Source organism: Acidovorax sp. Root217 (genome assembly GCF_001428645.1).
Lineage (GTDB): Bacteria > Pseudomonadota > Gammaproteobacteria > Burkholderiales > Burkholderiaceae_C > Acidovorax.
Genome location: NZ_LMIH01000012.1, coordinates 782,371 through 838,397 on the forward strand (window position 1 = coordinate 782,371; position 56,027 = coordinate 838,397).

The 56,027-nt window shown below is 65.4% G+C and carries 53 protein-coding genes and 1 tRNA gene (1 of these 54 running past the window's edge); 35 read left to right on the forward strand and 19 right to left on the reverse strand.

The features are described from left to right. Nucleotides 1-6: 6 nt before the first annotated feature. The 3 genes from ASE31_RS13640 to ASE31_RS13650 form a co-directional block, all read right to left on the reverse strand. Nucleotides 7-1,782, reverse strand: coding sequence for a PhoH family protein (locus ASE31_RS13640; protein ID WP_057202146.1), 1,776 nt, complete (start codon nt 1,780-1,782; stop codon nt 7-9). Between the two features lie 171 nt (nt 1,783-1,953). Continuing rightward, nucleotides 1,954-2,439: a peroxiredoxin gene (locus ASE31_RS13645; RefSeq protein ID WP_057202147.1), complete on the reverse strand. Its 486-nt coding sequence runs from the start codon at nt 2,437-2,439 to the stop codon at nt 1,954-1,956. Nucleotides 2,440-2,637: 198 nt separating this feature from the next. Then, complete coding sequence (locus ASE31_RS13650; protein WP_057202148.1) at nt 2,638-3,015, reverse strand: Mth938-like domain-containing protein; 378 nt, start codon at nt 3,013-3,015, stop codon at nt 2,638-2,640. Nucleotides 3,016-3,158: 143 nt separating this feature from the next. Between ASE31_RS13650 and ASE31_RS13655 the strand changes: the two genes are divergently transcribed. From ASE31_RS13655 to ASE31_RS13685, 7 genes are all read left to right on the forward strand, one after another. After that, nucleotides 3,159-4,391 (forward strand): pyridoxal phosphate-dependent aminotransferase, encoded by a 1,233-nt coding sequence (locus ASE31_RS13655; RefSeq protein WP_057202149.1) that lies wholly within the window; start codon nt 3,159-3,161, stop codon nt 4,389-4,391. 33 nt (nt 4,392-4,424) lie between these two features. Further along, nucleotides 4,425-5,468 (forward strand): DUF1176 domain-containing protein, encoded by a 1,044-nt coding sequence (locus ASE31_RS13660; RefSeq protein WP_057202150.1) that lies wholly within the window; start codon nt 4,425-4,427, stop codon nt 5,466-5,468. An 11-nt stretch (nt 5,469-5,479) separates the two neighbouring features. Continuing rightward, nucleotides 5,480-6,814, forward strand: coding sequence for a homoserine dehydrogenase (locus ASE31_RS13665; protein WP_057202562.1), 1,335 nt, complete (start codon nt 5,480-5,482; stop codon nt 6,812-6,814). A gap of 42 nt (nt 6,815-6,856) precedes the next feature. Beyond that, entirely contained in the window at nt 6,857-8,287 is a 1,431-nt protein-coding gene (gene thrC / locus ASE31_RS13670) for a threonine synthase (protein ID WP_057202151.1), read from the forward strand. A 139-nt stretch (nt 8,288-8,426) separates the two neighbouring features. Next, nucleotides 8,427-8,972: a molybdopterin-guanine dinucleotide biosynthesis protein B gene (gene mobB, locus ASE31_RS13675; protein WP_057202152.1), complete on the forward strand. Its 546-nt coding sequence runs from the start codon at nt 8,427-8,429 to the stop codon at nt 8,970-8,972. Continuing rightward, nucleotides 8,969-10,204: a gephyrin-like molybdotransferase Glp gene (gene glp, locus ASE31_RS13680; RefSeq protein WP_057202153.1), complete on the forward strand. Its 1,236-nt coding sequence runs from the start codon at nt 8,969-8,971 to the stop codon at nt 10,202-10,204. The genes mobB and glp overlap by 4 nt, the downstream gene beginning before the upstream one ends. Then, on the forward strand, nt 10,201-10,452 hold the full coding sequence (locus ASE31_RS13685) for a MoaD/ThiS family protein (protein WP_057202154.1): 252 nt from the start codon (nt 10,201-10,203) through the stop codon (nt 10,450-10,452). Before glp ends, ASE31_RS13685 begins: the two co-directional genes overlap by 4 nt. Before the next feature lie 21 nt (nt 10,453-10,473). Here ASE31_RS13685 and dapA read toward each other — a convergent pair whose 3' ends face one another. From dapA to ASE31_RS13705, 4 genes are all read right to left on the reverse strand, one after another. Next, entirely contained in the window at nt 10,474-11,382 is a 909-nt protein-coding gene (gene dapA, locus ASE31_RS13690; RefSeq protein ID WP_057202155.1) for a 4-hydroxy-tetrahydrodipicolinate synthase, read from the reverse strand. Between the two features lie 261 nt (nt 11,383-11,643). Next, on the reverse strand, nt 11,644-11,985 hold the full coding sequence (locus ASE31_RS13695; RefSeq protein WP_057202156.1) for a hypothetical protein: 342 nt from the start codon (nt 11,983-11,985) through the stop codon (nt 11,644-11,646). 32 nt (nt 11,986-12,017) lie between these two features. Beyond that, entirely contained in the window at nt 12,018-13,145 is a 1,128-nt protein-coding gene (locus ASE31_RS13700; protein WP_057202157.1) for an acyltransferase, read from the reverse strand. An 87-nt stretch (nt 13,146-13,232) separates the two neighbouring features. Beyond that, nucleotides 13,233-13,487, reverse strand: a complete 255-nt coding sequence (locus ASE31_RS13705) for a hypothetical protein (RefSeq protein ID WP_057202158.1) — start codon at nt 13,485-13,487, stop codon at nt 13,233-13,235. Between the two features lie 65 nt (nt 13,488-13,552). Here ASE31_RS13705 and ASE31_RS13710 point away from each other — a divergent pair, with 65 nt between their 5' ends. From ASE31_RS13710 to ASE31_RS13730, 5 genes are all read left to right on the forward strand, one after another. Beyond that, nucleotides 13,553-13,783 carry a hypothetical protein gene (locus ASE31_RS13710; protein ID WP_007849068.1) on the forward strand — a complete coding sequence of 77 codons (231 nt, stop codon included), beginning with the start codon at nt 13,553-13,555 and terminating at the stop codon, nt 13,781-13,783. Beyond that, nucleotides 13,780-14,271, forward strand: coding sequence for a molybdenum cofactor biosynthesis protein MoaE (locus ASE31_RS13715; RefSeq protein ID WP_057202159.1), 492 nt, complete (start codon nt 13,780-13,782; stop codon nt 14,269-14,271). Before ASE31_RS13710 ends, ASE31_RS13715 begins: the two co-directional genes overlap by 4 nt. A gap of 146 nt (nt 14,272-14,417) precedes the next feature. Next, the gene (gene clpB, locus ASE31_RS13720; protein WP_057202160.1) at nt 14,418-17,027 is read left to right on the forward strand and encodes an ATP-dependent chaperone ClpB; all 2,610 of its coding nucleotides are present in this window, start codon (nt 14,418-14,420) and stop codon (nt 17,025-17,027) included. Between the two features lie 52 nt (nt 17,028-17,079). Further along, a complete protein-coding gene (locus ASE31_RS13725) occupies nt 17,080-17,421 on the forward strand; it encodes a hypothetical protein (protein ID WP_057202161.1) in 342 nt (113 codons plus the stop codon). Nucleotides 17,422-17,529: 108 nt separating this feature from the next. Then, nucleotides 17,530-18,969, forward strand: a complete 1,440-nt coding sequence (locus tag ASE31_RS13730; protein ID WP_057202162.1) for a coniferyl aldehyde dehydrogenase — start codon at nt 17,530-17,532, stop codon at nt 18,967-18,969. Here ASE31_RS13730 and ASE31_RS13735 read toward each other — a convergent pair. Continuing rightward, a complete protein-coding gene (locus ASE31_RS13735) occupies nt 18,941-20,785 on the reverse strand; it encodes a hybrid sensor histidine kinase/response regulator (RefSeq protein ID WP_057202163.1) in 1,845 nt (614 codons plus the stop codon). The genes ASE31_RS13730 and ASE31_RS13735 overlap by 29 nt on opposite strands. After that, the gene (locus ASE31_RS13740; protein ID WP_057202164.1) at nt 20,772-21,407 is read right to left on the reverse strand and encodes a response regulator transcription factor; all 636 of its coding nucleotides are present in this window, start codon (nt 21,405-21,407) and stop codon (nt 20,772-20,774) included. Before ASE31_RS13740 ends, ASE31_RS13735 begins: the two co-directional genes overlap by 14 nt. Nucleotides 21,408-21,591: 184 nt before the next feature. On the opposite strand from ASE31_RS13740, the gene ASE31_RS13745 reads away from it, so the two are divergent. The 3 genes from ASE31_RS13745 (at nt 21,592) to ASE31_RS13755 (ending at nt 23,960) form a co-directional block, all read left to right on the forward strand. Further along, on the forward strand, nt 21,592-22,146 hold the full coding sequence (locus tag ASE31_RS13745; RefSeq protein WP_057202165.1) for a hypothetical protein: 555 nt from the start codon (nt 21,592-21,594) through the stop codon (nt 22,144-22,146). 133 nt (nt 22,147-22,279) lie between these two features. After that, nucleotides 22,280-22,801 (forward strand): GNAT family N-acetyltransferase, encoded by a 522-nt coding sequence (locus ASE31_RS13750; RefSeq protein ID WP_057202563.1) that lies wholly within the window; start codon nt 22,280-22,282, stop codon nt 22,799-22,801. A gap of 7 nt (nt 22,802-22,808) precedes the next feature. Continuing rightward, nucleotides 22,809-23,960 (forward strand): class I SAM-dependent methyltransferase, encoded by a 1,152-nt coding sequence (locus ASE31_RS13755; RefSeq protein ID WP_057202166.1) that lies wholly within the window; start codon nt 22,809-22,811, stop codon nt 23,958-23,960. A 25-nt stretch (nt 23,961-23,985) separates the two neighbouring features. On the opposite strand, the gene ASE31_RS13760 is transcribed toward ASE31_RS13755, so the two are convergent. Beyond that, a complete protein-coding gene (locus ASE31_RS13760; protein ID WP_057202167.1) occupies nt 23,986-24,531 on the reverse strand; it encodes a hypothetical protein in 546 nt (181 codons plus the stop codon). A gap of 130 nt (nt 24,532-24,661) precedes the next feature. Between ASE31_RS13760 and ASE31_RS13765 the strand changes: the two genes are divergently transcribed. Further along, a complete protein-coding gene (locus ASE31_RS13765; RefSeq protein WP_057202168.1) occupies nt 24,662-25,627 on the forward strand; it encodes a tRNA-dihydrouridine synthase in 966 nt (321 codons plus the stop codon). Nucleotide 25,628: 1 nt separating this feature from the next. On the opposite strand, the gene ASE31_RS13770 is transcribed toward ASE31_RS13765, so the two are convergent. The 9 genes from ASE31_RS13770 to ASE31_RS13810 all read right to left on the reverse strand — a co-directional run bounded on the left by ASE31_RS13770 (nt 25,629) and on the right by ASE31_RS13810 (nt 37,360). Further along, nucleotides 25,629-27,470 carry a phospholipase D family protein gene (locus ASE31_RS13770; RefSeq protein WP_082604140.1) on the reverse strand — a complete coding sequence of 614 codons (1,842 nt, stop codon included), beginning with the start codon at nt 27,468-27,470 and terminating at the stop codon, nt 25,629-25,631. A 114-nt stretch (nt 27,471-27,584) separates the two neighbouring features. Next, nucleotides 27,585-28,787 carry an ammonium transporter gene (locus tag ASE31_RS13775; RefSeq protein WP_057202169.1) on the reverse strand — a complete coding sequence of 401 codons (1,203 nt, stop codon included), beginning with the start codon at nt 28,785-28,787 and terminating at the stop codon, nt 27,585-27,587. Nucleotides 28,788-28,954: 167 nt separating this feature from the next. Then, nucleotides 28,955-30,067: a bifunctional diaminohydroxyphosphoribosylaminopyrimidine deaminase/5-amino-6-(5-phosphoribosylamino)uracil reductase RibD gene (ribD, locus tag ASE31_RS13780; RefSeq protein WP_057202170.1), complete on the reverse strand. Its 1,113-nt coding sequence runs from the start codon at nt 30,065-30,067 to the stop codon at nt 28,955-28,957. 51 nt (nt 30,068-30,118) lie between these two features. Next, nucleotides 30,119-30,592, reverse strand: a complete 474-nt coding sequence (locus ASE31_RS13785; RefSeq protein ID WP_057202565.1) for a type IV pilin protein — start codon at nt 30,590-30,592, stop codon at nt 30,119-30,121. 29 nt (nt 30,593-30,621) lie between these two features. Continuing rightward, the gene (locus ASE31_RS13790) at nt 30,622-34,188 is read right to left on the reverse strand and encodes a pilus assembly protein (RefSeq protein ID WP_057202171.1); all 3,567 of its coding nucleotides are present in this window, start codon (nt 34,186-34,188) and stop codon (nt 30,622-30,624) included. Nucleotides 34,189-34,289: 101 nt separating this feature from the next. Then, nucleotides 34,290-35,081, reverse strand: a complete 792-nt coding sequence (locus ASE31_RS13795) for a PilX N-terminal domain-containing pilus assembly protein (protein ID WP_057202172.1) — start codon at nt 35,079-35,081, stop codon at nt 34,290-34,292. Between the two features lie 23 nt (nt 35,082-35,104). Continuing rightward, complete coding sequence (locus ASE31_RS13800; protein WP_082604141.1) at nt 35,105-36,031, reverse strand: PilW family protein; 927 nt, start codon at nt 36,029-36,031, stop codon at nt 35,105-35,107. A 1-nt stretch (nt 36,032) separates the two neighbouring features. Beyond that, nucleotides 36,033-36,701 carry a type IV pilus modification protein PilV gene (pilV, locus tag ASE31_RS13805; protein WP_057202173.1) on the reverse strand — a complete coding sequence of 223 codons (669 nt, stop codon included), beginning with the start codon at nt 36,699-36,701 and terminating at the stop codon, nt 36,033-36,035. A gap of 50 nt (nt 36,702-36,751) precedes the next feature. Beyond that, nucleotides 36,752-37,360, reverse strand: coding sequence for a GspH/FimT family protein (locus ASE31_RS13810; RefSeq protein WP_255357677.1), 609 nt, complete (start codon nt 37,358-37,360; stop codon nt 36,752-36,754). Nucleotides 37,361-37,772: 412 nt separating this feature from the next. On the opposite strand from ASE31_RS13810, the gene rpsO reads away from it, so the two are divergent. From rpsO to ASE31_RS13905, 19 genes are all read left to right on the forward strand, one after another. After that, nucleotides 37,773-38,039 (forward strand): 30S ribosomal protein S15, encoded by a 267-nt coding sequence (gene rpsO, locus ASE31_RS13815; RefSeq protein WP_005793232.1) that lies wholly within the window; start codon nt 37,773-37,775, stop codon nt 38,037-38,039. 208 nt (nt 38,040-38,247) lie between these two features. Next, complete coding sequence (pnp, locus tag ASE31_RS13820) at nt 38,248-40,497, forward strand: polyribonucleotide nucleotidyltransferase (RefSeq protein WP_057202567.1); 2,250 nt, start codon at nt 38,248-38,250, stop codon at nt 40,495-40,497. A 103-nt stretch (nt 40,498-40,600) separates the two neighbouring features. Next, nucleotides 40,601-41,587, forward strand: a complete 987-nt coding sequence (locus tag ASE31_RS13825) for an NAD(P)H-quinone oxidoreductase (RefSeq protein WP_057202175.1) — start codon at nt 40,601-40,603, stop codon at nt 41,585-41,587. A 2-nt stretch (nt 41,588-41,589) separates the two neighbouring features. Beyond that, a complete protein-coding gene (tpiA, locus tag ASE31_RS13830; protein WP_057202568.1) occupies nt 41,590-42,351 on the forward strand; it encodes a triose-phosphate isomerase in 762 nt (253 codons plus the stop codon). Nucleotides 42,352-42,379: 28 nt separating this feature from the next. Next, nucleotides 42,380-42,760, forward strand: a complete 381-nt coding sequence (secG, locus tag ASE31_RS13835) for a preprotein translocase subunit SecG (protein WP_057202176.1) — start codon at nt 42,380-42,382, stop codon at nt 42,758-42,760. A 115-nt stretch (nt 42,761-42,875) separates the two neighbouring features. Beyond that, nucleotides 42,876-42,960: transfer RNA gene (locus ASE31_RS13840), tRNA-Leu, on the forward strand. A 74-nt stretch (nt 42,961-43,034) separates the two neighbouring features. After that, nucleotides 43,035-43,394 (forward strand): NADH-quinone oxidoreductase subunit A, encoded by a 360-nt coding sequence (locus ASE31_RS13845; RefSeq protein ID WP_057202177.1) that lies wholly within the window; start codon nt 43,035-43,037, stop codon nt 43,392-43,394. 27 nt (nt 43,395-43,421) lie between these two features. After that, entirely contained in the window at nt 43,422-43,901 is a 480-nt protein-coding gene (locus ASE31_RS13850) for an NADH-quinone oxidoreductase subunit B family protein (RefSeq protein WP_007849129.1), read from the forward strand. A 9-nt stretch (nt 43,902-43,910) separates the two neighbouring features. Beyond that, entirely contained in the window at nt 43,911-44,519 is a 609-nt protein-coding gene (locus ASE31_RS13855) for an NADH-quinone oxidoreductase subunit C (protein WP_057202178.1), read from the forward strand. Nucleotides 44,520-44,545: 26 nt separating this feature from the next. After that, the gene (locus tag ASE31_RS13860; protein WP_057202179.1) at nt 44,546-45,799 is read left to right on the forward strand and encodes an NADH-quinone oxidoreductase subunit D; all 1,254 of its coding nucleotides are present in this window, start codon (nt 44,546-44,548) and stop codon (nt 45,797-45,799) included. Next, nucleotides 45,796-46,329 (forward strand): NADH-quinone oxidoreductase subunit NuoE, encoded by a 534-nt coding sequence (nuoE, locus tag ASE31_RS13865; RefSeq protein WP_057202180.1) that lies wholly within the window; start codon nt 45,796-45,798, stop codon nt 46,327-46,329. The genes ASE31_RS13860 and nuoE overlap by 4 nt, the downstream gene beginning before the upstream one ends. Next, the gene (gene nuoF / locus ASE31_RS13870) at nt 46,326-47,684 is read left to right on the forward strand and encodes an NADH-quinone oxidoreductase subunit NuoF (RefSeq protein WP_057202181.1); all 1,359 of its coding nucleotides are present in this window, start codon (nt 46,326-46,328) and stop codon (nt 47,682-47,684) included. The genes nuoE and nuoF overlap by 4 nt, the downstream gene beginning before the upstream one ends. Nucleotides 47,685-47,699: 15 nt before the next feature. Then, nucleotides 47,700-49,838 carry an NADH-quinone oxidoreductase subunit NuoG gene (gene nuoG / locus ASE31_RS13875; protein ID WP_057202182.1) on the forward strand — a complete coding sequence of 713 codons (2,139 nt, stop codon included), beginning with the start codon at nt 47,700-47,702 and terminating at the stop codon, nt 49,836-49,838. Next, entirely contained in the window at nt 49,835-50,917 is a 1,083-nt protein-coding gene (gene nuoH, locus ASE31_RS13880; RefSeq protein ID WP_057202183.1) for an NADH-quinone oxidoreductase subunit NuoH, read from the forward strand. Before nuoG ends, nuoH begins: the two co-directional genes overlap by 4 nt. 12 nt (nt 50,918-50,929) lie before the next feature. Beyond that, nucleotides 50,930-51,442 (forward strand): NADH-quinone oxidoreductase subunit NuoI, encoded by a 513-nt coding sequence (gene nuoI, locus ASE31_RS13885; RefSeq protein ID WP_057202184.1) that lies wholly within the window; start codon nt 50,930-50,932, stop codon nt 51,440-51,442. 53 nt (nt 51,443-51,495) lie between these two features. Then, the gene (locus ASE31_RS13890) at nt 51,496-52,164 is read left to right on the forward strand and encodes an NADH-quinone oxidoreductase subunit J (protein WP_057202185.1); all 669 of its coding nucleotides are present in this window, start codon (nt 51,496-51,498) and stop codon (nt 52,162-52,164) included. Then, entirely contained in the window at nt 52,161-52,469 is a 309-nt protein-coding gene (nuoK, locus tag ASE31_RS13895; RefSeq protein ID WP_005793248.1) for an NADH-quinone oxidoreductase subunit NuoK, read from the forward strand. Before ASE31_RS13890 ends, nuoK begins: the two co-directional genes overlap by 4 nt. Nucleotides 52,470-52,500: 31 nt before the next feature. Next, nucleotides 52,501-54,552 (forward strand): NADH-quinone oxidoreductase subunit L, encoded by a 2,052-nt coding sequence (nuoL, locus tag ASE31_RS13900; protein WP_157412463.1) that lies wholly within the window; start codon nt 52,501-52,503, stop codon nt 54,550-54,552. 13 nt (nt 54,553-54,565) lie between these two features. Further along, nucleotides 54,566-56,027 carry the 5' portion of an NADH-quinone oxidoreductase subunit M gene (locus tag ASE31_RS13905; protein ID WP_057202187.1) on the forward strand. Its footprint extends 14 nt past the window's final position, so the window shows 1,462 of its 1,476 coding nt (coding positions 1-1,462); it begins with the start codon at nt 54,566-54,568; the stop codon falls past the right edge of the window.

Genomic DNA, 56,027 nt, shown 5'->3' on the forward strand with positions numbered 1-56,027 from the left:
CTATTTCTAGAGCACTTCGCTGGCAAAGTCCGCCAGGCGTGAGCGCTCACCCCGCGCCAGGGTGATGTGACCGCTGTGCGGCCAGCCCTTGAAGCGGTCCACCGCATAGGTCAGGCCCGAGGAGCCTTCGGTCAGGTAGGGCGTATCGATCTGCGCCAGGTTGCCCATGCAGATGATCTTGGTGCCGGGGCCGGCACGGGTGATCAGCGTCTTCATCTGCTTGGGCGTCAGGTTCTGCGCTTCGTCGATGATCACGTACTTGTTCAGGAAGGTGCGCCCGCGCATGAAGTTCATGCTCTTGATCTTGATGCGGCTCCTGATCAGCTCATTCGTGGCGGCGCGCCCCCATTCGCCGGCATTGCCGCCATCGCCCTTGGCCAGGAATTCGAGGTTGTCGTCGAGCGCGCCCATCCAGGGCCCCATCTTCTCTTCTTCGGTGCCGGGCAGAAAGCCGATGTCCTCGCCCACGCTCACCGTGGCACGGGTCATGATGATCTCGGTGTAGCGCCGGTCGTCCAGCACCTGGGTCAGGCCTGCGGCCAGGGCCAGCAGGGTCTTGCCGGTGCCGGCCGTGCCGGTCAGGGTCACGAAGTCGATCTCGGGGTCCATGAGCAGGTTCATGGCGTAGTTCTGCTCGCGGTTGCGCGTGGTCACGCCCCACACCGCATGCTTGGCTGAGCCATAGTCCTTGAGGGTCTGCAGCACCGCCGTCTTTTCGCGGATCTCGCTCACGCGCGCGAACAGGCTGGGCTCGCCGGGGGCCTCGAAGTACGCGAACTGGTTGATCATCAGCTGCGGCACGATGGGGCCGCCGATGCGGTAGTAGGTGTGCACCCCGCTCTGCCAGCTTTCCACGTTCTTGCCGCTCTTGACCCAGAAGTCCGGCGGCAGGGCCAGTACGCCGGAGTACAGCAGGTCGCCGTCTTCCAGGGTCTTGTCGTTCTGGTAGTCCTCGGCGTTCAGGCCCAGGGCGCGCGCCTTGACGCGCATGTTGATGTCCTTGGACACCAGCACCACCTCGCGCGGCGCGTGCAGCTTGCGCAGGGCCTCCACCACCCCCAGGATCTGGTTGTCCGCCTTGCCCTGGGGCAGGCTGGTGGGCAGGCTGTAGTCCAGCGGTGCAGTCTGGAAGAACAGGTGGCCGCCGGCGGCGCGCTGGCCCGTGGAGTCGAGCTTCAGGCCGTGGGCGATGTCGGCGCCGTGCACGCCGGCCAGGGCGTCCAGGGTGCGGCTGGTCTGGCGGCCGTTGCGGGCCACTTCGGTCATGCCCTTCTTGTGGCCGTCGAGCTCTTCCAGCACGATCATCGGCAGGAAGATGTCGTGCTCTTCGAAGCGGAACAGGCTGGTCGGGTCGTGCAGCAGCACGTTGGTGTCCAGCACGAACAGCTTGGACGGGCCACTGGGGCGCGCGCGCTTGGTGCTGCCGCTGGTGCGGCTGGCTGGCGCTGCGGCGGCCGTGGGAGTGGCGGCAGTGCGTGCGGTCTTGCGACCAGGCGGGGTGCTGCGCGCGGTGGCAGGGGTGGGCGCCGGTGCGGGGGCTGCAACCGGCTCGCTGCGGCTGCGGCCTGCGGTCCGTTGTGGTTCGGTCGCCTGTGCCGTGGTGGGCACAGCCTGCAGCGCTGCGCGGGCGGCGGTCTTGCGGGCGGGCGCGCGCGGGGCGGCGGCGGATTCGACGGCTTCGGAGGCGGCAGGTTGTGGGGTGCGGCCGGGCTGGGCCGTCACGTCATAGGCTTCGGGCGAGAGCAGGGCCGCGCGTCGTGCGGGAGCGGGAGGAAGGGGCATGGTGTGCAGGGCCTCGGGCAGTAGGGTATTCAGAAAACAAAAAGCCGCCTGGAGGCCGAGGCGGCTTTTATGGGGGAGGGAAGCGTTCCAGTTTCCAGGGGCATTGAACCATTATGCCTATTCCCCGAGGCGGTTCCCCGCAGTGCAGGGAGGGCCATGGGTGGCCGGCGATCAGGCGGCCTTCTTCAGGGTCTTGATGCCCTTGACGGCCTTGAGGACTTCGTCCACGTGGCCGGGCACCTTCAGGCCGCGCCATTCCTGGACCAGCAGGCCATCGGGCCCGACCAGGAAGGTGCTGCGCTCAATGCCCTTGACCTTCTTGCCGTACATGATCTTGTTCTTGACCACGCCGAACATGTGGCACATCTTCTCTTCGGTGTCGGCGATCAGCTCGAACGGCAGTTCCAGCTTTTCCTTGAAGTCGTCGTGCGACTTCATGTTGTCGCGCGACACGCCGAACACGGCGGCGCCGGCCTTCACGAAGTCCTTGTACTTGTCGCGGAACTGCATGGCCTCCGTCGTACAGCCCGGGGTGTTGTCCTTGGGATAGAAGTACAGAACCAGAACTTGGCCAAGGTGGGAGGTGTTGGAGACCTTCAGTCCACCAGTCGCGTTGGCTTCAAATTCAGGGAGGGGTTTGTTGACAACGATCGCCATATCACTTCAATCTCTCAGGATGTAGTCGTTGATAAGCCAGGGGAGTGGGAGTGTTATTGCTTTTGGAAGGCCCCTGACCGCAACCGGAGATTTTACCCTGAAACGGACTCTTTCGCGAATCGCATTCTGTAACCAAAGTACACAGGCCGGAACCTGTTCAGTACCTTGGGTGTCTTCGCGCACCCGACGTAGGGCATTTCAGGGCGCCGATTCAAGCAGCAGCGCGGCGACCACGTTGCGCCCCTCGCCCGCCAGGATGTTGTAGGTGCGGCAGGCGGCGGCCGTGTCCATGGTCTCCAGGCCCAGGCGGCGCGCCATCAGCGGCTGCAGCCATGCAGGCGGCACAAACCGGTTGCGCTGGCCACTGCCGAAGATGATGAGCTCGGTCTCGAGCTTCGCCAATTGTGCGAAATGCTCGGCCGTGAGGTCCTCGAAGCGCGTGCATGGCCATGCCTGGCGCAAGCCGTCCGAGCCGACGATCACGCTGTGGGTGATCTTTTCGCCATCCACCCCGATCCACCCCGGGCCATACCCCGTGACGGTTTGTGCATTGGCTTTGTCCGGCTGGAATTTCATGGTGTTCGGTGGGTGCGCGCGGCGCGGGCCCCGGGGCCCGACTCGCAGGTGATCTGTGGTCAAATTATAGGTTTCGCCCAACCACTGGCCGCTTTGGCCGACCCTGGTGCGAACCGCACTTTGTCCACTGCACCTTCCTGCGCATGAAAACCGTCCAGAAATCCGCCAAGCTTGCCAACGTCTGCTACGACATCCGGGGCCCGATCATGGACGCGGCCAAGCAGATGGAGGAAGACGGCCACAAGATCATCAAGCTCAACATCGGCAACCTCGCGGTGTTCGGCTTCGATGCGCCCGAAGAGATCCAGCAGGACATGATCCGCAACCTGCCCAACTCGGCCGGTTATTCGGACAGCAAGGGCATCTTCGCGGCCCGCAAGGCCGTGATGCACGAGACGCAAAAGCAGGGCATCAAGGGCGTGGCCCTCGACGACATCTACCTGGGCAACGGCGCCAGCGAGCTGATCGTGATGGCCACCAACGCCCTGCTGGACAACGGCGACGAGCTGCTGCTTCCCTCGCCCGACTACCCGCTGTGGACGGCGGCGGCCAGCCTCTCGGGCGGCACGCCCGTGCACTACCTGTGCGAAGAGGCCAATGGCTGGATGCCCGACCTGGCCGACATCCGCGCCAAGATCACGCCGCGCACCAAGGGCATCGTGGTCATCAACCCGAACAACCCCACGGGCGCGCTGTACTCGGACGAGTTGCTGCGCGGCATCGTGGCCATCGCTCGCGAGCACGGCCTGGTGATCTTTGCCGACGAGGTCTACGACAAGGTGCTCTACGACGGCGCCACGCACACCGCCATCGGCTCGCTCAGCGAGGACGTGCTCACGCTCACCTTCAACTCGCTGTCCAAGAGCTACCGCTCCTGTGGCTACCGTGCGGGCTGGCTGGTGGTCTCGGGCGACAAGAAGCCGGCGCGCGACTACATCGAGGGCCTGAACATGCTCTCCAACATGCGCCTGTGCGCCAACGTGCCAGGGCAGTGGGCCATCCAGACCGCGCTGGGCGGCCACCAGAGCATCAACGAGCTGGTTGGCGATGGCGGGCGCCTGCGCAAGCAGCGCGACCTGGCCTACGAGCTGATCACCGCCATTCCTGGCGTCACCTGCGTCAAGCCGCGCGCCGCGCTGTACATGTTCCCGCGCCTGGACCCGGCCATCTACCCCATCCAGGACGACCAGCAGTTCTTCCTGGAGCTGCTGCAGGAAACCAAGGTCATGCTGGTGCAGGGCACGGGCTTCAACTGGGCCGCGCCCGACCACTTCCGCATCGTGTTCCTGCCCCACGAGGAGGACCTGCGCGATGCCATCGGCCGCGTGGCCCGCTTCCTGGAGCAATACCGCAAGCGCCAGCAGACCGCCGCCTGAGGCGCTCGGGCTGTTGACCGGAGATCCTTCCCCATGCGTGTCTGCCCTGCCCACCGTGACCTGGCACCCCTTGCGTGCGCGCTGGCACTGGTGTTGCCGGCAGCACAGGCGGCCGACAAGGAGCCGGTGGGCTTCACGCACAAGGACTGGGGCCTGCAGTGCGACAACACCCGAGCCTGCCGGGCCGTGGGCTACCAGGCCGAGGCCGGTGACTCGGAGCCGGTGTCCATCCGCCTGACCCGCGAGGCCGGGCCTGACGCCCCGGTGCTGGTGGACCTGCAGGTCTCGACCGAGAAGGCCACGCCGCCGTCGCTGAACCTCCAGGTGGGCAAGCTCTCGCTGTCCGGCCTTGCGGGAGAGATCCCCCGCGTTCCTGCAAGCCAGGTGGCGGCGTTGCTGCAGGAACTGCTGAAGAACGAGGAAGCCACCGTCACCGCCGGCAAGGACCGGTGGGTGCTGTCGCTCGCCGGTGCCAGCGCCGTGCTGCTGAAGATGGACGAGGCCCAGGGCCGCGTCGGCACGCCGGGCGCCCTGGTGCGGCGCGGCAACAAGGCCGAGGCATCGGTGCTGGGCCCGGTGCCTGCGCCGGTGCTCAACGCCATGCGGCCGCTGCCCGAGCGCAAGGCCGATGCCGCGCTGGCCAAGCCACTGCTCGCCGCCATCGACCGCAAGGACGTTAGCGAGCGCTGCAACGGCGATGCCCCCCAACCCGCCGACCTGCAGGTGCATCGCCTCACGGAGCGCAAGGTACTGCTGTCCATCCCCTGTGCCATGGGCGCCTACAATTTCGGTGGACTGCACTGGCTGGCCAACGACCGACCGCCCTACCAGCCGCAACTTCTCGACGCCGAAGGCGAATTCGATGCGGCAGACGGGTCGATCCGCTCCTCCATGAAGGGACGCGGCATCGGCGACTGCTGGTCCATGCAGGAATGGCATTTCGACGGCCGCGGCTTCGTGCTCACCGGCGAATCGGGCGACAGCCTGTGCCGCGGCTTTGCTGGCGGCGCCTGGCAATTGCCCGCCCGAACTTCCAAGGTGGTTCTGCCCACCAACCCCGTTTCCAGGAAACCCTGATTTTTATGACCATGAAACCCATCCAAGTAGGCCTGCTGGGCATCGGCACCGTCGGCAGCGGCGTGTTCAACGTGCTGCAGCGCAACCAGGAAGAAATCCGCCGCCGCGCGGGCCGCGGTATCGAGATCACCATGGTGGCCGATCTTGACGTGGAGCGTGCCCGGGCCGCAGTGGGTGCTGACATCCAGGTCGTCAACGACGCCCGCGCCATCATCGCCAACCCCGACATCGACATCGTCATCGAGCTCATCGGCGGCTACGGCATCGCACGTGCGCTGGTGCTCGAAGCCATCGCCGCCGGCAAGCATGTGGTCACCGCCAACAAGGCGCTCCTGGCCGTGCACGGCACCGAGATCTTCGCGGCCGCCTCGGCCAAGGGCGTGATGGTGGCCTTCGAGGCCGCCGTGGCCGGTGGCATCCCCATCATCAAGGCGCTGCGCGAAGGCCTCACGGCCAACCGCATCCAGTGGATCGCCGGCATCATCAACGGCACCACCAACTTCATCCTGTCCGAGATGCGCAGCAAGGGCCTCGATTTCGACGTGGTGCTCAAGGAAGCGCAGCGCCTGGGCTATGCCGAGGCCGACCCCACGTTCGACATCGAAGGCGTGGACGCCGCGCACAAGGTCACGCTGATGAGCGCCATCGCCTTCGGCATCCCGGTGCAGTTCGACAAGGCCTACGTCGAAGGCATCACCAAGCTCGGCGCGGCCGACATCAAGTACGCCGAGCAACTGGGCTACCGCATCAAGCTGCTGGGTATCACCAAGCGCGCGGACAAGGGGATCGAGCTGCGCGTGCACCCGAGCCTGGTGCCCTCCAAGCGCCTGATCGCCAACGTCGAAGGCGCCATGAACGCCGTGGTGGTGCAGGGCGATGCCGTGGGCACCACGCTGTACTACGGCAAGGGCGCGGGCAGCGAGCCCACCGCCAGCGCCGTGATTGCCGACCTGGTGGACATCGCCCGCCTGCACACGGCCGACCCCGAGCACCGCGTGCCGCACCTGGCCTTCCAGGCCAACACGCTGACCGATGCCATGGGCACGCTGCCGCTGCTGCCCATGAGCGAAGTGGTCACCAGCTACTACCTGCGCCTGCGCGTGGCCGACCAGGCCGGCGTGCTGGCCAAGGTCACCGGCCTGCTGGCCGAGGCCGGCATCAGCATCGATGCCATGCTGCAGCGCGAAGCCGACGAAGTGGGTGGAGAAGGCTCCACCCAGACCGACCTCATCATCCTCACGCACGACACGCGCGAAGGCACCATGGACACCGTGCTGGCCCAGATGCAGGCCCTGCCCACCGTGCTGGCCCCGATCACGCGCATCCGCAAGGAAGAACTCAACTGACGCAGCCGGCACCTGCGTTGTGAACGCAGACGGGACACCACCATGAAATACCTCAGCACCCGCGGCCATGCAGACCGCAAGCAGTTCTGCGACATCCTGCTCGAAGGCCTGGCCCCCGATGGCGGCCTGTACCTGCCCGAGCACTACCCGCAGGTCGACGACGCCATGCTCACGCGCCTGCGCAAGGCCTACCACGAGCAGGGCTACGCCGAGCTGGCCTTCCAGATCCTGTCGCTGTACATCGACGACATCCCGGCCGCCGACCTGAAGGCGCTGTGCGAGAAGACGTACACGGCCGAGGTCTTCGGCACCGGCGAGATCGTGCCCCTGCGCCACCTGGAAAACAGCCTGTGGCTCGAAGCCCTGTCCAACGGCCCCACGCTGGCCTTCAAGGACATGGCCATGCAGCTCTTGGGCAACCTGTTCGAGTACGAGCTCAACCGCCGCGGCGAGGAGCTCAACATCCTGGGCGCCACCAGCGGCGACACCGGCAGCGCGGCCGAGTACGCCATGCGCGGCAAGAAGGGCGTGCGCGTCTTCATGACCAGCCCGCACGGCCGCATGAGTGCCTTCCAGCAGGCGCAGATGTTCAGCCTGCAGGACGAGAACATCCACAACATCGCCATCGAAGGCGTGTTCGACGACTGCCAGGACATCGTCAAGGCCGTGAGCAACGACCTGCCCTTCAAACGCAAGTACAAGATCGGCACCGTCAACTCCATCAACTGGGCGCGCCTGCTGGCGCAGGTGGTCTACTACTTTGCCGGCTACGTGCAGGCCACCGAGCGCAACGACCAGCAGGTCAGCTTCACGGTGCCCAGCGGCAACTTCGGCAACATCTGCGCGGGCCATGTGGCGCGCTCCATGGGCCTGCCGATCGCCAAGCTGGTGCTGGCCACCAACGAGAACGACGTGCTCGACGAGTTCTTCCGCACCGGTGTGTACCGCGTGCGCAGCAGCGCCGACACGCATGAAACGTCCAGCCCTTCGATGGACATCAGCAAGGCCAGCAATTTCGAGCGCTTCGTGTTCGACCTGCTGGGCCGCGACGGCGCACGCACCAAGGCCCTGTTCGGCGATGCGCTGGCCAAGGAGGGGAAATTCGACCTGAGCGCCGACCCGCTCTTTGCCGAGGCGGCCACCCGCTACGGCTTCGAGAGCGGCAAGAGCACCCATGCCGACCGCCTGGCCACCATCAGGGGCAACTTCCAGCGCCATGGCGTGACCATCGACACCCACACCGCCGACGGCGTGAAGGTGGCGCTGGAACACCACAGCGACCCGGCCGTGCCCATGATCGTGCTGGAGACGGCCCTGCCCATCAAGTTCGCCGAGACCATCGTCGAGGCCCTGGGTCATTCGCCCGAGCGACCTGCGAAGTTCGCCGGCATTGAGGACCTGCCCAAGCGCGTGCAGGTGATGCCTGCCGACGTGCGCCTGGTGCAGGCCTACATCGAGCGCCACTGCCAGTGAGGAGGTGCCGCCTGCCCAGCCGCGCCACGGCGCGCCGGACAGGGGTTGCCATTCGGGGCGCCCAGGGTGGCGCCCCTTTCGCTCTTTTGACGGAGCTTGGGTGGTCCATGGGTGCCATGGCCTTGTGCAGGAGCATGGGATGAAGGTTGTAGGTTTTGCAGGGTTCTCCGGCAGCGGCAAGACCACGCTGGTCGAGCAGCTCATTCCCGAGATGCGGCTGCGCGGCCTGCGGGTCTCGGTGGTCAAGCACGCACACCACAGTTTCGACATCGATCACGTGGGCAAGGACACCTGGCGCCACCGCGAGGCCGGTGCCTTCGAGGTGGTGGCCGCCTCCGACCGGCGCCTGGCGCTGGTGCGCGAGTTCGAGCGGCCTGCCGAACTCACCGTGCACCACCTGCTCGCCGAGCTGTACCAGGGCGTGGACTGGGTGCTGGTGGAGGGCTTCAAGGACAGCGACCTGCTCAAGGTCGAGGTCTGGCGCGCCCCCGAGGCCGGCCAGGCCCCCAAGCCCGTGCGTTACGCCGAAGACGACTTCGTGGCGGCGGTGGCCACCGATGCGCCGGGGCATTTGCCTGTGCCCACCGGCCTGCCCCTGCTCGACCTGAACGACCCTGCGCAGGTGGTGGACTGGCTGCTGCAGTATGCCGAGCGCTTCGAATACGACTGGGACCTGCACCAATGAGACCTCTCACCGCTTTCAAGCCCCTCAAGTCCCTGGCCGACGCACTGGCCGAGCTGCTGGCGCGTGCCACCCCGCTGGCAGGCACCGATACGGTCACCACCTTCGAGGCGGACGGCCGCGTGCTGGCCCAGGACGCCGTCTCGTCCCTGCAGGTGCCGCCGAGCGACAACAGTTCCATGGACGGCTACGCCGTGCGCCGCGCCGACGTGGCGACTGCAGGCACGGTGTTGCCCGTGTCGCAACGTATCGCCGCCGGCAGTGCGGGGGCGCCTTTGCAGCCGGGCACGGCCGCGCGCATCTTCACGGGGGCTCCGATTCCCGACGGCGCCGATGCGGTGCTGATGCAGGAGGACTGCGAAGCCCTGGACGACGGTAAGGTGCGGATCAATGCCGTGCCGACTGCCGGCCAGTGGATACGCCGTGCTGGCGAGGACATCACCCGCGGCGCGGTGGTGCTGTCTGCCGGCATGCGCCTGACCCCGGCGGAACTGGGCCTGGCGGCGAGCATCGGCCTGCACCAGCTGCAGGTGGGGCGCCGCCCGCGCGTGGCGCTGTTCTCCACCGGCGACGAACTGGTCATGCCGGGGGACGTGCCGCCCGAGCAGATGCGCCCGGGTGCCATCTACAACAGCAACCGCTTCTTCCTGCGCGCCATGCTGCTGCGCCTGGGTTGCGAGGTAACGGACCTGGGCATCGTGCCCGACCGGCGCGATGCGACCATCGAGGCCCTGCAGCGTGCGAGCGAAGCCCATGACCTGATCCTCACCAGCGGCGGCGTGTCGGTGGGTGAAGAGGACCACATCAAGCCCGCCGTGGAATCGCTCGGAACACTGGACCTCTGGCAGATCGCCATGAAGCCGGGCAAGCCCTTTGCCTATGGGCGGATCGGCAGCGCCCATTTCATGGGGCTGCCTGGCAACCCGGTATCGAGCTTCCTGACCTTTGCACTGCTGGTGCGGCCCTTCCTTTTGCGCCTGCAGGGCGTGCAGGCCGTGGCCCCGCGCGCGCTGCCGGCCACGGCGCATTTCGCCTGGCCCCGGGCCGACAAGCGCCGCGAGTTCCTGCGCGTGCGGCACAACGCGGCGGGGGGCCTCGATCTGTTTGCCAACCAGAGCTCGGGCGTGCTCACCTCCGCCGCCTGGGGTGATGGCGTGGTAGACAACCCTGCCGGCCAGACCATTGCGCCGGGCGATACGGTGCAGTTCATTGCCTTTGCGGAGCTGCTGGGATGAAGATCACGGTGCGCTACTTCGCCTCCATCCGCGAGGCCATCGGCCAGGGCAGCGAAGCGGTGGACACCGCTGCGGCGACCCTGGGCGAACTGCGCGACGAGCTGATCGCGCGCGGCGGCGCCCACGCCGCGAGCCTGGCCCGGGGCCGGGCCGTGCGCATGGCGCTGGAGCAGGTGATGAGCGGCGAGACCGCCGCCCTGCACGAGGGCGCCGAGGTGGCGTTCTTCCCCCCGGTCACGGGAGGCTGAACCGGTCTGCCGCGCACGCTCCTAGAGGGCGCGCAGGCGTTGCACCAGGTCTTGCGAGGCCACCATCATGGGTGCGCGCAGTTCATTGCGCATCTCTCCTGCATGCGCGAGCATGGCCTTGAGCGGGGCAGGGTTGGGTTCGGCAAAGCAAGCCTCGATCCAGGGTTGCAGGGCCTGCCATGTGCGGCGGGCCTGGGGTAGATCGCCCCCGCGCAGCAAGCCCACGAGTTCCACAAACTGCGGTGTCTGCCAGTGCGCGCAGGCAGAGATGGCGCCCGCGCCGCCCAGCGCCAGCGTATTGAAGATTTGCGCGTCTTCACCCGTCAGCACCTGGAGGCGGCCATCCGCGATCAGGGCTTGCGTCTTGGCCGTGCTGCCGCCGCAGTCCTTGATGGCCTGGATGCGTGGGTGTGCCGCCAGTGCCAGCAGCGTCTCGGGGGTGAGTGTGGCGCCCGTGCGGTACGGAATGTCGTAGATGACCACGGGCACCGTGCTGGCGTCGGCGATGGCGCGGAACCAGTGCAGCAGACCGTCCTGTGACGGGCGGATGTAATGCGGCGCGGACACCAGCAGGCCCGCCAGCGGGTAGCACGCCAGGGCCTGCACCTGGTCCAGTACCTGGCCCTGGTGGTAGCCCGAGACTCCCATCACTACGGGCAGATCGCGGGCGGCTTCGAGCGTGGTTTCCAGCACCTGCAACTGCTCGGCCTTGTCCATGGCGGCGGCCTCCCCGGTGGAGCCGCAGGCGACGAAGCCCGAGACGCCGTCGGCACGCAGCCGGGCTGTCAGGGCGGCGAGGGCAGGGTAGTCCACCGCGCCGTCCTTGAACGGCGTGACCAGGGCGATCCATAGACCGCTGAAGACGGGGCTGGTGGGGTGGTTGGCAGCAGCAGCAGGTACAGCCGCAGTGGCAATCGTCAGGGGGGACATGCGAAAACATCCTTTCAGGGTTCGACCAAGGGAAGAACCGCCAGGCTGCGCGCGCGGAATACCGGGAGAGAAAGGGGGAAAGGGAAAAGGGAGCTGTCTTTCTGCCAGGGGTTCCGTCGCTCATCCGGACGGAACCACAGCTCCGGTCAGATGAGCTCTGGTTTTTTGGCTTTGACCACGCAATGCCCTGCCACCGCGGGTGCGGTAGGAAGGGCCAGGGTGCAGTGGGTGGTCATGGCGAGCAGTATAGCGGGGAGCGCGTCAGCCCTGCTCGGGCGCCGGCTCCACAGGGGCGATCAGTTCGGGGCACTGCCATACCAGCAACTCGGCCAGGCGCGTCACGATCCAGGTGGCCTCGGACACGGAGACGCCGGACTCGGCGGTGCACAGCCCGGCATGGATGCGCCGCAGGATCTCGGTTTCGGAAGGCGCCTGCACGTGGTAGAGCGTCTGCGCATGCTCCACCAGGTGCCCGGCCAGGTCTTCGCACAGCTCGTAGCGCGTTCGCACCACGCTTGCCGGCTCGCGCAGGCGCTGGCGGGCATCGCTGTACACGGCCATGAAGGACGGGGGAACGTGGATCTGGTTGTCGTCGTCGTGCATGGCGCAGGCAGGTCGAAATGGCAATGGAAGGGTCAGGCCGCGGCGCTGTCCGGCACGCTGCTGCGGTCCTTGCTGCGAAAGCGCTTGCCGTAGTCGATCATGGGCTGTTCCACGGTGTAGTACAGCGCAGTGGCCAGCAGCAAGGTGGCAATGACGACGGTGAGGTGGGCGCCTGCGCCCGACCATTGCAGGTTGGCATAGACCACGACCATCACCTTGGCATGGACGAGGTACAGCGAATACGAAATCTTGCCGATGTAGCGCACCAGCATGTCCTTTATGGGCGGCAGCTTGAGGAACAGGATGAACACGCAGGCCAGGCCCACGGCGGCCAGCGGCTGCGGCGCCAACCCCACCACGACCTGCCACTGCGACCACAGCAAGATCAGCAGCAGCGCCACCGGCCACAGGATGCTGCTGGGGATGCGCCTGAGCACCGCCTCATACCGATAGATCACCGTGCCCATCACGAAGAAGTACAGGTAGCCCACGATGTTGGACTTGATCAGCACATGCTGCAGCAGGGGCGTGAACTCCACCCCGGCGTTGCGCGCCTGGGCCAGGTACAGGAAGTCGAGCGCACCGGTGTTGGTCGTCTTGATCCAGGCGATGGACAGCAGGGTGGACAGGACCAGCACGCCCAGCCAGAAATGCCGCCAGCGCACGCGGTGCGCCACCAGGGCCAGCACCACCACGATGGCATACCAGAAGAGCTCTACCGTGAGCGTCCAGCCCACGTGCACGCGGTCGAAGAACAGGCTGCTGCGCACGGACAGCTGCTGCAGGTTGAGCAGGTTGAGCAGGAAATGCGGGTAGTCGTTGACCACCAGCTGCCGGAACCCGGGGACCAGCGCCATCTCGACCAGCACGATGCCCACCAGGGCCACCCAGTACACCGGGAAGATGCGAAAGAACCGTGCCTTGGCATAGTCGCCCAGGCTGTTGCGCTCGGCGCTCTGGATGATGAGGTAGCCCGATATCAGGAAGAACAGCTGCACGCCGATGCCGCCGCCATCGGGGCCGAACAGCGGCACCGGGATGCCGGCGTAGACCGAGAAGTGGTGCAGCGCCACCGAGAGGATGGCGCAGGCGCGCAGGACGTCGATGTTGTTGTCGTGTTCTACCGATTGCAGGCGCTGCGTGATGTCTGAAAATTTCATGCTGGAGTGAAATGCCCTTGCGAGGACGGTGTATGGGGCGGCCGGTCCGGCGGCACCGCACGCATTATTGGCGACTTGGCCGGGCCGTCAGTCGGGCGTGAACAGCCGCTCGAACTTCGTTCGGTCCGCATCCAGCTCGAAGGTCACCACCTGGCCCATCTTCATGTCCGACAGCCGGCAGGCGGCGAACAGCGTCGACTGGCCTGCCAGGTCCATGCTGTCCAGGTCCACCAGGGCATAGGGGTAGGGCACGAACACCTCATGCGCGAAGATATCCTTGCTGCGGTTGCGCGGCGACGGGTAGAGCTTGTATTTTTCGGTGGTGATGGTTTGTGTGGCCATGTCAGGTAGGGGTACAGTTCTCTGGATCCTACAGACAATCATTTCCTTCAGAAAAAAACAGATCCATGGCAAAACCCAAGAGTGAATGGCCCACGAAGGTACTGGCGTTGATCCAATCCGGCAACCACCCTGCGGCCATCGCGCAGGTGAAAGTGGCCCCGACGGTGACCGATGTCACGCGTTTGCAGGCCCTGGTGGCCAAGCTGCCACGCACCCCCGCGCTCGTGCAACTGGAAAAAGTGCTGGAAGAGGAGCGCGCCCTGCTGGCCGCCCCCCGCCTGCACCGCTCTCCATGACTACCCGCCCGGCAGGCAGTGTCTCCATCCAGACGGCGGACTTCGACCTGTCCGCCGAAGTCGCCGCGCTGCGCCGCGAAGACCGCCGCGTGGGCGCGGTGTGCGCCTTCGTGGGCACGGTGCGCGACCGCAACGATGGCGACGACGTGGCCTCCCTGGAGCTGGAGCACTACCCGGGCATGACCGAAAAGTCCATTGCCGCGATGGTCGAGGCCGCCTTCGGGCGCTTCGAGCTCTTTGGCGTGCGCGTTATCCACCGCGTGGGGCTGCTGCAGCCGCTCGACCAGATCGTGCTGGTGGCGGTCACCAGCGCCCACCGGGGCCAGAGTTTCGAGGCCTGCGAGTTCCTGATGGACTACCTCAAGACCCAGGCGCCGTTCTGGAAGAAGGAAGTCACGCCTGCGGGCGCGCGCTGGGTCGATGCGCGCGTGAGCGACGACGCGGCGCTGGCCCGCTGGGGCATTGCACCGGCCCACGGTGACATGTAAATATTGGTAATTTTGTGCGCCGCGCCGCCAAAGCAGGCGCACAAGGTGGGACTGACGCCGTTTGATGGCCCTGAGCCAGGCTCGGGATGCTTGAAAAGGGTGCCGAAAGTCCCCATGTGTGACGCAATTCGGAAGGACATTCACCCATGCGTCTCGACAAGTTCACCACCAAGTTCCAGGAAGCCCTGAGCGACGCCCAGACCCTTGCGCTGGGCAATGACAACGCCTACATCGAGCCCGTGCACATGCTCGTGGCCATGCTGCGCCAGGAAGACGGGCCGCGCGCGCTGCTGCAGCGCGCCGGTGCCAATGTGCAGGGCCTGCTGGCTGCTGCGGAAAGCGCCGTCAAGCGCCTGCCGGCCGTGCACGGCCAGGAGCAGGTGCAGGGCGGGCCCGAATTGGGCCGTGTGCTGCAGGCCACCGAGAAGGAGGCCATCAAGCGTGGTGACCAGTTCATCGCCAGCGAGCTGTTCCTGCTCGCGCTGATCGACAGCAAGGGCGAGGCCGCCACCATTGCCAAGGACAACGGCCTCACGCGCAAGAGCCTGGAGGCGGCCATTGAAGCCGTGCGCGGCGGCCAGAAGATGGACAGCGCCGATGCCGAAGGCCAGCGCGGCGCGCTGGCCAAATACTGCATGGACCTCACCGAGCGCGCCCGCATGGGCAAGCTCGACCCCGTGATCGGCCGCGACGACGAGATCCGCCGTGCTATCCAGGTGCTGCAGCGGCGCACCAAGAACAACCCCGTGCTCATCGGCGAGCCCGGTGTGGGCAAGACCGCCATCGTGGAAGGCCTGGCCCAGCGCATCGTGGCCGGCGAGGTGCCCGAGTCGCTCAAGGGCAAGCGCGTGCTCAGCCTGGACATGGCGGCCCTCTTGGCCGGTGCCAAGTACCGTGGTGAGTTCGAGGAACGCCTGAAGGCCGTGCTCAACGAGCTGGCCAAGGACGAGGGCCAGACCATTGTCTTCATCGACGAGTTGCACACCATGGTGGGCGCCGGCAAGGGCGAGGGGGCCATGGACGCGGGCAACATGCTCAAGCCGGCCCTGGCGCGCGGCGAGCTGCACTGCGTGGGTGCCACCACGCTCGACGAATACCGCAAGTACATCGAGAAGGATGCTGCGCTGGAGCGCCGCTTCCAGAAAATCCTCGTGGGCGAGCCCACCGTGGAGGCGACCATTGCCATCCTGCGCGGCCTGCAGGAGAAGTACGAGGTGCACCATGGCGTGGACATCACCGACCCGGCCATCGTGGCCGCAGCGGAGCTGTCGCACCGCTACATCACCGACCGCTTCCTGCCCGACAAGGCCATCGACCTGATCGACGAGGCGGCCTCCAAGATCAAAATCGAGATGGACTCCAAGCCCGAGGTCATGGACAAGCTCGACCGCCGGCTGATCCAGCTGCAGATCGAGCGCGAGGCGGTGCGCCGCGAAAAGGACGAGTCCTCGGTCAAGCGCTTCGGCCTGATCGAAGAAGAGATCGTGCGCCTGCAAAAGGAGATCGCCGACTACGACGAGATCTGGCAGGCCGAAAAGGCCCAGGCCCAGGGCAGTGCGCACGTGCGTGAAGCCATCGACAAGCTCAAGTTCCAGATCGAGGAGTTCACCCGCAAGGGCGACTTCAACAAGGTGGCCGAGCTGCAATACGGCAAACTGCCCGACCTGGAGCGCCAGCTCAAGGAAGCCCAGGCCAAGGAAGACGGCAAGGACGGCGTGGCGAGCGCGCCGCGCCTGTTGCGCACGCAGGTGGGTGCCGAGGAGATTGCCGAGGTCGTGAGCCGCGCCACGGGCATCCCGGTGGCCAAGATGATGCAGGGCGAGAAGGACAAGCTGTTGCAGATGGAGGGCAAACTGCACGAGCGCGTGGTGGGCCAGGAAGAGGCCATCACCGCCGTGGCCAACGCCATCCGCCGCTCGCGCTCGGGCCTGTCCGACCCCAACCGCCCCACGGGCTCCTTCCTGTTCCTGGGCCCCACGGGCGTGGGCAAGACCGAGCTGTGCAAGGCGCTGGCAGGCTTTCTGTTCGATAGCGAGGACCACCTGATCCGCATCGACATGAGCGAGTTCATGGAAAAGCACTCGGTGGCCCGCCTGATCGGTGCGCCCCCGGGCTACGTGGGCTACGAGGAGGGCGGCTACCTGACCGAAGCCGTGCGCCGCAAGCCCTACAGCGTGCTGCTGCTCGACGAGGTGGAGAAGGCCCACCCCGACGTGTTCAACGTGCTGCTGCAGGTGCTCGACGATGGCCGCCTGACCGATGGCCAGGGCCGCACCGTGGACTTCAAGAACACCGTGATCGTGATGACCAGCAACATCGGCTCGCACCTGATCCAGGCCATGGTGGGGCAGGACGCCGAGGACATCAAGGAAGCGGTGTGGGGGGAACTCAAGAACCATTTCCGACCCGAATTCCTGAACCGGATCGATGAGACGGTGGTGTTCCATGCGCTGGATGCGAAGAACATCGAGGCGATTGCACGCATCCAGCTGCAACTGCTCGAAGCGCGCCTGGCCAAGATGGACTTGCACTTGCAGATCTCGGCCCCGGCGCTCGAAGAACTGGCCAAGGTGGGGTTCGATCCGGTGTTCGGTGCCCGTCCGCTCAAGAGGGCCATCCAGCAGCGCATCGAGAATCCCCTGTCGAAGCTGCTGCTGGAAGGCCGTTTCCCGCCCAAGAGCGTGATCCCGGTGACGGTGGACCCGGTGCTGGACCCGGGGGTCTTCCAGTTCGGAGGTGCGTCCGAGCCTGCTTGATCGGGGAAAGGGCGGCCATGGGAGGCCGCCCTGTTGAAAGGAAAGGTGTCGTTTGAACAATCTTGTTTCGGCTCTGGTACGCTTTACCGTGCGTGCCCTGGTGCTGGCCATGGGGCTGGTGGTGTTCCTGAGCCTGCTGGCTGCAGCGCTGGTGCTGGGTTTGGCGTGGGCAACGCGCGCGACCTGGGCACGGCTCACGGGCCGGCCCATGACCCCTTGGGTCATGCGGGTCGACCCGCGCACGGGATTCAGCGCTGCCATGCGCTCCAGGGCGCAATGGGGGGCTGCGCGCCCGCCCGATGGGGCCGCGGAGTCGGCAGCGCCATCGCGGCGCGGCGGGGTGCTGCCCAGCGCCGTGGAGGTGACCGATGTGGAGCCGCGCGAGCTGCGCTGAGCGTGAGGCCATGGGTCACTGAAGGGGCTCGAGGCGGCCTTCGGCATGCCCCTGTGGACGCGCCGGCATGGTCCGGCGGCAGGGGCCGGGCGTTCTATCATGCGCTCCATGACACCAGCCGACATCCACGCCCTTTTTGAAACCCAGCGGCAGGCCAGCCGCACCCAGGTCGAGGTGCCTTTGCTCGTGCGCCGCGAGCGCCTGCTGCGCATGCGCAAGCTGCTCGATGAAAATGGGCCCGTGCTGGCGGCGGCGGTGCAGGCCGATTTCGGCATGCGTTCGCCCCGGCTCACCGAGGTGGCGGATTTCTTCGTGCTGCGCACCCTGCTGTCGCATACCTTGAAGCACCTGGCGCGCTGGATGAAGCCGCAGAAGGTGCGCACACCCATCTACCTTCAGCCTGCCTCCGCGCACATACAGCGCCAGCCGCTCGGTGTGGTGGGCGTGATCGCTCCCTGGAACTACCCTGTGCAATTGGCGCTTGCGCCCGCCATCACGGCACTGGCTGCGGGCAACCGCGTGATGCTCAAGCCCAGCGAGCTCACGCCGCACACCTCGGCCCAGCTGGCGCTGCTGGTGGCGCAGTTCTTTGCCCCCGACGAATTCTGCGTGGTGCAGGGCGATGCCAATGTGGCGGCGCTGTTTGCCTCGTTGCCGTTTGACCACCTGGTGTTCACCGGTTCCACGCCCGTAGGGCGCAAGGTGGCCATCGCGGCCGCGCAGAACCTCACACCCACCACGCTGGAACTCGGTGGCAAGTCGCCCTGCATCATCGACGGCCACTGCGACATGCAGGACGCGGCGCTCAAGATCGCCCACGGCAAGCTGCTCAATGCCGGCCAGACCTGCATTGCGCCCGACTACCTGCTGGTGCCGCGCGGGCGAGAGACCGAGTTTGCCAACGCCTACCGGGCCGCCGTGGCGCGCCTGTTCCCCACCATCGAGGGCAATCCAGACTACGCCTCCATCATCACGCCGCGCCACCATGCGCGGCTGCGCACCATGCTGCAGCAGGCGCAGACGCAGGGGGCCGAGGTGCAGCCCATCGACCCCGCAGCGGGCAAGCCGGTGGTGAACACCGTGGGCACGCTGGGCGATGGCGCGAGCCGCCAGATGCTGCCCACGCTGGTGTTTGGCGTCACCTCCGACATGCAGATCATGCAGGAGGAGATCTTCGGGCCCGTGCTGCCCGTGATCTCGTACGAACGCCTGGACGATGCCGTGGCACACATCAATGCCGGCCCGCGGCCGCTGGCGCTGTACTGGTTCGGCCAGAGCGAGGCGGCGCGCGACGACGTGCTGCGCCGCACCGTGAGCGGTGGCGTGACGGTGAATGACACGCTCATGCACATCGCCCACGACAACCTGCCCTTTGGCGGGGTGGGCGACAGCGGCTGGGGTGCCTACCACGGCGAGCAGGGCTTCCTGCGCTTTTGCCACCAGAAGTCGGTGCTGGTGCAGTCGCGCTGGGCGATGGGCTCGATGTTCTACCCGCCTTACGGCGCGCGCTTCGACCAGGTCATGGGGCTTCTTCGCCGCTGGCTGTAGCGGCTTCGGTCGGCGGGGCCTCGGTGGGTGACGGCGTGCCGCTCACCAGTTGCACGATGGCATCGCGCAACTGCCCGGTGGACACCGGCTTGTGCAGCAGCAGGGCCGAGGTGGTCTGCGCGTCGCGCAGGCGCTGGGGCGAGGTGTCGCCGGTCATGATGATGGCCGGCACCGACACCCCCAGGTAGGCACGCAGGGCCTGCAGCACCTGCTTGCCGGTCTCTTCGTGGCGCAGGCGGAAGTCGGTGATGATCAGGTCGGGCGTGCTGTCCTCGATGTGTTCGAGCGCATCGGCACTGGATTCAGCCGTGGTGCAGTGGCAACCCCAGCTTTGCAGCAGGGCCTGCATGCCCAGGCGCACCGATTCGTCATCGTCGATGGCCAGCACGTGCAGCCCCGTGAGATCGAAGTGGTTGAAGGAGGGCGGGGCCTCGTCCTCCAGGGCGCCCTGCCAGGCGTCGAGCCAGAGCCGGAACACCGAGCCCCGGCCGGGGCGGGAGCTCAGCTCCACCGAGGTACCCATCTCGCGCGCCAGGCGTTTCACGATGGCCAGGCCCAGACCCAGGCCCTTGCGGCGGTCGCGCTCGGGGTTGCCCAACTGGTGGAACTCCTGGAAGATGTTTTCCCACTGGCTTTGCGGTATGCCCGCCCCGGTGTCCCAGACCTCCAGCGCGATGCGCCGGCCGCGGCGGCGGCAGGCAATGAGCACGCCGCCGCGCGCCGTGTAGCGCAGCGCATTGGAGATGAAGTTGTGCATCACCAGCATGACCAGCGAGCGGTCGGCATGGGCTGCGGTGGAGGTCTCGTGCGTGCGGTACACCAGCCCGCAATTGTCGGCCTGCACGCCGAACTCCTGCTCCAGCGCGGTCAGCAGGGGTTGCACGGCGAAGGCGGCGGGCCGCATCTTGACGACACCGGCCTCCAGCCGCGAATAGTCGAGCAAGGTGGTGAGCATCTCTACCGCCGCGCCCGAAGCCGCCTGCGCGTGGCCCAGCACGGTGAGCTGGTGCGGGCTCATGGGGCTGCGCTGCAGGGTTTCGAGGAACAGGCCCATCGCGTGCAGCGGCTGGCGCAGGTCGTGGCTGGCGGCGGCGAGAAAGCGCGATTTGTCGCGGTCGGCACGCTCGGCCTCTGCCTGCGCGGCCAGGGCACGGTGCGACTCTGCGCGCAATTCGGCCACCAGCCGCTCGTTTTCGAGCTTGAGGGCGATGCTGCGGCGCGTGGCGGTGTCGCCGGTGCTGGCCTGCAGGCCGGTCAGGGCGTAGTACACCAGCACCAGGAACAGGGCGGGCCACATGGCCGGGCCGCCGCTCATGGCCACGGCCACGAAGATGCCCCCGACCGCGCAGGTGAGGTAGGTGATGTAGGCGCGGTACAGCGGCGCCCCCAGGCCCAGCGCACCGGAGGAGACGGTGCTGACGATGCCGATGGCGTAGATCACGCTCTCCGGCGTGCCCCAGTACAGCACCACGTAGCCCAGGCTGCCCCAGCTCAGGCCCATGGCGGCCATGCAGGCCATGAGCTTGCGCGCCGAGTGCAGCACCGGATCGCGCTGCGGTGCCATGCCGCGCAGCGTGACGTACACCCCTATGACCACCAGCGCGTGCGAGACCAGCCAGATGCTGACCACCTGGGTGTCGGCCACGCGTGCCATCACCCACAGGGTGCCCAGGGCCGTGGCCAGGGATGCCAGCAAGGTCATGGGGAAGTTCTGGCGCAGCAGCGTGACCTGCTCGCGCAGGACTTCATCGCGCTCCCAGCGCCGGCGCGTCCAGGGCCAGCGCGGGATCAGCGGCAGGGCTTCAGACAATGTCATGGAGCGGCGGCATGGACAGGCCCAGGCGCTGCGCGGCCAGCAGCGCCGCGCTGCGGCTGTTGACGCCCAGTTGTGCAAAGATGGCCGCCACATGCACGCGCACGGTGTTCTCGCTCAGGCCCAGGTGGCGCGCGATGACCTTGTTGGGCTTGCCGGTGCACAGCAGCGACAGCACCTCAAGCTGGCGCGCGGTGAGGCTGGGCGCAGCGGACGTGCGGGTAGTGGAGGCATTGCCGCTGTTGGGGGGGAAACAGGGCGCGCCAGACAGGGACACGCTGATCGCCTCCAGGATGTCCTCGCCGCTGGCCGACTTGGGCAGGAAACCGTCGGCGCCGCGCGAGCGCGCCTCGTACACCGCATCCGGCGCAATGCTGGCCGAGACGAGCACGATACGGGCGCTGGGGTAGGACTGGCGCAGCAGGCGCAGCCCGTCGAGCCCGCTCATGCCCGGCAGCTGGATGTCCAGCAGCACCAGGTCCATCGGGGCAGGGGGCAGGGCACAGGCTTCGGCAATGGAGCCCGCTTCGGCAATGGATCCCACCAGGGGGTGGTCCTGCACGATCAGGCGCAAACCGGTGCGAAACAGGGTGTGGTCGTCAATAAGCAACAGGCTGGCAGGCATCCCGTGAGTATTGCGCACAACAACGCGCCAGGGAACTGTGCGAACTAGTCCATTTGTGCGATGGACGCCGGCCCCTGCGGTTTCTAGACTTTCCTCCATGCAGTGAACAGAATGTCGCATGGCGGCTGCGCACTGCGGCGGTTGGGTCGGACCAACCATCCATCAACCACCAGGGGAATACAACATGACTGCCAGCGCTCTTCAGAACCCACCGATTTCGTCGCCAGAGCACAAGCCTTCCGCCGGTGTGGGGGTGGGCGGCAACTGCATGGCCCAGATCGTGCACGACAACTGCCCGGACCTGCTGGCCTCGGCGGGCGTCATCGTCGAGCACCTGGATGCGCAGGCGGGCAACTGGCAGTTTTCCACCGACAACGGCCTGACCTGGCGCAGCGTGCGCACCGACCTCATCAACCGCCCTGGCTGCATGGGGCTGGCGCTGGACCGCGATGCCCGCCTGCGCGTGCTGCCCTTCAGCGGCCACCGGGTGAGCGGGGTGCGCATCGTGTTCCATACGGTGCAACGCAGCCATGGGCAGGGCAGTGGCAGCTACCGCGCCTATGCCCCGGATGAACGCGATGGCGGCTCGCGCAGCGTGACGCTGGTGGTGGGCCTGAACGCCATCAACGGCATGCCGCCGGAGGTGAAAGTGCCCCGCCCGCGCAACAAGCGCGCGCTGGCCCAATCGGCCCGCGAGCGCGCTGGGGACGGGCTCGGAGGCTCTCTGGCCATGGCCTGACGGCCCGCTTTGCTCCCCCGCCTGCGTGGGGCGCGCAGGGCCGGGTACCCTACTGGCGAGGGGTGAAAAACCGTTTGCGGCGACAATGCCGGTCCTTTTGTTTTTTCACCCCCCGTTTTCGTTCGGTTTTTTCATGTCCAGTATCCAGGTTCGTCCCGCTACGCTTCGCGATGCCAAAGCCATCGCCCAGATCCACACCGTCTCCGCCCAAGAGGCTTACAAAGGGCTGGTGCCAGACGAGCAATTGAAGTCCATGTCTTCCGTCGACAAGCGCCAGGCCTACTGGCGCGAAGCCATCGAATATTGCGAGCCCCAGGTGCAGGTGGCCATCGATGGCGAGAAGATCGTCGGCTTTGTCGGCTATGACCGCTCGCGCGATGAGAAATCCCGCCCCACCACGGGCGAAATCTGGGCCATCTACGCCGCCCCCACCCATTGGAACCAAGGCGTGGGCCTGGCCCTGTGGGATGCCGCGCGCGATGGCCTCCAGGAAGAAGGTTGCACCAATGTCACCGCCTGGGTGCCCCTGCGCAACGAGCGCGCCATCCGTTTCCACGAAATGGCGGGCTTCAAGCAGGAGCTCGCCACCGCCAAGACTGCCGTGATCGGTGGCGTCAAGATCGAAGAAGTGCGCCTGAAGCGCCCCATCAACTAAGGCCCCGATGATCGAGTGGAACCACCTGGGCCAGGCCCACAGTGCCCAGTGGCGCTCCGAAAGCAGCGCCCCGGCCCCACGCCGGGTGGTGACCGCCGATGACACCCTGTCTGCCGATACGGCCTACCGCCTCGCCTGCGAGGGCACGGGCCTGCTGTGGCAGGGCGATTTCCAGAACGCCCGCATGCTGCTGCAGGCGTTGATGCGCCGGGTGGACCGCAAGCCCCGAAAGGCAGTGGCCAAAGCCGCCGAGAAAGCGGCGACCGCGACCCCGGCCCAGGCATTTCACCTGCACCGCCAGGCGCAGGCCCAGCGCGCGCGGGTGCTGTCGTCGGTCCTGATTCCCTTGGGGCCGGACTACGGAATCGACCTGCGCCGCGCACCGGACTGGCGCCAGGCCTGCACCGAGGCCTGGGGCCCGGCCAGCGGCGAAAGCTCGGTGGCCACGCTGCGCGAGCTGCTGGGCCTGGTGGGTGCCTACGAATGGCGCAAGAAAGGCGTGGAAATCCCTGCCCTGGGCGATGGCCCGCACAACCGCATCCACCCCCACTACGGCGTTTTCTCGCCCGTGCGGGGGGAGTACGTGGACCTGGTGGCAAACACCTCCTTGCCGTCCACCGCCTTGGCGTTCGACATCGGTGCGGGCACGGGCGTGTTGTCGGCCGTGCTGGTGCGCCGCGGCGTGCAGCGCGTGGTGGCCACCGACCAGGACCCGCGCGCCATGGCCTGCGCGCTCGACAACCTGAAGCGCCTGGGTGTGCTCGACCGGGTGGAGCTGCTGCAGGCGGACCTGTTCCCTCCGGGGCGGGCGCCGCTGGTGGTGTGCAACCCCCCTTGGGTGCCAGCGCGCCCGAGCTCACCCATCGAGCATGCCGTGTACGACGAAGGCAGCCGCATGCTGCGCGGCTTTCTGGCGGGTCTGGCGGCCCACCTGGAGCCTGGCGGCGAGGGCTGGCTGATCCTGTCGGACCTGGCCGAGCACCTGGAACTGCGCCCGCGCGAGCAATTGCTGGCCTGGATCGCCGAGGGTGGCCTGCGCATCCTGGGTCGGCACGACGTGCAGCCCCGGCATGCCAAAGCCGTCGACGCCGGTGATGCCTTGCACGCCGCCCGCTCCGCCGAGGTGACTTCGCTCTGGCGGCTGGCGGCCATCGGCTGAACCCAGGCCCTGCGGCAACCGCCGATTACGCCGGGGACGGTGTGCCCGCAGGTTCCTGGGGCAGCAGCTGGTCCATGCGGTCGCGAATGGTCTGGGCGCGCTCGGGCCCTGCCATCTGCGCCACTTCATCCAGCAGAGCTTCGCCCACGTCGAGCATGCTGGAGCGGTCGCGCGCACCGCGCAGGGCCTCGTGGAACTGCCGGGCCAGGGCGGGGTCCCGACGCGCGAACATGCGCTCGCAGATGTCGAACAGGTACATGCGCGTGCCGGCCAGCGAGCGCAGGGCGTCGTTGGGCTTACCTGCCGATGTTGTGGTGGGGGGCTCGGGTGTTGCCACTGCAGCCACTGTAGCCGTGGGCAGCGGCGCTTCGGGCAGGGTGGCCGGGCCGGTGAGGTAGCCCTGGCGCATGAGGTTGTCCACGATCTGCGCGCCGATGCCGTTGTACATGGCCTGCAGGTCCGACAGGGATTTGCCGTCGGCCAGCAGCAGCAGCGACCGCTCGCGCAGGCTCAGCGTGCGGACACCGGGCGAGAGTTCCAGGCGGGCTTTGTCGGTTTTTTGGAGCAGCATGGTGAAGGCGCAAGGCAATGACCCACCATTGCAGCACCGGGGCATGACGCTGTGATGACCCGCCTGCCGCACAATCGCAGGTTGGCTGCGCCCACAGGGCGGGCTTTCTTTCTGTGATGTTTGCTGCGCGATGACCCTGCTGCTCGCCCCGATGGAGGGGCTTCTCGATTTTGTGCTGCGTGACGTGCTCACCCGGGTGGGCGGGGTGGACCGCTGCGTGTCGGAGTTCATCCGCATCACGGGCACGTTGCTGCCAGACAAGGTGTTCCTGCGCTACCTGCCCGAGCTGCGCAACGGCAGCCGCACGCTGGCCGGGGTGCCGGTGCGCGCCCAGTTGCTGGGCTCCGACCCGGTGAGCATGGCCGAGAATGCGGCACGCTTGGCGGCTCTCGGGCCCGAAGGGATCGATCTGAACTTCGGCTGCCCGGCCAAGGTGGTCAACCGCCACGGCGGCGGGGCGGCCCTGCTGCAAGAGCCCGAGCGCATTGCCGCGCTGGTGGCGGCGGTGCGGCGCGCCGTGCCGGCGCATCTGCCGGTCTCCGCCAAGATGCGTTTGGGCTTCAACGACAGCGGCCTGATGCGCGAGTGCGCACAGGCCATGGAGGCGGGCGGCGCCTGCGAGCTGGTAGTGCATGCCCGTACCAAGGCCGACGGCTACCGGCCCCCGGCCTACTGGGAGCAGATACCGGCCATTCGTGCGGCCGTGGCCTTGCCCGTGGTCGCCAATGGCGAGATCTGGACGGTGGCCGACGCGCTGCGCTGCCGCGAGGTATCGGGCTGCGATGCGCTGATGCTGGGGCGTGGCATGGTGGCCGACCCGGGGCTGGCGCGCGCCATCCGTGCCACGGATGCGGGGGAGCCGGGCTCGGACACCGTGCAATGGGCCGACCTGCTGCCGCACATCGCCGCATTCTGGCAAATGGTCTGCGAGGACCTGGAGCCGCGCCAGCGCGCGGGCCGCCTCAAGCAGTGGCTGAACCTGATGCGCCGCCGCTTTCCCGAGGGCGAGGCGGCGTACCAGCATGTGAGGACCATGACGGACCAGCGCGCCATCACGGCCTGGGTGGACGCGTTGCAGGACCGCGTCACGGCCTGAATCACAACAGGTGGTCCGGGGCGAGCGGGCCGAGCAGTTGCAGCAGCAGGCGCAGCGGCGCGCTGGCATCGGGCTCGGTAGTGCTGTCCTGCAGGCCGCTGCCCTGTGGCGCATGCCACAGCAACTGGCCGCCCGGCTGCTGCAGTTCCACGCGCCACGCCAGTTCGCCCAGGGCCGGTTCCAGCCGCGTGGTGATGCGCCGGGACAGCTCGGTGCTGCGGATCAGCAACGCGATCTCGGTGTTCTGCTTTTGCGAGCGCATATCGAGGTTCATGGAGCCGATGGCGACCAGGCGGCCATCCATCACCAGCAGTTTGGAGTGCAGCATGGCGCGCGAGCTGCCCACCGAGCCGGTGGGCGAAGAGCCGCTGCGGCCCGATGAGCCGCCCGGGCTGCCGAAGGCACTGCCCAGGCCGGTGAGCTCGCTGCGCATTTCGTAGAGCTCCACCCCCATGGCCAGCAACTCCGGCCGGTGTCGGGCATAGCCGGCATGGGCTATGGGGGCATCGTTGGACGCCAGCGAGTTGGTGAGCACCCGCACACGCACGCCACGTTGGCGGGCCTGGGCAAAGGCCTGCTTCATGTCGGGGCCGGGCACGAAGTAGGGCGAGACGATGAGCAATTCGCGCCGGGCCTGGCCCATCAAATGCAGCAGGCCGTCCACCACCGTGTCGCCCTCACCGGCATCGGCTGCGTCGGTGGACGGGAGGGCTGCAGTGCCGTTGGCGGCCACGCCCCCTGCAGGAGGGGCGATGCGCGCGGCCTGCCGGGCATTGGATCCGCTGGCAGGTGCTGCGTCGGGAGATGGAGGGGCGGCGACGCCTTCGGCCGGGATCTTGGCGGGTTGGTCAACCAGCACCACAGCCGGTGCCCAGACAAAGGACACGGCGCCCAGGTCCATGGGCTGGTAGTCCCAGATGCGGCTGCGCTGGGCGCCAACACCGCCAGGGTCGTCCTGGCCCGGGGCTGGCGCGCTGGCGGCAGGGGGCGGTGGCGTGGTGTCAAGGGCCACCTGGCGTTCCCGTTCGGCAACGTCGGCCGCCTCGTACTGGCTGCGCATGGTGTCCAGTTCCTCGCGCGTGACCAGGGACTGCACGGGGTAGGCGCGCTGGTTGTTCCAGTAGTGGTCGAAGCTGCGCGAGAGGTCCTGCACGATGGGCCCGGCGGCCAGCACATCCAGGTCCACGAAATTGCCCGCATCGGCCGTGCCGAAGTAGGCGTCGCCCAGGTTGCGCCCGCCGGTGACGCCCATGGCGTTGTCGGCGATGAAGAGCTTGTTGTGCATGCGCTGCTGGGCGCGCGAAAAATCGGCCACGGCGCTGAACATGCGCCCCAGCGTGGAGCCGCGCGCGCCGGTGAGCGGGTTGAACATGCGCATCTCGATGTTGGGCACGAAGGCCAGGCGCATGACCTGCGCATCGCGCCCGGCGCTGTGGAAGTCATCGAGCAGCACCCTGACCCTGACCCCGCGTTCGGCGGCCGACACCACGCCCTTGAGCAGGCGCTCGGTGCTGGCATCGGCGTGGATGGCGTAGTACTGCAGGTCCAGTGTCTTCTTTGCCGCTTCCACCAGTGCCAGGCGGCTGCTGTAGGCCGCCTGGGGCCCGCCCAGCAGTAGAAAGCCCGAAGGGGAACGACCTGCCGCCGCCTGGCGGTTGGCCTCCACCATTTGCCCCAGCGGGGTGCCGGCAGGGGAGGCGAGGGCGTTGGATTCGGGGCGATCCACGTCCTGGGGCAACCCAGCGCAACCGGTGATCACGGCCACCGCGAGTGTGGCGACCAGCCCCATCCAGCCATAGCGGGCGGTGGCGGCAAGGTCTTTGAGAGCGATGGGGGCTGGCATTGGAGGGGACTTTCTGGATACTACAGAAGGTATATCCCGCCGCCCCAGTCGCCGCTGTCGGACGGTGCGCCGAAACGTAACGCTGTGTGAACGGTGCCGCCGCCCGGTCGCTGCTTACCAGCTCACTTCGCGGTCCGGCGTTGCGCTGATTTTGTGGATGGAAAGGTCTGCGCCATCGAACTCATCTTCCTGCGACAGCCTGAGGCCCACGGTGGCCTTGAGGGCCCCGTACACCACCAGGCCGCCCAGGAGGGCCCAGACCACGCCCATGCTGGTGCCGATCAGCTGTGCGGTGAAGGCCACACCGCCGAGGCCCCCCAGGGCCTTGCTGCCGAAGATGCCCGCCGCCAGGCCGCCCCAGGTGCCGCACAGCCCGTGCAGGGGCCAGACGCCGAGCACGTCGTCGATCTTCCACTTGTTCTGGGTCAGCGTGAACAGCAGCACGAAGATGGTGCCGGCGATGGCGCCCGTGACCAGGGCGCCCAGCGGGTGCATCAGGTCGGAGCCTGCGCACACCGCCACCAGGCCGGCCAGCGGGCCGTTGTGCACGAAGCCCGGGTCGTTCTTGCCCAGCACCAGCGCGGCGAGCGTGCCGCCCACCATGGCCATCAGCGAGTTGACCGCCACCAGGCCCGAGAGCTTGTCCACGGTCTGTGCGCTCATCACGTTGAAGCCGAACCAGCCGACCACCAGAATCCAGGCCCCGAGGGCCAGGAAGGGGATGTTCGAGGGTGGGTGGGCCGAGATGGCGCCATCCTTGCGGTAGCGGTTGGCGCGCGAGCCGAGCAGCACCACGGCGGGCAGGGCGATCCAGCCGCCCACGGCGTGGACCACGACCGAGCCCGCGAAGTCATGGAACTCTTCGCCGGTCAACGACTTGATCCAGGCCTGCACGCCGAAGTGCTGGTTCCACGCGATGCCCTCGAAGAAGGGGTAGACGAAGCCGACGATGATGGCCGTGGCCATGAGCTGCGGCCAGAACTTGGCGCGTTCGGCAATACCGCCCGACACAATGGCCGGAATGGCCGCTGCGAAGGTGAGCAGAAAGAAGAACTTGACCAGCGAATAGCCGCTTTGCTGGACCAGGGTGTCTGCCCCCACGAAGAAATGCGTGCCGTAGGCCACGCTGTAGCCCACCACAAAGTACACCACGGTGGACACGGAGAAGTCCACCAGGATCTTGACCAGGGCATTCACCTGGTTCTTCTTGCGGACCGTGCCCAGCTCCAGAAAGGCGAACCCGGCATGCATGGCCAGCACCATGATTGCCCCGAGCAGAATGAACAAGGCGTCCGTGCCCTGTTTGAGTGCTTCCATACCATCTCCACGCGTTTGTTTGATCTGTTTTGGTGCGTTTCACTGCGGCATGCAATGAATGCACCAAAATTAAGCAAAAAATGCGCCAGGATGTTGCGTGCATCACCGGGGTGGTGCTGGGCTGTTTTGGTGCATAGGACCGGGTGTGGGCCGATCGGGTCGGCTGGTCAGAAGCTATCGCGCCCCTGAACCCGGGCCACGATGCGCAGGTCAGGTCCGATCCGGTCCACGGAGACATAGTCGAGTGCGGTGCCATCCGCCAGTGTTTGCAAAGGCGCTGTCTGGGCCATGCCCAGGCCTGGTCCAAGCAGCCGGGGGGCCAGGTAGAGCAGCATTTCATCCACCAGCCCTTCGCGCAGGAAGGACCCATTGAGCTTGTGGCCTGCCTCTACGTGCAACTCGTTGACGCTGCGCTGGCCCAGGTCCTTCAGCATGGCGCCGAGGTCTACCTTGCCCTGTGGGTTGGGAAGGCGAATCACCGTGGCCCCTCGGCCCTCCAGGGCCGCCTTTTTCGCGGCATCGTCGCTTGCGGTGTAGATGAGGCAGGTGCGGCCCGGCACGGAGAAAAGGCGCGCCTCCAGCGGGGTCTGCAACTGGCTGTCCACGATCACCAGGTGCGGCTGGCGCGGCGTGGCGACCTCGCGCACGTCCAGGCGCGGGTCGTCATCGAGCACCGTGCCGATGCCCGTGAGCACGGCGCAGGCGCGGGAGCGCCAGGCATGGCCATCGGCGCGGGCGGCGGGCGAGGTGATCCACTGGCTCTGCCCGTTGGCCAGCGCGGTGGTGCCATCCAGGGAGGCGGCGGTCTTGATGCGCACCCAGGGCGTGCCGCGCACCATGCGGCTGAAGAAACCGATATTGAGTTCGCGCGACTCCTTGGCGCCAGGGCCCACGACCACCTCCACGCCGGCAGCGCGCAGGCGCGCAAAGCCCTGGCCCGAGACCAGCGGGTTGGGGTCTGCCAGGGAGGCCACCACTTTGCCGATGCCGGCACCGATCAGCGCTTCGCAGCAGGGCCCTGTGCGGCCCTGGTGCGAGCAGGGCTCCAGCGTGACGTAGGCGGTAGCTCCCTGCACCTTGTTGCCCCGGGCTGCCGCATCGCGCAGCGCCATGACCTCGGCATGCGGGCCGCCGGCCTGCTGGGTGAACCCCTGGCCGAGCACCTGGCCGTCGGGCGTGGTGATCACGCAGCCCACGCGGGGGTTGGGGTTGGAAAGACAAAGCGCCTGAGTGGCTAGCTCAAGCGCTTTTGTGGTGTGTTGTTCCGAAGAAGTGGCCATGGTGGCGTGAATGCTAGCGCAACTACTGCCTTTGAGCAGTTGCTGCCCGGCTCACTTGTTCCAGCATTCCTCGACGGTAATGCTGGCCGGCGACTGTGACAGTATCCCCCGCGTGCCCGTGTTGGTCAGTGTTAAATCGCCGCATTTGTCGCCTGCCTGCGCCGTTCCCGCTTTGCGCGCCGCGATCACGGTGAAGGTGGCAGGCGTCGAGGGGCCTTGCGTTGGAGGATTGCCTGCGGCTAGCGTCCCATTGCCAACTGAAATATTATAGCGTTTGGCGGTGTCGCCGGTCCACATCAGGTTTGCGGGCAGCGCGGTGGGGTAGGCGCCTGTCGCCGTAGCGGAACGTTCCAGGTACTGCGCTGCCTGCAGCAAGCCGGCGCGCGCATCGGCACGGTGCCCGCGCCGGATGTACTCGTTGTAGCTGGGCAGCGCGATTGCCGTGAGAATTCCAACGATCGCCACCACCGTCATCAGTTCGATGAGGGTGAAGCCCCGTTGTCGCATGGATGTGTTGTGGTTCATCGTGTGCATCGTACAGTCCTTGGGTCCGATCAGCGGATCTGGCGCCAGCTCGGACGCATGGACTCCTCGGGTGGAGGTGCATTGTCCGTGAAGTTTCCTTTGCCGTCATAGTCCTTAATCTCCTTCTTCCCTCTGACGAGGCTATGCGGGCCCTTGGTCACAGGGACCCGTGAGACATCCTTGTCGGCCGCATCGTACTTCTTGTCGAGGTTCAAATCCACGATCTGAAAGGTGGGACGCTTTCCATCCATGATGTTGACGAAAGTGCGGTACTGGCGCTCGCCGTCCACGGAAGTCGACTCGCAGCTTTCGACATTCGGGTCCACATTGGAGCCCTTGGCGGGCACTTGCGACCAGACCGTCAGCAGGTTGGTGGCGTCGTAGAACTCCAGGGGTTTGAGCAGTCGCTCACCTACGGCAGGCAGGTCCATGTACCACCCGTTGTAATTGCCCCAGGTCTCCAGCTTCAGTTCATCGACGATATCGACCTTGGCATTCTCACCGCTGACATCGGTGAATTTCTGCTGCGCCAGCTTGGCCGTGGCAACGCCGGTGCCCAGTGCCGCAGGGGCGGGTACGCAGTCGGCGCCATTGGGGCAGCTTCCGCCGCCAGGATGCACTTCCAGGCGCTTGCTGGCCCCGGTGCCGGCATAGCGGTAACGGGTGTTGTCCAGCACAGAGTACAGCGACTGCACATCCACATTGGACGGGTCGGCGGCATCCACATTGCGGCCGGTGCCAAAGGCCACCATCATGCCGCCCACGCGCGAGGTTGTCGCCGTGGGGCCACTGCCCGTTTGCTTCTTGCGGTCATTGGCGCGCACGGTCGGGGCCGTGGAAATCGGCTGGATCTTGGTGCGCGACGCATTGTTCAATGCGGCGGGTCCCTGGGCCGTGAACAGGGGGCTGCCACCGAAGGCCACCTTCCAATTGCCAGGGGTGGCGCTGGTCAGGTCGAACTTCCACATGTTGCCCAGGTTGTCCCCGGCATAGGCCACATCAATGCGGCCGTCGCCATCCAGGTCCACCACGCGTGGGGCACCCAGGCCATTGTCCTTGGCATTGCCCGTGCCCGCTGCCTGGGTGGTGGTAGGCAGGCGCACCAGCTCACGCAGGCCATCGAGGTACTGGATCAGCAGCACGGGGCGCTGGTTGGTGCTGTTGTAACCATTGCCCAACACCACCGCCCAGCGGTTGTTGTTCATGCGCGTGATCTGCGTGGTGCGTGCTGTGTCGGTGGTGTCGCGCACGGGCCGGGAGGTGATGTGGCCAATGTCCTTGTCTTCCTCCACGACCTTGTCGCACATTGTCTTTTCAGCCCCGGTCATGGCGCCGCAAATGGGGGCGGCCTCGGTGGAGCCGCGTGTGCGGTCGAGTTTGACCAGTGTCTGGGCATTGCCTTCGGCAAAGCCGGGTATCCCGGACGGCGAGGCCGTGGCCGTGGGGTTGGTCACATCCAGCACAAAGTAACCTTTGCCGCCCAGGCCCAGAGTACCTACCAGGTAGGTGCGCCAGTCGGGAACAAAGGCCGCATAGTTGGGGTCGGTGGGGTCTTGTATGCCTCCGTTGGCGTCGATATCACCGGTCATTGGCGAGCCATCGACAAAATAGCGGTGCTTGTTGTTGTATTGCGGGTCGGTCAACAGCGTCAGGGTGGGTATCACGCCCTGGGGCACGTAGGCCAATTTCTCCTGGCCATCGGCCGTCGAAAAGCCGTGCAGCATGCCGTCGTTGCCGCCCACATAGATCATGGGTTGGCGCGACTTCTCATTGCGCACGAAGTTCGCATAGCCCTTGAGCAGCGAGTCCCCTGCAGGCGGCCCGACATACCACACGTCGGAGTTGATGATGTCGCCCTGGCGGCTCTGGCGTTCGCGGTACGGCTTGGCCGTTGTGTAGCCGGTGTCGTCGGAGCCTTCCTTGCTGCGCTCGCCGCGGATGTACTCCAGCCGTTCCTGGCCTTTGGTGGCCCCCTGGTCGGTTCCGCCAACGTTCTTCTGCAGCCAGACCTTCTGTGCCGTGCTGAGGTTGGCTTCGTCCGATGCCCACTTGAAGGGCACGCCGCCCCGGTACTTGCTGGTGTCCCACTTGTCGCTCCAGCTCAGGATCAGGCGGGTGCTGATGGTCGCCAGTGCATCGAGCTTGTCTGCCGTGTTCTTGCCGTTCCAGCCGGAGTCGCTGACGCTGGTGCCATCGGGCTTCAACCGCTCGGCGGTCACGAAGCCCTTCCAGTCGTTGGTGGGTTCATAGGCTGCGGTGTACCTGCCCACTTCGCTGCGGGAGATGTTGGAGCCGCTGGTAGCGCTGGCGCTCAAGTCGGGGTCGGTGGCAGTATTGATCTGGCCGAAGATTTCGCGGAAGGCCTTTTCCAGGTCCTCGCCCTTGGTCACGGCATAGAAGCGGCCCCGTCCATTCAACGCCGCATGCCACAGGTCCAGCGAGCGCTTGTTCTCGTTGTCCATGGTGGGCCAGGTCTTGGTGCCCGTAACGAAATCGCGAAAGCTGCCGTCATATCCGAACGGTGTCTGCTCCGTGGGGCCAAAGATGGTGGGGGCACCTGGCCAGGTGGTGGATACAGTGCTGAAGCCAATGGTGTAAGTCACCATGTGCGTCCAAGTGGCCGGGTTGTAGCGCGGGTTCCAGTAACGCTCCAGGATGGCGTCCTTGTTGGCCGTGTCTTTGCCGAAATTCTCGGTGGCCGGGGCCTTGCGGTAATCCGCCGCAGGCTGCATGGTACCCGTCAGGCCCGAAGTCTGCATGGGGTTGGCCCAGCTGTAGAAGGCCCAGTCGGCCAGTGTGTTGTTGACTGTGTCGCGATAGAGCGCAGTCTTGGCGCGTTCCGTGGCATTGCTTCCACCATACACATTGCTGTCGGGCAGTGTCAGGTTGGTTGCGTTGTCGCGTTTGCTGGTGTCTGGAACGTCGTAGGCCGTGCCATTCCAGCGGCCGTCCGTCATCATGATGTGGTACGAGCGGCGGCACGCCAGATAGGGGTTTCCCGTCGTACCGGGGTCGGACGCCCAGGCGCTGCTGGTACCCAGCGGCTGGCGCATGTATTCGTCAGCCTGCTTGAACATCAGATGGGAGGGAGTGCCGTTGCTCGCCTTCAGGTTGCTGATGAAGCTGATGAAGTTGTTGCGGTGGGCTGTGTTCAGCCGGCGCATGGAGTTGGTCTTCATGGTCGAGCTGTTGACGTTGAGCGCGTCGGTCGAGCCACCGTTGTTCCACATCGCCTGCCACGACAGCCGGATCTTCTTGTCGGGCAGCAGCGTGGTGTCGCGGAAGATGCCGCCCGTTCCGCCGCTGCCGACCATGGTGTACTTCAGCACGTTGATGCGCTTGGAGCTGGCAGGCCAGGTGCCATCGACATTCGGCGTGGTCTGGTTGTTGCTGGTGCTCGCTTCGCTGTCGAGGCGGTATTCCATACTCCCCGAGTCATCAATCGAGATGATGACGTTGGGGGAGACATAGGGCTCTACCGTGCCTGGCGGCGACTGTGCCAGGTCCAGGGCCCAGGCGCCGTGCGGCGCCAGTGCGGCGCTGGCCGCCAGGGCGATGAGGTGCTTGCGAAAACGGGGGGCAGCGGTGCGGTGCATGGCGCGCTCCTTGGTGAGGTTGGGTGGTGAAGAATTGCGCAAGGACCTGTCAGTCGATGGTCCAAGCCGTTCTGTGGTGTTGGGGTTGTGGCGCCGCAGCTTCAGTTCTTGCGGGGTTGCCGGACATAGGTCTGCTGGAGCACGGCCATCGTGTTGGGCTTGCGCCCGTAAGCCAGGGCCGTGATGCGATACGCCACGTTGGGTGTGAGGTTCAGGGCCAGTATGTTGGGCATGCCGGGGTCTATGATCACGCCGGGGCCGCCCTTGCTGTCGTCATACTTCAGCAATTCAATCCAGTACCACCCACCCTGGTTGTTGGGTGTGGCGGCATCCCACTGCAAAATGGGGTTGGCTTGGGCCGTTACACTGCCTTTGGCAGCACCCGTGTATTGGCCATAGCGCGCGCCAACCGTGGGCTGGGTCATGTCTTCGAGTTTGACCTCTCCAGGTTTCAAATCGGAGGGTGTAGGAGAATTAGTCGTGTAGTTCCAAAAATCCTGCCGCCCTGTTCGCTTGGTGCACAGGCCAGCGCGGCATTTTGTGGTCTGGTTGTCGAGGTTGGCCAGCAGAGGGGTGACCTCTGCGGGATCCGCCGGGATCTTGTCGGCGGCGCCAATCAGGTCGCGGCATGTGGCGGCGGTGATGCAGGGGGTGCCGTCCGGAAGCTCGCGCCGGATATCGAGTTCAGCGTCCTGCAGCAAGGCCTGTGCGGCCTCGAAGGCGCGCTGGTAGTCGGCGTCGTTGCCCACCACCATTTCGTTGAACAGCGAAGTGCGGGACGCCCAGAGGGCCAGCAGCATCGATAGCATGACGAACACGATGACGACAAACAACGCCACGCCTCGCTGCCGTGGGTGCAGTGGCCGGTGATGGGATAAGGTGAGCCTTGGCATGGGGACTTTTTTCTCGTCAAGGGTTACATGGCCGCGCTCAGCCCCTGGCTGCGCATCTGGAAGACGTTGCGGAACACGGCGTGCATGCGGCGCGCGCGCGCCCCGGTCAGGGTGCTCATGTCCACGGCGGTGCCGCTGCAATCGGTGTAATTGCTGCCGGCGGGCAGATTGATGGTTTCCACGCCATAGAGCACAAGGCACACCTCGACTGCCTGCACCCGGCCCCAGTTGCTGCCTACCCCTGTTGCGTCGACGGGCGTTACCTTTGGAATGCCGGGTGTGGACACGGTGTCCTGCAGCAGGTAGCGCACCTGGAACTCGGCTACGTTTTGCGCAATAGACTGCGCTGCCGCACTGTTGCCGCTGCACTGCAAATCGCTACCAGTGAGTTGGAAGGTGCTCTCCAGGCGCTGGTCTGCGTTGGCGCTGTCAGGGCCTCCGACGCAATTGCGCGCCAACGTTTGTTCGGCCGCGCTGCTGAACACGGGCTCTGAAAAGCGGCGGTAACCCAGCGTGACAGTGGCAGGTGAGTTGGTGCCGGAAATGGTATCGGTGGTGGGGTCGAACCCTTTGACGCTACCTGAAGCAAGGACGATAGACTCGAAGCCTACAGGTGCGAAGTAGAGGTCTTGCGCAACGGCGGATTTGGGGTTCATATTCAGGCGTATAGAGCCTGCCTGGCGCAGTTGCAGTCCAATGACGCGCATGGCGTAGGCCGCCTGCTGCTGGATGCCGCTGGTGTCGGACACCGTTCCTGAGACGCTGCGCGAGACCATGAGCGCACCCATTGCGACGGCAATGGTCAGCAAGCCGATGGTGATGCCCACCATCAATTCGATCAACGTGAATCCGCGCTGGGTGCGGGAAGGCGTCAGCAGGGCCTTGTGCCGATGACGGCCAGGACCGCGATGTACGGGGCCAGCGGGAATGGGGGTCTTTCTTGTAAGCATGTCAAACCCCTGGGCAGTAATACGTGGGGGAGTTGGCGCCAGGGGCGTAGGGTGCGCACCGTGCGGCGACGGGGATGTACTGGAGATGGCAGGTAAACGTGGCAGGGCAGGCAAAACCAGCGCCATCGCTCAAGGTGCCGCTGGCGGTGGCGGCCCGAACTTTGGTGGCGTCAATCTCGTCTTTGTAGATCTTCTTCACGTCAGCATCAGTGATGTCGCGCTCGTTCTCGCGCCAGGCAACCATCACCCCCAACTGGCGCCCTTGCCCGGCTGGCACGGCAGCTTCGGCTGGCGGCACAAAGATTCTGGCCTGGCCGAGGGGAAGATTGTCCCGGATGGCCTTTTTCCAGACGGCCAGGTCATAGGTGGCCAATTGCGTGTGGTCGCAGCCGGTGGCGCAACTACCTACCGTCGGGGTGTCGGCGAACGCGGTGACATAGGTGCCGACGTCTGCCATTGCATTCGGGTTGATCTTCATGCGCTCGCCCAGGTCTTCGATCAGGCGAATGGCCTGCGCCCGGCGCAAGGTGGTCGATGTATCGGTGAGCGTGCGCATCTGGATACCCAGGATCCCAAGGATTCCCAAAGACATGACGACGATGGCGACCAGAGATTCGATCAGGCTGATGCCGCGCTGGGACTTTGTTTGTTGAATGTTTGCGGGGCGCATGGAAAATCCTCTGTGGCCGGGCCTCATGGAATCAGAAAGGGGGTGGATTCTCAGCATGTTTCGGAGCCTTTCTTGCGCACGATGCGGCCTCCCATGCCTACACACACGCGGGCCGCGCTGCTATCGGTCATGTCTTTGCCCGCAGGCATGATTTCGAAAAACATATTGGTTGGCGCAGTAGAGCCTCCGCCCGTGTGCGAAGCCATCCCCCAGCGGTCAATCGTTATCGCGCCGTTGGTAGTGCCCGCCACGCCGATGTCTACCTTGGTGGGTGCAGGCACAATCTGCAGATCGCATTCGTTAGGGGTTTTGGAGGCATCACAGACTTGGGCGCCCTCGCCACTGACGTCAAAAAAGACATGCCAGCCCGCCCCCCAACCGGGGTTGGAATTGGGTTGGATAATGACTTGCCCTCCTCGTTTGATGGCCTCGGAGCGCGCAAAATAGAACGTGGATATCACGCTCTCGGCCGCATCGCGAACCCGCCAGCGCTCGATCAGGGGCCTGAAGCTGGGGCCTGCCAGAGCGGCCAAGATCGCCACAATGGCCACGACGACCATGAGTTCGATGGCCGTGAATCCGGCATTTGAACGTGCGGCTCCACCGGGTGTGTGGATTTTAGGCCAGCGATAAAGGCTCGGTGCTTTCATGATTTTCATATTAGGTGACCGGATGTGACATGACCATTGCGTACTGACCAGTGGCATGGAAGCCGGGACAAGCGGCCGGATGCCGTGTCCTGAAAGGCACGGGCGCTGCCTCCGGGATTGTCGAGCGGCCCAGCGCATACGCCTGGTGTTTCGCGCTTTCTGTTGCACTTGCGGGTATTTTGTCGCTTGCTTTTGTGCGGTCCGTCGGGTGCGGATGCGTTGTACCCCTGCGGTGGAGTCCATTCTGGGCGCACCCATGGGGGTTCGGCAAGTCCAAAAAGACCCATTTGCCGGGGTGCAGGCTATAATCCGAGGGTTTTGCATGGTGCAAGACGCACGCCACCGGCCTTTCCAGCGGGTGGCGCAAGTAAAAACCGGGGTCTTCGGCTGTCTGCCTGGGGCCTCAATCCAAGGAAAAGTAATGATCGCATCCTCCATCAAGGCCGAAGTCGTCAAGGCCAACGCCCGTGCTGCCAACGATACTGGTAGCCCAGAAGTGCAAGTGGCCCTGCTGACGGCCCGCATCAACGAACTGACTCCTCACTTCAAGACGCATGCCAAGGACCACCACGGTCGCCGCGGCCTGCTGCGCATGGTGAGCCGTCGTCGCAAGCTGCTGGACTACCTCAAGGCCAAGGACGCTGACCGCTACACCGCCCTGATCGCCAAGTTGGGTCTGCGCAAGTAATCCCCATTGCATGCCAAAACGCCTGGGTTAGTCCGCTAGCTCAGGCGTTTTTTACTTCGGAGCCGCAAAACAGAGCGAAGCTGTGTCATTCCAACGGGCCTGCCGCCGCCGTGCGCAGGGGCAGGTCCGCTGGAATGGCATCGTGTTCTGAATTGCCCTCCACGCCATGCTGGCACTGTGCTGCCAGCTACAACAAAAGGAGCTGAACATGAGCATTTTCAACAAAGTCACCAAGACCTTCCAATGGGGTGACAAGACCGTCATCATGGAAACGGGCGAAATCGCCCGCCAGGCCTCCGGCGCCGTGCTGGTGAACATCGACGACACCGTGGTGCTGGCCACCGTGGTGGCCTCCAAGTCGGCCAAGCCCGGCCAGGACTTCTTTCCCCTGACGGTGGACTACATCGAGAAGACCTACGCCGCTGGCAAGATCCCCGGCAGCTTCTTCAAGCGCGAAGCCAAGCCCAGTGAGCACGAAACGCTGACCAGCCGCCTGATCGACCGCCCGATCCGCCCGCTGTTCCCCGAAGGCTTCTTCAACGAAGTGCACGTGGTGATCCACACCGTGTCGCTGAACCCTGAAGTCGACGCCGACATCGCCGCCCTGATTGCCACCAGCGCCGCCTTGGCCATCTCCGGCATCCCGTTCACCGGCCCCATCGGCGCCGCTCGCGTGGGCTACATCAATGGCGAATACGTGCTGAACCCCGGCCAGACCGCGCGCAAGGGCTCGCAGATGGACCTCGTGGTCGCCGGTACCGAAGCCGCTGTGCTAATGGTGGAATCCGAAGCCCAGCAGCTGTCTGAAGAAATCATGCTCGGTGCCGTGGTGTTCGGCCACCAGCAGGGCAATATCGCCATCAACGCCATCCACGACCTGGTGCGTGATGCAGGCAAGCCCGCATGGACGTGGCAAGCCCCCGCCAAGGACGAGGCCCTGATCGCCAAGGTCGGTGCCCTGGCCGACGAGAAGCTCGCCGCCGCCTACCAGATCCGCAACAAGCAAAGCCGCACGCAAGCCTGCCGCGAAGCCTACGCTGCCGTGATGGCTGGCCTCAAGGCCGAAGGCGTGGAATTCGACGCCGTCAAGGTCGAAGGCATGCTGTTCGACATCGAAGCGCGCCTGGTGCGCAGCCAGATCCTGGCCGGCGAGCCCCGCATCGACGGCCGCGACACGCGCACCGTGCGCCCCATCGAGATCCGCAACAGCGTGCTGCCCCGTGCCCACGGCTCGGCCCTGTTCACGCGTGGCGAAACCCAGGCGCTGGTCGTGACCACGCTGGGTACCGAGCGCGATGCCCAGCGCATCGACGCCCTGGCTGGCGAGTACGAAGACCGCTTCATGATGCACTACAACATGCCTCCCTTCGCCACCGGCGAAGTGGGCCGCATGGGGTCCACCAAGCGCCGCGAAATCGGCCACGGCCGCTTGGCCAAGCGTGCTCTGATGGCCGTGCTGCCCACCAAGGAAGAATTCCCCTACACCATGCGCGTGGTGTCGGAAATCACCGAATCCAATGGCTCTTCGTCCATGGCCTCGGTCTGCGGCGGCTGCCTGTCGATGATGGACGCAGGCGTGCCCATGAAGGCGCACGTGGCCGGTATCGCCATGGGTCTGATCAAGGATGCCAATCGCTTTGCCGTGCTGACCGACATCCTGGGCGATGAAGATCACCTGGGTGACATGGACTTCAAGGTCGCTGGTACCACCGCTGGCATCACTGCGCTGCAGATGGACATCAAGATCCAGGGCATCACCAAGGAAATCATGCAGGTCGCCCTGGCCCAGGCCAAGGAAGCGCGCATCCACATCCTGGGCAAGATGCAGGAAGCCATGGGCGAAGCCAAGACCGAAGTGTCCAACTTCGCGCCCAAGCTCTACACGATGAAGATCAACCCCGAGAAGATCCGTGACGTGATCGGCAAGGGCGGCTCCGTGATCCGTGCGCTGACCGAAGAGACCGGCTGCCAGATCAACATCGAGGAAGATGGCACCATCACCATCGCCGCCACTGACAACGCCAAGGCCGATGAAGCCAAGCGCCGCATCGAGCAGATCACGGCCGAAGTCGAAATCGGCAAGATCTACGAAGGCCCTGTGACCAAGATCCTGGACTTCGGCGCCCTGATCAACCTGCTGCCCGGTAAGGATGGCCTGCTGCACATCAGCCAGATCGCGCACGAGCGCGTCGAGCGCGTCGGCGACTACCTGACCGAAGGCCAGATCGTCAAGGTCAAGGTCATGGAAACCGACGAAAAGGGCCGCGTCAAGCTGTCCATGAAGGCGTTGGCCGACCGCCCTGCGGGTGGTGGTTTCAGCGACCGCCCGGCTCCCCAGGAGCGTGGTGACCGCGAACCCCGCCGCGACCAGGGCCGTGATCGCCAGCCAGCCGACCAGCAGCAGCAACAACAGCAGTCGCTGCCATCGGATGGCGCTTCCGACCAGGTGAACGGCTGATCCATCGCCTTGGCTGCCGCCATCGGGTGGGCCGCTTGCAGCGGCCTCCCGCAGGCGGTGGTCGGGACTGGTGATTTCCATGCCATCAACCACGGACCTTCCTATGCAAGCGGTGGAGATTTCCTCGTTCGGTGCGCCTGAGGTCTTGCGCCTCGGTGAGCGCCCCGTGCCTGTGCCGGGTGCGGGCGAGCTGCTGATCCGCGTGGGCGCCAGCGGCATCAACCGCCCCGACGTGCTGCAGCGCATGGGCCACTACGCGCCCCCGCCTGGCACCTCCGACCTTCCCGGTCTCGAGGTGGCGGGTGTGGTGGAGGCGGGTGACGCCGATGCGCTGGCTCGGTCGGGCCTGGCCATTGGCGACCGTGTCTGCGCGCTCGTGGCGGGTGGTGGCTACGCGCAATGGTGCGTGGCGCCGGCCGAGCAGTGCCTGCCGGTGCCTGCTGGGTTCAGTGATATCGAGGCTGCCTCGCTGCCTGAGACCTTCTTCACGGTGTGGAGCAACGTGTTCGACCGTGGCCGCCTGCAGGCGGGTGAAAGCCTGCTGGTGCAGGGCGGCACCAGCGGCATCGGCGTCACCGCCATTCAGCTGGCGCGTGCCTTCGGTGCCACGGTGATCGCCACGGCGGGCAGCGACGACAAGTGCCAGGCCTGCCTGGACCTGGGCGCGCACCATGCCATCAACTACAAGTCGCAGGACTTTGTGGTGGAGGCCAAGCGCATTACCGACGGCAAGGGTGTCGACGTGGTGCTGGACATGGTCGCGGGCAGCTATGTCGCGCGCGAGGTCGAGTGCCTGGCCGAAGATGGTCGCATCGTCATCATCGCCGTGCAGGGCGGGGTCAAGAGCGAGATCAACGCCGGCCTGGTGCTGCGCCGCAGGCTCACCATCACCGGCTCCACCCTGCGCCCGCGCTCGGTAGCCTTCAAGGGTGCCATCGCAAGCGCACTGCGCGAGCGGGTGTGGCCCTTGCTGGCCGCCGGTACGGTGCGCCCTGTCATCCACAGCACCTTTGCGGCGGCCGATGCGGCCCAGGCGCATGCCCTGATGGAATCCAACCAGCACATTGGCAAGATTGTTTTGACGTGGTGAACATGAAAAAGAAGCTCATCGCAGGCAACTGGAAGATGAACGGCGGCCTGGCCGCCAACGAAGCGCTGCTCAAGGCATTGCGGGATGGCATGGCTTCGGCCGCACCGCAGTGCGATGTGGCCGTGGCTGTGCCTGCGCCTTACCTGGCCCAGGTGCAGGCGCTGGTCGCCGGCTCGGGTGTGGCCCTGGCTGCGCAGGATGTGTCGGCACACGAACAAGGTGCCTACACGGGTGAAGTGTCGGCCGCCATGCTCAAGGAGTTTGGTGCGCGCTATGTGCTGGTGGGGCATTCGGAACGCCGCCAGTACCACGGCGAATCCGATGCCGTCGTGGCCGTCAAGGCGCAGCGCGCGCTGGCGCTGGGCATCACGCCCATCGTCTGCGTAGGCGAGACCCTGGCAGAGCGCGATGCGGGTGAGACCGAAGCCGTCGTCAAGCGCCAGCTGGCTGCGGTGATCCACCTCAATGGCCACTGCATCAGCGAAATCGTGGTGGCGTATGAGCCGGTCTGGGCCATCGGCACGGGCCGCACGGCATCGCCAGAGCAGGCGCAGGCGGTGCATGCCGTGCTGCGTGCGCAGTTGGCCCTGGCCAGCGAGCATGCCGACCGCATCCACCTGCTGTATGGCGGCAGTATGAATGCCGCGAATGCGGCCGAGCTGCTGGCGCAGCCGGACATCGATGGTGGCCTGGTGGGCGGTGCTTCGCTCAAGGCGGGCGATTTCTTGCAGATCATTGGTGCTGCCCGTCCGGGCCGCGCCTGAAGCTATTCAAATCAGGAGTAAACAGAGAATGAACGTGATCGTGAATGTGGTTCTGGCGGTGCAGATGATCACCGCCCTGGTAATGATCGGGTTGATCCTGATCCAGCACGGCAAGGGTGCCGACATGGGTGCTGCCTTCGGCAGCGGCAGCTCGGGCAGCCTGTTCGGCGCCAGCGGCAGCGCCAACTTCCTGTCGCGCACCACGGCGGTGTTGGCAGCGGTGTTCTTCGCTGCCACGCTGGCTCTGGCATACTTCGGCAACGCGCGGCCCGCCAGCTCTGGCAGCGTGCTCGAAGCGCCTGCAGCAGCTTCTTCGGCGCCAGCCTCGGCTGCGTCGGGTGCCGCTCCTGTGGCGATTCCTGTGCCTGTGGTGCCGGCCTCTGGCGCGGCGCAGATCCCGACCAAATAATCTGCACTAATTTGGGCCCTGAACCGCAGAGCAGGGTTTTTACGGAGTAGAATTCTGGATTGTCTGGAAAGCCAAAACCGCAAGGTTCCTCATGCCATCCAGGCACATACATCCAGCCGTCGTGGTGAAATTGGTAGACACGCTATCTTGAGGGGGTAGTGGCGAAAGCTGTGCGAGTTCGAGTCTCGCCGACGGCACCAAAACAAAGGCCTCCCCGACATGACCCAGCAAGGGCCATGTCGGGCCAGGCTACAGCGGTGAGCACATCCTCAAGATGAACCTCGATCAGTACCTCCCCGTCCTTTTGTTCATCTTGGTCGGCATCGCCGTAGGCGTTGTTCCCCTTGCCATCGGATATGTCCTGGGCCCCAATCGCCCGGATGACGCCAAGAATTCCCCCTACGAGTGTGGCTTTGAAGCCTTCGAGGATGCGCGCATGAAGTTTGACGTGCGCTATTACCTCGTCGCCATTCTCTTCATCCTGTTCGACCTCGAAATCGCGTTCCTCTTCCCGTGGGCGGTCACGCTGCACGAGGTGGGTGCCGCCGGTTTCGTGGCTGTGGTGATTTTCCTGACGATCCTCGTCGTGGGCTTTGTCTACGAGTGGAAAAAAGGCGCCCTCGATTGGGAATGACAGCGGGCTTCAACAAGGACTGATGCAATGATTGAAGGCGTGATGAAGGAAGGCTTCATCACCACGAGCTATGACTCCGTGGTGAATTGGGCCAAAACCGGTTCGCTGTGGCCCATGACCTTTGGTCTGGCCTGCTGCGCGGTCGAAATGATGCACGCAGCGGCTGCCCGCTACGACATCGGCCGCTTCGGTGCCGAAGTGTTCCGTGCCAGTCCCCGCCAGTCTGATCTGATGATCGTGGCCGGCACGCTGTGCAACAAGATGGCGCCTGCCCTGCGCAAGGTGTACGACCAGATGTCGGAGCCCCGCTGGGTGCTGTCGATGGGTTCGTGCGCCAATGGCGGTGGGTACTACCATTACAGCTACTCTGTGGTGCGCGGTTGCGACCGCATCGTGCCCGTGGATGTCTACGTGCCCGGCTGTCCCCCCACGGCCGAGGCGCTGATCTACGGCATCATCCAGCTGCAGCAGAAGATCCGCCGCACCAACACCATTGCGCGCGTCTGAGGGTTGACGATGACATCTGTTGCCATTCGCCCTGAAAAAATCAAGGACACCGTTGCCGCCGTGCTGGGCGACAAGGTCCGCAAGATCCACGTGGCCCTCGGTGAGGTCACCGTCGAAGTCTCCGCCGCCGATTACCTTGCTGCCATGCAGCAGCTGCGCGATGCGCCCGGCTGCCAGTTCGAGCAGCTGATCGACCTGTGCGGCGTCGACTACTCGGCCTACGCCGACGAAGTCAACGAAGGCGCGCGCTACTGCGTGGTGTCGCACCTGCTGTCGGTCAGTCTGAACCAGCGCCTGCGCGTCAAGGTGTTCTGCGCCGACGACGATTTCCCGGTGGTGGCCTCGGTGGCCGACCTGTGGAACTCGGCCAACTGGTACGAGCGCGAAGCGTTCGACCTGTTCGGCATCGTGTTCGACGGCCACAACGACCTGCGCCGCATCCTGACCGACTACGGCTTCATCGGCCACCCCTTCCGCAAGGACTTCCCGCTGTCCGGCCATGTCGAGATGCGCTATGACGCAGAGCAGCGCCGGGTGGTCTACGAGCCCGTGTCGATCGAGCCGCGCGAAATCACGCCGCGCATCATCCGCGAAGACAAGTACGGAGGCCTGCACTAAGGCGCCCGCGCCCCACGTGACCCACCATGGCTGAAATCAAGAACTATTCCCTGAACTTCGGACCGCAGCACCCTGCAGCGCACGGCGTGCTGCGCTTGGTGCTCGAGCTCGACGGCGAAGTCGTCCAGCGCGCCGACCCGCACATCGGCCTCTTGCACCGCGCCACCGAAAAGCTGGCCGAGCACAAGACCTACATCCAGTCGCTGCCCTACATGGACCGCCTGGACTACGTGTCGATGATGTGCAACGAGCACGCCTACTGCCTGGCCATCGAAAAGCTGATGGGCCTGGAAGTGCCCGAGCGCGCCCAGTACATCCGCGTGATGTTCTCCGAAATCACGCGCTTGCTGAACCACCTGATGTGGCTCGGCTCGCACGGCAACGATTGCGGCAGCTCCACCATCCTGATCTACACCTTCCGCGAGCGCGAAGACCTGTTCGACATGTACGAAGCCGTCTCCGGCGCGCGCATGCACGCGGCGTACTTCCGTCCGGGCGGCGTGTACCGCGACCTGCCGGACTCCATGCCGCAGTACAAGGTCAGCAAGATCAAGAACGCCAAGGCCCTGGAGGCCATGAACCAGAACCGCAAGGGTTCGCTGCTCGACTTCATCGACGACTTCACCCAGCGCTTCCCGGGCTGCGTGGACGAGTACGAGACCCTGCTCACCGACAACCGCATCTGGAAGCAGCGCACCGTGGGCATCGGCGTGGTGCCGCCCGAGCGCGCGCTGAACCTGGGCATGACCGGGCCCATGATCCGTGGCTCCGGCATTGCATGGGACCTGCGCAAGACCCAGCCCTATGACGTCTACGACCGCATGGACTTCGACGTGCCCGTGGGCAAGACGGGCGACTGCTATGACCGCTACCTCGTGCGCGTGCACGAAATGCGCGAGTCCAACCGCATCATCAAGCAGTGCGTGGACTGGCTGCGCGCCAACCCCGGCCCGGTCATCACCGACAACCACAAGGTGGCTGCGCCCGACCGCGAATCCATGAAGTCCAACATGGAAGAGCTGATCCACCATTTCAAGTTGTTCACCGAAGGCTTTCACGTGCCCGAAGGCGAAGCCTATGCCGCCGTGGAGCATCCCAAGGGTGAGTTCGGCATCTATCTGGTCAGCGATGGCGCCAACAAGCCCTACCGCCTGAAGATCCGTGCGCCCGGCTTCGCGCACCTGGCCACGCTCGACGAGATGGCCCGCGGCCACATGATCGCCGACGCCGTGGCCATCATCGGCACCATGGATATCGTGTTCGGGGAGATTGACCGATGAGTACGACCGAATCGAAGAACCTGACCGCTGGCACCGCCGCCATCACCGAGGCAACCCTTGCCCGTTTTGCGCGCGAAGTCGCCAAGTACCCGCCCGAGCAGAAGCAGTCTGCCGTGATGGCCTGCCTGGCCATCGTGCAGCAGGAGCAGGGCTGGGTCAGCGTGCAGAGTGAGGCCGTGATCGCCGACTACCTGGGCATGGCCCAGATCGCGGTGCACGAAGTGACCACGTTCTACAACATGTACAACCAGCAGCCGACGGGCAAGTACAAGCTCAACGTCTGCACCAACCTGCCTTGCCAGCTGCGCGACGGCCAGAAGGCGCTGCACCACCTCGAGAAGAAGCTCGGCGTGACCATGGGCGAGACCACGCCGGACGGCCTGTTCACGCTGCAGCAGTGCGAGTGCCTGGGCGCCTGCGCCGATGCGCCCGTGATGCTGGTCAACGACCGCACCATGTGCAGCTTCATGGACAGCGACAAGCTCGACCAGCTGGTCGACGGCCTCAAGGCTGCGGAAGGACAAGCATGACCACCGCCGCACAGATCCTCTCGCAGTTCCAGGCCACGGGCGTGCAGACCTGCTTCCACGACCGCCACATCAACCCACAGATCGTTGCGGGGCTCGACGGCACGAACTGGGGCATCAAGGACTACGAAGCGCGCGGCGGCTACGAAGCGTTGCGCAAGATCCTGGCACAGGGCGAAGGCGCAGGCCTCACCCAGGACCAGGTGATCGCCACCGTCAAGGAATCGGGCCTGCGCGGCCGCGGCGGTGCGGGCTTCCCCACCGGCCTGAAGTGGAGCTTCATGCCCCGCTCGTTCCCCGGCCAGAAGTATCTGGTGTGCAACTCCGACGAAGGCGAGCCAGGCACCTGCAAGGACCGCGACATCCTGCAGTTCAATCCGCACATCGTCATCGAAGGCATGATCATCGCGGCCTACGCGATGGGCATCTCCGTGGGCTACAACTACATCCACGGCGAAATCTTCCAGACCTACGACCGCTTCGAAGAAGCGCTCGAAGAGGCGCGTGCCGCCGGCTACCTGGGCGACAAGATCCTGGGCAGCAATTTCAGCTTCCAGCTGCATGCGGCGCACGGCTTCGGTGCCTACATCTGCGGCGAAGAAACCGCGCTGCTCGAATCGCTCGAAGGCAAGAAGGGCCAGCCGCGCTTCAAGCCGCCGTTTCCTGCCAGCTTCGGCCTGTACGGCAAGCCCACCACCATCAACAACACCGAGACCTTCGCGGCCGTGCCGTGGATCATCCGCAATGGTGGCCAGGCCTACCTTGAGTGCGGCAAGCCCAACAACGGCGGCACCAAGATCTTCTCGGTCTCGGGCGACGTGGAAAAGCCCGGCAACTACGAAGTGCCCATGGGCACGCCGTTCGCCAAGCTGCTCGAACTCGCTGGTGGCGTGCGCAAGGGCCGCCAGCTCAAGGCCGTGATTCCCGGCGGGTCGTCCTCGCCGGTGCTGCCGGCGTCCGTCATCATGGAATGCACGATGGACTACGACTCCATCGCCAAGGCCGGCTCCATGCTGGGTTCGGGCGCCGTCATCGTGATGGACGACTCCCGCAGCATGGTCGAGAGCCTGCTGCGCCTGTCCTATTTCTACTCGCACGAATCCTGCGGCCAGTGCACGCCGTGTCGCGAAGGCACGGGCTGGATGTGGCGCGTGATCGACCGTATCCAGCATGGCCAGGGGCGCGATGGCGACCTGAACCTGCTCAATTCGGTGGCAGACAACATCCAGGGGCGCACCATCTGCGCACTGGGTGACGCAGCGGCCATGCCGGTGCGCGCCATGATCAAGCACTTCCGTCCGGAATTCGAAGCGCTGATCCGCCAAGAGAAGACCCCCCAGGCTTCCGCCTCCGCCTGATCCCGAGAAACGCATATGGTTGAAATCGAACTCGACGGGCAGAAGGTAGAAGTCGCCGAAGGCTGCATGGTGATGCATGCAGCCGAAAAGGCCGGCACCTACATTCCCCATTTCTGTTACCACAAGAAGCTGTCCATTGCCGCCAACTGCCGCATGTGCCTGGTGGACGTGGAAAAGGCGCCCAAGCCCATGCCCGCCTGCGCCACGCCGGTGACGCAGGGCATGATCGTGCGCACCAAGAGCGACAAGGCCATCAAGGCCCAGCAGTCGGTCATGGAATTCCTGCTCATCAACCACCCGCTGGACTGCCCCATCTGCGACCAGGGCGGTGAGTGCCAGCTGCAGGATCTGGCCGTGGGCTATGGCGGTTCCTCCTCGCGCTACGAGGAAGAAAAGCGCGTGGTCTTCCAGAAGGACGTGGGCCCGCTGATCTCCATGCAGGAGATGAGCCGCTGCATCCACTGCACCCGCTGCGTGCGCTTCGGCCAGGAAGTGGCCGGCGTGATGGAGCTCGGAATGATCCACCGCGGTGAGCACTCCGAGATCACCACGGTGGTGGGCGATACGATCGACTCCGAGCTGTCGGGCAACATGATCGACATCTGCCCCGTGGGCGCGCTGACCAGCAAGCCGTTCCGCTACAGCGCCCGCACCTGGGAACTGTCGCGCCGCCGCTCCGTCAGTCCGCACGACTCCACCGGTGCCAACCTCATCGTTCAGGTCAAGAACCACAAGGTCATGCGCGTGGTGCCGTTCGAGAACGAAGCCGTCAACGAATGCTGGATCGCCGACCGCGACCGCTTCTCGTACGAATCGCTCAACAGCGACGAACGCCTGACAGCGCCCATGCTCAAGCAGGGCGGTGTCTGGAAGACCGTCGACTGGCAGACCGCGCTCGAGTACGTGGCCAATGGCCTCAAGAACATCAAGAATGACCACGGTGCCAACAGCATCGGCGCCCTGGTCAGCCCGCACAGCACGCTCGAAGAGCTGTACCTGGCCTCCGCCCTGGTGCGCGGCCTGGGCAGCGACAGTATCGACTACCGCCTGCGCAACGCCGAATTCGCGGCACCCGAAGGCATCCGCTGGCTCGGCACGTCCATCGCCTCCCTGTCCACGCTGCAACGCGTGCTGGTGGTGGGCTCCAACCTGCGCAAGGACCATCCGCTGTTCGCCCTGCGCGTGCGCCATGCCGTGCGCCATGGTGGCCAACTGAGCGTGGTCGACTCCTCCGTGGGCGACTGGGCCATGCCCATCAAGCACCAACTGCTGCAGAACGCCAGCCAGTGGGTGCAGGCCCTCGGCTCCATCGCCTCGGCCGTCGCCCAGGAAAAGAACGTGGCGGCGCCGGCTGGCGCAGCCCAGGCCACCGAGGCCAGCCTGGCCATCGCCCGCTCGCTGCTGGGTGGTGAGCGCAAGGCCGTGCTGCTGGGCAATGCCGCCGCGCACCATGGCCAGGCCGCAGCGCTGCTGGCCCTGGCCAACTGGATCGGCGAGCAGACCGGCGCCACCGTCGGCTACCTCACCGAAGCCGCCAACACCGTGGGTGCCCAGTTCGCTGGCGCCCACCCCGTGGGCAGCGGCCTCAACGCCGGCCAGATGCTGGCGGGCGGCCTCAAGGCCGTGCTGCTGCTCAACACCGAACCGGCTTTCGACGCGGCCAACGGCGCACAAGCCGCCGCAGCCATCGGCCAGGCGCAGATGGTCGTGACGCTGAGCCCCTTCAAGGCCAACATGGACATCAGCGACGTGCTGCTGCCCATCGCCCCGTTCACCGAAACCTCGGGCAGCTTCGTCAACGCCGAAGGGCGCCTGCAGAGCTTCCACGCCGTGGTGCGCCCGCTGGGCGACACGCGTCCCGCCTGGAAGGTGCTGCGCGTGCTGGCCAACGTGCTCGGCGTGCCGGGCTTCGACTTCGAGACCTCGCAGGACGTGCTGGCCCGTGCCACCAACGCCCCGGCGGGCAAGCTGGCCATGCTGCCGGCCGAGCAACTGTCCAACGCCGTGGGCCACCCGCCCGCAGCAGGCGCGGCCAGCGTGGCCGAGCCCGCAGTCGCTTCGATTTACCAGCTCGATGGCTTGGTGCGCCGCGCCACCTCGCTGCAATTGACAGCCGATGCCCGCATGGCGGCCGGTGAAGGAGTGGCGGCATGATCGACGCGCTGTACAACGGCGGGCTGAACCTCCTGCCCTTCGCCTGGTGGACGGGCGCGGCCTGGCCCGTGCTGTGGATCCTGCTCAAGATCGTCGTGATCGTCGCGCCCCTGATGGGCGCGGTGGCCTACCTCACGCTGTGGGAGCGCAAGCTCCTCGGTTTCATGCAGGTGCGCCACGGCCCCAACCGGGTCGGCCCCATGGGCCTGCTGCAGCCGCTGGCCGACGGCCTGAAGCTGATGACCAAGGAAATCATCCAGCCTGCGGCCGCCAGCAAGGGCCTGTTCGTGCTGGGCCCGCTCATGGCCATCATGCCGGCTCTGGCTGCCTGGGTGGCGATCCCCTTTGGTCCCGATGTGGCGCTGGCCAACGTCAATGCCGGCCTGCTGCTGGTGATGGCGATTACCTCCATCGAAGTCTATGGCGTGATCATCGCCGGCTGGGCATCGAACTCCAAGTACGCCTTCCTGGGCGCGCTGCGCGCCTCGGCACAGATGGTGAGCTATGAAATCGCCATGGGCTTTTGCTTCCTGGTGGTGATCATGGTGTCGGGCAGCATGAACCTGACCGAGATCGTGATGTCCCAGTCCCGCGGCATGGCCGCCAACATGGGGCTGAGCTTCCTGTCCTGGAACTGGCTGCCCCTGCTGCCGATCTTCCTGGTGTACCTGATCTCCGGCGTGGCCGAAACCAACCGCCACCCCTTCGACGTGGTCGAAGGCGAAGCCGAAATCGTGGCCGGCCACATGGTCGAGTACTCGGGCATGGGCTTCGCGGTCTTCTTCCTGGCCGAATACGCCAGCATGTGGCTGGTGTCCATCCTGGCCGCGCTGATGTTCCTGGGCGGCTGGCTGTCGCCCGTCGACAGCGTGCTGTTCAACTGGATTCCGGGTTGGATCTGGCTGGGCATCAAGACCTTCGTCGTGGTGTCCATGTTCATCTGGATCCGCGCCACCTTCCCGCGCTTTCGCTATGACCAGATCATGCGCCTGGGCTGGAAGATCTTCATTCCGGTCACCCTGGTGTGGCTGCTCATCGTCGGCGGGTGGTTGCTCTCGCCGTGGAACATCTGGAAATAAGCGGGGACACACATGACTGCTGTTGCTGCTGCTGCACCTTTCTCGTTCAAGGATTTCTTCAAGAGCTTCATGCTCGTGGAGCTGCTCAAGGGCATGGCCCTGACGGGCCGCTATGCGTTTCGCCGCAAGGTGACCGTGCAGTTCCCCGAAGAGAAGACACCCTTGTCGCCGCGCTTTCGCGGCCTGCATGCCCTGCGCCGTTACGACAACGGCGAAGAGCGCTGCATCGCCTGCAAGCTGTGCGAGGCCGTGTGCCCCGCCATGGCCATCACCATCGAATCCGAAGTGCGGGATGACGGTTCGCGCCGCACCACGCGCTACGACATCGACCTGACCAAGTGCATCTTCTGCGGCTTCTGCGAAGAAAGCTGCCCGGTGGACTCGATCGTCGAGACGCACATCTTCGAATACCACGGCGAAAAGCGTGGCGACCTGTACTTCACCAAGGACATGCTCCTGGCCGTTGGTGACCGGTACGAGGGTGAGATTGCTGCAGCCAAGGCTGCGGACGCCAAGTACCGCTGAGCGGTCGCGATCCCATCCATCCCGTCGCCAGACTTTCTATAAAGACCTGATTCATGGACGCCAAGACTGGTTTCTTCTACCTTTTCTCGGTCGTGCTGCTGTTTGCAGCCTTCCGGGTGATCACCGCGCGCAACCCCGTGCACGCGGTGCTGTACCTCATCCTGGCTTTCTCGCAGGCGGCGGCCGTGTGGCTGCTGCTCAAGGCCGAGTTCCTGGCCATCGCCCTGGTGCTGGTGTACCTGGGCGCGGTGATGGTGCTGTTCCTGTTCGTGGTGATGATGCTGGACATCCACATCGACACCGTGCGCAAGGGCTTCTGGAAGCATTTCCCGCTCGCTGCCTTTGTGGGCGCCCTGATCGCGCTGGAAATGGCCGCTGTGCTGATGGGGGGCTTCCGCGGCATGGAAGAACCCAAGGCCGCTGCGGTGGTGCTCGATGCCGCCGGCAAGGTGGTGCAGTACTCCAACACCAAGGAACTGGGCAAGCTGCTGTACACCCAGTACCTGTACCCCGTGGAAATCGCGGCCGTGATCCTGTTGGTGGCCATGATTGCCGCCATCGCCCTGACCCTGCGCCAGCGCAAGGACAGCAAGGCCATCAACCCGTCCCAGCAGATCCGCGTGCGCGCCAAGGACCGCCTGGAAGTGGTGAAGGTCGCCGCCACGCAAAAACCCGCACCCGAAGTGCCGGCCGAGCCCGCCGCCGAGGAGAAGAAGCCATGACATTGACGCTGGGACATTTTCTTTCGCTGGGCGCCATGCTGTTCGCCCTGGCGGTGATCGGCATCTTCCTGAACCGCAAGAACCTGATCGTGCTGCTGATGGCCATCGAGCTGATGCTGCTGGCGGTCAACATGAACTTCGTGGCGTTCTCGCACTACCTGGGTGACATGCACGGACAGGTGTTCGTGTTCTTCATCCTGACGGTGGCCGCGGCCGAGTCGGCCATCGGCCTGGCCATTCTGGTGCTGCTGTTCCGCAACAAGTCCAGCATCAACGCGGAAGACCTCAACACCCTCAAGGGCTGATGAGCCACCCGTATTCCCAAGGTTCTCAAGAATGAGTCAAACCCTCTCTGCTTCGACGCTCCTGGCCGTGCCCCTGGCACCGCTGGCGGGCGCACTGCTGGCCGGCATCTTCGGCACGACCTTTGGCGGCAACTGGATCGGCCGCCGGCTGAGCCACACCCTGACCATCCTGGGCGTGCTCGTGGCCTTCGTGCTGTCGGCCATGACGCTCAAGAGCGTGGCGGTCGATGGCGCGCGCTTCAACGAGACGCTCTACACCTGGATGGTGGTAGGCGGCCTGAAGATGGAAGTGGGCTTCCTGATCGACAGCCTCACGGCCATGATGATGGTGGTGGTGACCTTCGTGTCGCTGATGGTGCACATCTACACCATCGGCTACATGGAAGAGGACGAGGGCTACAACCGCTTCTTCTCGTACATCTCGCTGTTCACGTTCTCCATGCTCATGCTGGTCATGAGCAACAACCTGCTGCAGCTGTTCTTCGGCTGGGAGGCCGTGGGCCTGGTGTCCTACCTGCTGATCGGCTTCTGGTTCAACAAGCCCACGGCCATCTTCGCCAACATGAAGGCCTTCCTGGTCAACCGCGTGGGCGACTTCGGCTTCATCCTGGGCATCGGCCTGATCGCCGCCTACACCGGCACGCTCAACTACAGCGAGATCTTCGCCAAGTCGGGTGAGCTCGGCGGCCTGGCCTTCCCCGGCACCGACTGGCTGCTGATCACCGTGATCTGCATCTGCCTGTTCATCGGCGCCATGGGCAAGTCGGCCCAGTTCCCGCTGCACGTGTGGCTGCCCGACTCGATGGAAGGCCCGACGCCCATCTCGGCACTGATCCACGCGGCCACCATGGTGACCGCGGGCATCTTCATGGTGTCGCGCATGTCGCCGCTGTTCGAGCTGTCGGACACCGCACTCAACTTCATCCTGGTCATCGGCTCCATCACGGCGCTGTTCATGGGTTTCCTGGGCATCATCCAGAACGACATCAAGCGCGTGGTGGCCTACTCCACGCTGTCGCAGCTCGGTTACATGACCGTGGCGCTGGGCGCATCGGCCTACTCGGTCGCCGTGTTCCACCTGATGACGCACGCCTTCTTCAAGGCGCTGCTGTTCCTCGGTGCCGGTTCGGTCATCATGGGCATGCACCACAACCAGGACATCCGCTGGATGGGCGGCGTGCGCAAGTACATGCCCATCACCTGGATCACCTCGCTGCTGGGTTCGTTGGCGCTGATCGGCACCCCCCTGTTCTCGGGTTTCTACTCCAAGGACAGCATCATCGAGGCCGTGCACGCCAGCAACCTGCCGGCTGCGCACTTCGCCCACTTCGCGGTGCTGGCCGGCGTGTTCGTCACGGCGTTCTATTCGTTCCGCATGTACTTCCTGGTCTTCCATGGCAAGGAGCGTTTCGATCAGAACCCCGACGCACACCACGATGCGCACCACGACGACCATGGTCACGGCCATGGCGAGCACCACGATCCGCACGAGTCCCCCTGGGTGGTGACGGTGCCGCTGGTGCTGCTGGCAATTCCTTCGGTGGTGGTGGGCTTCCTGTTCATCCAGCCCATGCTGTTCGGCGGCTTCTTCAAGGACGTGATCTTTGTCGATGCGGCCAAGCACCCCGCCATGGCCGAGCTGGCCGAGATCTTCCACGGCCCCGTGGCCATGGCCCTGCACGGCCTGCAGACGGCGCCGTTCTGGCTGGCCGTTGCCGGTGTGGCCCTGTCGTATTACATGTACATGGTGAACCCGGCGCTGCCGGCGGCCATCAAGCGCATCTGCATGCCGATCTACACGCTGTTCGAGAACAAGTACTACCTCGACTGGTTCAACGAGAACGTCCTGGCGCGCGGTGCGCGTGCCCTGGGTACCGGCCTGTGGAAGGGCGGCGACCAGGCCATCATCGACGGTGCGCTGGTCAATGGCTCGTGGAAGCTGGTGCGCGGCGTCTCCGGCATGGTGCGCTGGGTGCAGACGGGCTTCATCTTCCACTATGCCCTGGTGATGATCCTGGGCGTGTTTGCCCTGATGACGTGGTTCGTCTGGGGCGATTTCTTCATGCAGCTCATCAAGAAATAAGGAAAAGAACAAAATGGGTCTGTTGAGTCTTGCAATCTGGGTGCCGATTGCCTTCGGCGCGCTGCTGCTCGCGGTCGGCCGCGATGAGCACGCTCCCGCCGTGCGCTGGTTGGCCCTGCTCGGGTCGGTGATCGGCTTTTTGGTCACCATTCCTCTGTACCAGGGCTTCAAGCTCGGTACGGCGGCCATGCAGTTCGTCGAAAAAGCCGAGTGGATCGAGCGCTTCAACGTGCACTACCACCTGGGCGTGGACGGCATCTCCTTCTGGTTCGTGCCGCTCACGGCCTTCATCACGGTGATCGTGGTGATCGCCTCGTGGGAGGCCATCACCGAGCGTGTGAACCAGTACATGGGCGCGTTCCTGATCCTGTCGGGTCTGATGATCGGCGTGTTCAGCGCGCTCGACGGCATTCTGTTCTACGTGTTCTTCGAGGCCACGCTGATCCCGATGTACCTGATCATTGGTATCTGGGGCGGCCCGAACAAGATCTACGCGGCGTTCAAGTTCTTCCTGTACACGCTGCTCGGCTCGCTCTTGATGCTGATCGCGCTGATCTTCCTGTACAACCAGTCCGGCGGCAGCTTCGACATCGCCACCTGGCACCAGCTGCCCCTGAGCTCCACGGCCCAGACCCTGCTGTTCTTCGCCTTCTTCGCCGCCTTCGCGGTGAAGGTGCCGATGTTCCCGTTCCACACCTGGCTGCCCGACGTGCACGTGGAAGCGCCTACCGGCGGCTCTGCCGTGCTGGCGGCCATCATGCTCAAGCTCGGCGCCTACGGCTTCCTGCGCTTCTCGATGCCCATCGCCCCCGATGCCGCACGCGAGTGGGCTTGGCTGATGATTACCCTGTCGCTGATCGCCGTGATCTACGTCGGCCTGGTGGCCATGGTCCAGAAGGACATGAAGAAGCTGGTGGCCTACTCGTCCGTGGCGCACATGGGCTTCGTGACCCTGGGCTTCTTCATCTTCAACGACCTGGGCGTCTCCGGTGGCCTGGTGCAGATGATTGCCCACGGCTTCGTCTCGGGCGCCATGTTCCTGTCCATCGGCGTGCTGTACGACCGCGTGCACTCCCGCGAGATCGCGGCCTACGGCGGCGTGGTCAACACCATGCCCAACTTCACGGCCTTCGCGCTGCTGTTCGCCATGGCCAACTGCGGCCTGCCGGGCACGGCCGGGTTCGTGGGCGAGTGGATGGTGATCCTGGGTGCGGTCAAGGCCAACTTCTGGATCGGCCTGGCTTCGGCCACGGCCCTGATCTTCGGTGCGGCCTACACCCTGTGGATGTTCAAGCGCGTGTACCTGGGCCCGGTGGCCAATGACCACGTCAAGGAACTCACCGACATCAACAGCCGCGAATTCCTCGTGATGGCGCTGCTGGCGATTGCCGTGCTGGCCATGGGCCTGTACCCACGTCCCTTCACGGACGTGATGGACACTTCGGTCGCGGAACTGCTCAAGCATGTCGCACTGT

Coding starts and splice junctions, on each gene's coding strand:
- ASE31_RS13640 (WP_057202146.1), bottom strand. CDS start 1,782: ATGCCCCTTCCTCCCGCTCCCGCACGACGCGCGGCCCTGCTCTCGCCC.
- ASE31_RS13645 (WP_057202147.1), bottom strand. CDS start 2,439: ATGGCGATCGTTGTCAACAAACCCCTCCCTGAATTTGAAGCCAACGCG.
- ASE31_RS13650 (WP_057202148.1), bottom strand. CDS start 3,015: ATGAAATTCCAGCCGGACAAAGCCAATGCACAAACCGTCACGGGGTAT.
- ASE31_RS13655 (WP_057202149.1), top strand. CDS start 3,159: ATGAAAACCGTCCAGAAATCCGCCAAGCTTGCCAACGTCTGCTACGAC.
- ASE31_RS13660 (WP_057202150.1), top strand. CDS start 4,425: ATGCGTGTCTGCCCTGCCCACCGTGACCTGGCACCCCTTGCGTGCGCG.
- ASE31_RS13665 (WP_057202562.1), top strand. CDS start 5,480: ATGAAACCCATCCAAGTAGGCCTGCTGGGCATCGGCACCGTCGGCAGC.
- thrC (WP_057202151.1), top strand. CDS start 6,857: ATGAAATACCTCAGCACCCGCGGCCATGCAGACCGCAAGCAGTTCTGC.
- mobB (WP_057202152.1), top strand. CDS start 8,427: ATGAAGGTTGTAGGTTTTGCAGGGTTCTCCGGCAGCGGCAAGACCACG.
- glp (WP_057202153.1), top strand. CDS start 8,969: ATGAGACCTCTCACCGCTTTCAAGCCCCTCAAGTCCCTGGCCGACGCA.
- ASE31_RS13685 (WP_057202154.1), top strand. CDS start 10,201: ATGAAGATCACGGTGCGCTACTTCGCCTCCATCCGCGAGGCCATCGGC.
- dapA (WP_057202155.1), bottom strand. CDS start 11,382: ATGTCCCCCCTGACGATTGCCACTGCGGCTGTACCTGCTGCTGCTGCC.
- ASE31_RS13695 (WP_057202156.1), bottom strand. CDS start 11,985: ATGCACGACGACGACAACCAGATCCACGTTCCCCCGTCCTTCATGGCC.
- ASE31_RS13700 (WP_057202157.1), bottom strand. CDS start 13,145: ATGAAATTTTCAGACATCACGCAGCGCCTGCAATCGGTAGAACACGAC.
- ASE31_RS13705 (WP_057202158.1), bottom strand. CDS start 13,487: ATGGCCACACAAACCATCACCACCGAAAAATACAAGCTCTACCCGTCG.
- ASE31_RS13710 (WP_007849068.1), top strand. CDS start 13,553: ATGGCAAAACCCAAGAGTGAATGGCCCACGAAGGTACTGGCGTTGATC.
- ASE31_RS13715 (WP_057202159.1), top strand. CDS start 13,780: ATGACTACCCGCCCGGCAGGCAGTGTCTCCATCCAGACGGCGGACTTC.
- clpB (WP_057202160.1), top strand. CDS start 14,418: ATGCGTCTCGACAAGTTCACCACCAAGTTCCAGGAAGCCCTGAGCGAC.
- ASE31_RS13730 (WP_057202162.1), top strand. CDS start 17,530: ATGACACCAGCCGACATCCACGCCCTTTTTGAAACCCAGCGGCAGGCC.
- ASE31_RS13735 (WP_057202163.1), bottom strand. CDS start 20,785: ATGACATTGTCTGAAGCCCTGCCGCTGATCCCGCGCTGGCCCTGGACG.
- ASE31_RS13740 (WP_057202164.1), bottom strand. CDS start 21,407: ATGCCTGCCAGCCTGTTGCTTATTGACGACCACACCCTGTTTCGCACC.
- ASE31_RS13745 (WP_057202165.1), top strand. CDS start 21,592: ATGACTGCCAGCGCTCTTCAGAACCCACCGATTTCGTCGCCAGAGCAC.
- ASE31_RS13750 (WP_057202563.1), top strand. CDS start 22,280: ATGTCCAGTATCCAGGTTCGTCCCGCTACGCTTCGCGATGCCAAAGCC.
- ASE31_RS13755 (WP_057202166.1), top strand. CDS start 22,809: ATGATCGAGTGGAACCACCTGGGCCAGGCCCACAGTGCCCAGTGGCGC.
- ASE31_RS13760 (WP_057202167.1), bottom strand. CDS start 24,531: ATGCTGCTCCAAAAAACCGACAAAGCCCGCCTGGAACTCTCGCCCGGT.
- ASE31_RS13765 (WP_057202168.1), top strand. CDS start 24,662: ATGACCCTGCTGCTCGCCCCGATGGAGGGGCTTCTCGATTTTGTGCTG.
- ASE31_RS13770 (WP_082604140.1), bottom strand. CDS start 27,470: ATGCCAGCCCCCATCGCTCTCAAAGACCTTGCCGCCACCGCCCGCTAT.
- ASE31_RS13775 (WP_057202169.1), bottom strand. CDS start 28,787: ATGGAAGCACTCAAACAGGGCACGGACGCCTTGTTCATTCTGCTCGGG.
- ribD (WP_057202170.1), bottom strand. CDS start 30,067: ATGGCCACTTCTTCGGAACAACACACCACAAAAGCGCTTGAGCTAGCC.
- ASE31_RS13785 (WP_057202565.1), bottom strand. CDS start 30,592: ATGAACCACAACACATCCATGCGACAACGGGGCTTCACCCTCATCGAA.
- ASE31_RS13790 (WP_057202171.1), bottom strand. CDS start 34,188: ATGCACCGCACCGCTGCCCCCCGTTTTCGCAAGCACCTCATCGCCCTG.
- ASE31_RS13795 (WP_057202172.1), bottom strand. CDS start 35,081: ATGCCAAGGCTCACCTTATCCCATCACCGGCCACTGCACCCACGGCAG.
- ASE31_RS13800 (WP_082604141.1), bottom strand. CDS start 36,031: ATGCTTACAAGAAAGACCCCCATTCCCGCTGGCCCCGTACATCGCGGT.
- pilV (WP_057202173.1), bottom strand. CDS start 36,701: ATGCGCCCCGCAAACATTCAACAAACAAAGTCCCAGCGCGGCATCAGC.
- ASE31_RS13810 (WP_255357677.1), bottom strand. CDS start 37,360: ATGAAAATCATGAAAGCACCGAGCCTTTATCGCTGGCCTAAAATCCAC.
- rpsO (WP_005793232.1), top strand. CDS start 37,773: ATGATCGCATCCTCCATCAAGGCCGAAGTCGTCAAGGCCAACGCCCGT.
- pnp (WP_057202567.1), top strand. CDS start 38,248: ATGAGCATTTTCAACAAAGTCACCAAGACCTTCCAATGGGGTGACAAG.
- ASE31_RS13825 (WP_057202175.1), top strand. CDS start 40,601: ATGCAAGCGGTGGAGATTTCCTCGTTCGGTGCGCCTGAGGTCTTGCGC.
- tpiA (WP_057202568.1), top strand. CDS start 41,590: ATGAAAAAGAAGCTCATCGCAGGCAACTGGAAGATGAACGGCGGCCTG.
- secG (WP_057202176.1), top strand. CDS start 42,380: ATGAACGTGATCGTGAATGTGGTTCTGGCGGTGCAGATGATCACCGCC.
- ASE31_RS13845 (WP_057202177.1), top strand. CDS start 43,035: ATGAACCTCGATCAGTACCTCCCCGTCCTTTTGTTCATCTTGGTCGGC.
- ASE31_RS13850 (WP_007849129.1), top strand. CDS start 43,422: ATGATTGAAGGCGTGATGAAGGAAGGCTTCATCACCACGAGCTATGAC.
- ASE31_RS13855 (WP_057202178.1), top strand. CDS start 43,911: ATGACATCTGTTGCCATTCGCCCTGAAAAAATCAAGGACACCGTTGCC.
- ASE31_RS13860 (WP_057202179.1), top strand. CDS start 44,546: ATGGCTGAAATCAAGAACTATTCCCTGAACTTCGGACCGCAGCACCCT.
- nuoE (WP_057202180.1), top strand. CDS start 45,796: ATGAGTACGACCGAATCGAAGAACCTGACCGCTGGCACCGCCGCCATC.
- nuoF (WP_057202181.1), top strand. CDS start 46,326: ATGACCACCGCCGCACAGATCCTCTCGCAGTTCCAGGCCACGGGCGTG.
- nuoG (WP_057202182.1), top strand. CDS start 47,700: ATGGTTGAAATCGAACTCGACGGGCAGAAGGTAGAAGTCGCCGAAGGC.
- nuoH (WP_057202183.1), top strand. CDS start 49,835: ATGATCGACGCGCTGTACAACGGCGGGCTGAACCTCCTGCCCTTCGCC.
- nuoI (WP_057202184.1), top strand. CDS start 50,930: ATGACTGCTGTTGCTGCTGCTGCACCTTTCTCGTTCAAGGATTTCTTC.
- ASE31_RS13890 (WP_057202185.1), top strand. CDS start 51,496: ATGGACGCCAAGACTGGTTTCTTCTACCTTTTCTCGGTCGTGCTGCTG.
- nuoK (WP_005793248.1), top strand. CDS start 52,161: ATGACATTGACGCTGGGACATTTTCTTTCGCTGGGCGCCATGCTGTTC.
- nuoL (WP_157412463.1), top strand. CDS start 52,501: ATGAGTCAAACCCTCTCTGCTTCGACGCTCCTGGCCGTGCCCCTGGCA.